General features: G+C 66.7%; 54 protein-coding genes (2 of these 54 only partly in view). 13 read left to right on the forward strand and 41 right to left on the reverse strand.

Features of this window, described 5'->3' with window-relative positions; genetic code table 11:
• On the forward strand, window positions 1–161 hold the 3' portion of the coding sequence (locus FQU96_RS31115; RefSeq protein WP_178130809.1) for an alpha/beta fold hydrolase. Its footprint begins 619 nt before the window's first position; 161 of the gene's 780 nt are visible here — the last part of the coding sequence; the start codon falls outside the window, past its left edge; the stop codon is at window positions 159–161.
• 101 nt (window positions 162–262) lie between these two features.
• On the opposite strand, the gene FQU96_RS31120 is transcribed toward FQU96_RS31115, so the two are convergent.
• The 4 genes from FQU96_RS31120 to gltX all read right to left on the reverse strand — a co-directional run bounded on the left by FQU96_RS31120 (window position 263) and on the right by gltX (window position 4,865).
• Window positions 263–952 carry a hypothetical protein gene (locus FQU96_RS31120; protein ID WP_146545281.1) on the reverse strand — a complete coding sequence of 230 codons (690 nt, stop codon included), beginning with the start codon at window positions 950–952 and terminating at the stop codon, window positions 263–265.
• Entirely contained in the window at window positions 949–1,911 is a 963-nt protein-coding gene (locus tag FQU96_RS31125) for a hypothetical protein (RefSeq protein WP_146545282.1), read from the reverse strand. Before FQU96_RS31125 ends, FQU96_RS31120 begins: the two co-directional genes overlap by 4 nt.
• Window positions 1,912–1,956: 45 nt before the next feature.
• Entirely contained in the window at window positions 1,957–3,336 is a 1,380-nt protein-coding gene (cysS, locus tag FQU96_RS31130; RefSeq protein WP_146545283.1) for a cysteine--tRNA ligase, read from the reverse strand.
• A 185-nt stretch (window positions 3,337–3,521) separates the two neighbouring features.
• Entirely contained in the window at window positions 3,522–4,865 is a 1,344-nt protein-coding gene (gene gltX, locus FQU96_RS31135; protein ID WP_178130816.1) for a glutamate--tRNA ligase, read from the reverse strand.
• A 105-nt stretch (window positions 4,866–4,970) separates the two neighbouring features.
• On the opposite strand from gltX, the gene FQU96_RS31140 reads away from it, so the two are divergent.
• On the forward strand, window positions 4,971–5,954 hold the full coding sequence (locus FQU96_RS31140) for a tripartite tricarboxylate transporter substrate binding protein (protein ID WP_146545285.1): 984 nt from the start codon (window positions 4,971–4,973) through the stop codon (window positions 5,952–5,954).
• Between the two features lie 14 nt (window positions 5,955–5,968).
• Window positions 5,969–7,072: a histidinol-phosphate transaminase gene (locus FQU96_RS31145; RefSeq protein WP_146545286.1), complete on the forward strand. Its 1,104-nt coding sequence runs from the start codon at window positions 5,969–5,971 to the stop codon at window positions 7,070–7,072.
• A gap of 151 nt (window positions 7,073–7,223) precedes the next feature.
• On the opposite strand, the gene FQU96_RS31150 is transcribed toward FQU96_RS31145, so the two are convergent.
• The gene (locus tag FQU96_RS31150) at window positions 7,224–8,882 is read right to left on the reverse strand and encodes an NAD+ synthase (RefSeq protein ID WP_146545287.1); all 1,659 of its coding nucleotides are present in this window, start codon (window positions 8,880–8,882) and stop codon (window positions 7,224–7,226) included.
• Window positions 8,883–9,053: 171 nt separating this feature from the next.
• The gene (locus FQU96_RS43065; protein ID WP_304623182.1) at window positions 9,054–10,127 is read right to left on the reverse strand and encodes a ResA-like WAxxUGC motif-containing protein; all 1,074 of its coding nucleotides are present in this window, start codon (window positions 10,125–10,127) and stop codon (window positions 9,054–9,056) included.
• A gap of 143 nt (window positions 10,128–10,270) precedes the next feature.
• Here FQU96_RS43065 and FQU96_RS31165 point away from each other — a divergent pair, with 143 nt between their 5' ends.
• Window positions 10,271–11,530, forward strand: coding sequence for an MFS transporter (locus tag FQU96_RS31165; RefSeq protein ID WP_146545290.1), 1,260 nt, complete (start codon window positions 10,271–10,273; stop codon window positions 11,528–11,530).
• On the opposite strand, the gene FQU96_RS31170 is transcribed toward FQU96_RS31165, so the two are convergent.
• Entirely contained in the window at window positions 11,531–11,890 is a 360-nt protein-coding gene (locus FQU96_RS31170) for a cupin domain-containing protein (RefSeq protein WP_146545291.1), read from the reverse strand. It lies immediately after the preceding gene.
• Window positions 11,891–12,039: 149 nt separating this feature from the next.
• Here FQU96_RS31170 and FQU96_RS31175 point away from each other — a divergent pair, with 149 nt between their 5' ends.
• Window positions 12,040–12,279, forward strand: coding sequence for a hypothetical protein (locus FQU96_RS31175; RefSeq protein ID WP_146545292.1), 240 nt, complete (start codon window positions 12,040–12,042; stop codon window positions 12,277–12,279).
• Window positions 12,280–12,283: 4 nt separating this feature from the next.
• On the opposite strand, the gene FQU96_RS31180 is transcribed toward FQU96_RS31175, so the two are convergent.
• The 6 genes from FQU96_RS31180 to FQU96_RS31205 all read right to left on the reverse strand — a co-directional run bounded on the left by FQU96_RS31180 (window position 12,284) and on the right by FQU96_RS31205 (window position 19,311).
• Entirely contained in the window at window positions 12,284–13,426 is a 1,143-nt protein-coding gene (locus FQU96_RS31180) for a nicotinate phosphoribosyltransferase (RefSeq protein ID WP_146545293.1), read from the reverse strand.
• A gap of 43 nt (window positions 13,427–13,469) precedes the next feature.
• Window positions 13,470–14,912 carry a class II 3-deoxy-7-phosphoheptulonate synthase gene (locus FQU96_RS31185; protein WP_146545294.1) on the reverse strand — a complete coding sequence of 481 codons (1,443 nt, stop codon included), beginning with the start codon at window positions 14,910–14,912 and terminating at the stop codon, window positions 13,470–13,472.
• A 140-nt stretch (window positions 14,913–15,052) separates the two neighbouring features.
• A complete protein-coding gene (locus tag FQU96_RS31190) occupies window positions 15,053–16,003 on the reverse strand; it encodes an alpha/beta hydrolase (protein WP_146545295.1) in 951 nt (316 codons plus the stop codon).
• Between the two features lie 106 nt (window positions 16,004–16,109).
• Window positions 16,110–17,195 (reverse strand): AraC family transcriptional regulator ligand-binding domain-containing protein, encoded by a 1,086-nt coding sequence (locus FQU96_RS31195; RefSeq protein WP_146545296.1) that lies wholly within the window; start codon window positions 17,193–17,195, stop codon window positions 16,110–16,112.
• A gap of 21 nt (window positions 17,196–17,216) precedes the next feature.
• The gene (locus FQU96_RS31200) at window positions 17,217–18,011 is read right to left on the reverse strand and encodes an alpha/beta fold hydrolase (RefSeq protein ID WP_146545297.1); all 795 of its coding nucleotides are present in this window, start codon (window positions 18,009–18,011) and stop codon (window positions 17,217–17,219) included.
• A 4-nt stretch (window positions 18,012–18,015) separates the two neighbouring features.
• Window positions 18,016–19,311: an O-acetylhomoserine aminocarboxypropyltransferase gene (locus FQU96_RS31205; RefSeq protein ID WP_146545298.1), complete on the reverse strand. Its 1,296-nt coding sequence runs from the start codon at window positions 19,309–19,311 to the stop codon at window positions 18,016–18,018.
• Window positions 19,312–19,453: 142 nt separating this feature from the next.
• Here FQU96_RS31205 and FQU96_RS31210 point away from each other — a divergent pair, with 142 nt between their 5' ends.
• Window positions 19,454–20,026: a hypothetical protein gene (locus FQU96_RS31210; protein ID WP_146545299.1), complete on the forward strand. Its 573-nt coding sequence runs from the start codon at window positions 19,454–19,456 to the stop codon at window positions 20,024–20,026.
• Between the two features lie 67 nt (window positions 20,027–20,093).
• On the opposite strand, the gene FQU96_RS31215 is transcribed toward FQU96_RS31210, so the two are convergent.
• Genes FQU96_RS31215 through FQU96_RS31225 form a run of 3 tightly spaced genes read right to left on the reverse strand, consistent with a single transcriptional unit; the run spans window position 20,094 to window position 21,898 of the window.
• Entirely contained in the window at window positions 20,094–20,864 is a 771-nt protein-coding gene (locus FQU96_RS31215) for a CVNH domain-containing protein (protein WP_146545300.1), read from the reverse strand.
• A gap of 41 nt (window positions 20,865–20,905) precedes the next feature.
• Window positions 20,906–21,691 carry a 3-hydroxybutyrate dehydrogenase gene (locus FQU96_RS31220; protein ID WP_146545301.1) on the reverse strand — a complete coding sequence of 262 codons (786 nt, stop codon included), beginning with the start codon at window positions 21,689–21,691 and terminating at the stop codon, window positions 20,906–20,908.
• 15 nt (window positions 21,692–21,706) lie between these two features.
• On the reverse strand, window positions 21,707–21,898 hold the full coding sequence (locus FQU96_RS31225) for a DUF1192 domain-containing protein (RefSeq protein WP_146545302.1): 192 nt from the start codon (window positions 21,896–21,898) through the stop codon (window positions 21,707–21,709).
• 101 nt (window positions 21,899–21,999) lie between these two features.
• Between FQU96_RS31225 and FQU96_RS31230 the strand changes: the two genes are divergently transcribed.
• Complete coding sequence (locus tag FQU96_RS31230; RefSeq protein ID WP_218574948.1) at window positions 22,000–22,998, forward strand: NAD(P)H-quinone oxidoreductase; 999 nt, start codon at window positions 22,000–22,002, stop codon at window positions 22,996–22,998.
• A 156-nt stretch (window positions 22,999–23,154) separates the two neighbouring features.
• Here FQU96_RS31230 and FQU96_RS31235 read toward each other — a convergent pair whose 3' ends face one another.
• On the reverse strand, window positions 23,155–24,363 hold the full coding sequence (locus FQU96_RS31235; protein ID WP_146545303.1) for an acyl-CoA dehydrogenase family protein: 1,209 nt from the start codon (window positions 24,361–24,363) through the stop codon (window positions 23,155–23,157).
• A gap of 136 nt (window positions 24,364–24,499) precedes the next feature.
• Here FQU96_RS31235 and FQU96_RS31240 point away from each other — a divergent pair, with 136 nt between their 5' ends.
• Window positions 24,500–25,426, forward strand: coding sequence for a DUF1194 domain-containing protein (locus FQU96_RS31240; protein ID WP_178130811.1), 927 nt, complete (start codon window positions 24,500–24,502; stop codon window positions 25,424–25,426).
• Between the two features lie 45 nt (window positions 25,427–25,471).
• Here FQU96_RS31240 and hrpB read toward each other — a convergent pair whose 3' ends face one another.
• From hrpB to FQU96_RS31280, 8 genes are all read right to left on the reverse strand, one after another.
• Window positions 25,472–27,973 (reverse strand): ATP-dependent helicase HrpB, encoded by a 2,502-nt coding sequence (hrpB, locus tag FQU96_RS31245; protein WP_146545305.1) that lies wholly within the window; start codon window positions 27,971–27,973, stop codon window positions 25,472–25,474.
• A gap of 7 nt (window positions 27,974–27,980) precedes the next feature.
• Complete coding sequence (locus FQU96_RS31250) at window positions 27,981–28,727, reverse strand: hypothetical protein (protein WP_146545306.1); 747 nt, start codon at window positions 28,725–28,727, stop codon at window positions 27,981–27,983.
• Between the two features lie 19 nt (window positions 28,728–28,746).
• Window positions 28,747–29,712, reverse strand: coding sequence for a tripartite tricarboxylate transporter substrate binding protein (locus FQU96_RS31255; RefSeq protein WP_146545307.1), 966 nt, complete (start codon window positions 29,710–29,712; stop codon window positions 28,747–28,749).
• 70 nt (window positions 29,713–29,782) lie between these two features.
• Window positions 29,783–30,544: an RNA methyltransferase gene (locus FQU96_RS31260; RefSeq protein WP_146545308.1), complete on the reverse strand. Its 762-nt coding sequence runs from the start codon at window positions 30,542–30,544 to the stop codon at window positions 29,783–29,785.
• A gap of 73 nt (window positions 30,545–30,617) precedes the next feature.
• Window positions 30,618–32,132: a DHA2 family efflux MFS transporter permease subunit gene (locus tag FQU96_RS31265; protein ID WP_146545309.1), complete on the reverse strand. Its 1,515-nt coding sequence runs from the start codon at window positions 32,130–32,132 to the stop codon at window positions 30,618–30,620.
• A gap of 142 nt (window positions 32,133–32,274) precedes the next feature.
• Window positions 32,275–33,408 carry an HlyD family secretion protein gene (locus FQU96_RS31270; RefSeq protein WP_146545310.1) on the reverse strand — a complete coding sequence of 378 codons (1,134 nt, stop codon included), beginning with the start codon at window positions 33,406–33,408 and terminating at the stop codon, window positions 32,275–32,277.
• A 175-nt stretch (window positions 33,409–33,583) separates the two neighbouring features.
• A complete protein-coding gene (cimA, locus tag FQU96_RS31275; RefSeq protein ID WP_146545311.1) occupies window positions 33,584–35,185 on the reverse strand; it encodes a citramalate synthase in 1,602 nt (533 codons plus the stop codon).
• Window positions 35,186–35,255: 70 nt separating this feature from the next.
• Window positions 35,256–35,810, reverse strand: coding sequence for an HPF/RaiA family ribosome-associated protein (locus tag FQU96_RS31280; RefSeq protein ID WP_146545312.1), 555 nt, complete (start codon window positions 35,808–35,810; stop codon window positions 35,256–35,258).
• A gap of 144 nt (window positions 35,811–35,954) precedes the next feature.
• Between FQU96_RS31280 and FQU96_RS31285 the strand changes: the two genes are divergently transcribed.
• The 4 genes from FQU96_RS31285 (at window position 35,955) to FQU96_RS31300 (ending at window position 38,876) form a co-directional block, all read left to right on the forward strand.
• Window positions 35,955–36,356, forward strand: coding sequence for a MerR family transcriptional regulator (locus FQU96_RS31285; RefSeq protein ID WP_146545313.1), 402 nt, complete (start codon window positions 35,955–35,957; stop codon window positions 36,354–36,356).
• Window positions 36,356–36,763, forward strand: a complete 408-nt coding sequence (locus FQU96_RS31290; RefSeq protein ID WP_146545314.1) for a VOC family protein — start codon at window positions 36,356–36,358, stop codon at window positions 36,761–36,763. Before FQU96_RS31285 ends, FQU96_RS31290 begins: the two co-directional genes overlap by 1 nt.
• A 20-nt stretch (window positions 36,764–36,783) precedes the next feature.
• Window positions 36,784–37,371 (forward strand): hypothetical protein, encoded by a 588-nt coding sequence (locus tag FQU96_RS31295; RefSeq protein WP_146545315.1) that lies wholly within the window; start codon window positions 36,784–36,786, stop codon window positions 37,369–37,371.
• A gap of 101 nt (window positions 37,372–37,472) precedes the next feature.
• On the forward strand, window positions 37,473–38,876 hold the full coding sequence (locus FQU96_RS31300) for an FAD-binding oxidoreductase (protein ID WP_146545316.1): 1,404 nt from the start codon (window positions 37,473–37,475) through the stop codon (window positions 38,874–38,876).
• A 170-nt stretch (window positions 38,877–39,046) separates the two neighbouring features.
• On the opposite strand, the gene FQU96_RS31305 is transcribed toward FQU96_RS31300, so the two are convergent.
• From FQU96_RS31305 to FQU96_RS31330, 6 genes are all read right to left on the reverse strand, one after another.
• Window positions 39,047–41,761 carry a nitrate reductase gene (locus FQU96_RS31305; protein WP_255468644.1) on the reverse strand — a complete coding sequence of 905 codons (2,715 nt, stop codon included), beginning with the start codon at window positions 41,759–41,761 and terminating at the stop codon, window positions 39,047–39,049.
• Between the two features lie 40 nt (window positions 41,762–41,801).
• Entirely contained in the window at window positions 41,802–42,605 is an 804-nt protein-coding gene (locus FQU96_RS31310) for an ABC transporter ATP-binding protein (protein ID WP_146545318.1), read from the reverse strand.
• 17 nt (window positions 42,606–42,622) lie between these two features.
• Window positions 42,623–43,531 carry a nitrate ABC transporter permease gene (gene ntrB / locus FQU96_RS31315; RefSeq protein WP_146545319.1) on the reverse strand — a complete coding sequence of 303 codons (909 nt, stop codon included), beginning with the start codon at window positions 43,529–43,531 and terminating at the stop codon, window positions 42,623–42,625.
• A gap of 26 nt (window positions 43,532–43,557) precedes the next feature.
• Entirely contained in the window at window positions 43,558–44,874 is a 1,317-nt protein-coding gene (locus tag FQU96_RS31320; protein ID WP_146545320.1) for a CmpA/NrtA family ABC transporter substrate-binding protein, read from the reverse strand.
• The gene (locus FQU96_RS31325) at window positions 44,871–46,145 is read right to left on the reverse strand and encodes a CmpA/NrtA family ABC transporter substrate-binding protein (RefSeq protein ID WP_146545321.1); all 1,275 of its coding nucleotides are present in this window, start codon (window positions 46,143–46,145) and stop codon (window positions 44,871–44,873) included. The genes FQU96_RS31320 and FQU96_RS31325 overlap by 4 nt, the downstream gene beginning before the upstream one ends.
• Window positions 46,146–46,431: 286 nt before the next feature.
• A complete protein-coding gene (locus FQU96_RS31330; RefSeq protein WP_218574949.1) occupies window positions 46,432–47,169 on the reverse strand; it encodes an ANTAR domain-containing response regulator in 738 nt (245 codons plus the stop codon).
• A gap of 137 nt (window positions 47,170–47,306) precedes the next feature.
• Here FQU96_RS31330 and cysG point away from each other — a divergent pair, with 137 nt between their 5' ends.
• Window positions 47,307–48,665 carry a siroheme synthase CysG gene (gene cysG, locus FQU96_RS31335; protein ID WP_146545322.1) on the forward strand — a complete coding sequence of 453 codons (1,359 nt, stop codon included), beginning with the start codon at window positions 47,307–47,309 and terminating at the stop codon, window positions 48,663–48,665.
• Between the two features lie 58 nt (window positions 48,666–48,723).
• On the opposite strand, the gene FQU96_RS31340 is transcribed toward cysG, so the two are convergent.
• The 10 genes from FQU96_RS31340 to FQU96_RS31385 all read right to left on the reverse strand — a co-directional run.
• Window positions 48,724–49,068, reverse strand: a complete 345-nt coding sequence (locus FQU96_RS31340) for a RidA family protein (RefSeq protein WP_370461520.1) — start codon at window positions 49,066–49,068, stop codon at window positions 48,724–48,726.
• Window positions 49,069–49,169: 101 nt separating this feature from the next.
• The gene (locus FQU96_RS31345; RefSeq protein WP_218574950.1) at window positions 49,170–50,045 is read right to left on the reverse strand and encodes a M23 family metallopeptidase; all 876 of its coding nucleotides are present in this window, start codon (window positions 50,043–50,045) and stop codon (window positions 49,170–49,172) included.
• A gap of 140 nt (window positions 50,046–50,185) precedes the next feature.
• Complete coding sequence (locus FQU96_RS31350) at window positions 50,186–50,827, reverse strand: protein-L-isoaspartate(D-aspartate) O-methyltransferase (RefSeq protein WP_146545324.1); 642 nt, start codon at window positions 50,825–50,827, stop codon at window positions 50,186–50,188.
• 16 nt (window positions 50,828–50,843) lie between these two features.
• Entirely contained in the window at window positions 50,844–51,632 is a 789-nt protein-coding gene (gene surE / locus FQU96_RS31355) for a 5'/3'-nucleotidase SurE (RefSeq protein WP_146545325.1), read from the reverse strand.
• Between the two features lie 6 nt (window positions 51,633–51,638).
• Window positions 51,639–52,934 (reverse strand): serine--tRNA ligase, encoded by a 1,296-nt coding sequence (gene serS / locus FQU96_RS31360; RefSeq protein WP_146545326.1) that lies wholly within the window; start codon window positions 52,932–52,934, stop codon window positions 51,639–51,641.
• A gap of 51 nt (window positions 52,935–52,985) precedes the next feature.
• Window positions 52,986–53,789 (reverse strand): twin-arginine translocase subunit TatC, encoded by an 804-nt coding sequence (gene tatC, locus FQU96_RS31365; RefSeq protein WP_255468646.1) that lies wholly within the window; start codon window positions 53,787–53,789, stop codon window positions 52,986–52,988.
• A 93-nt stretch (window positions 53,790–53,882) separates the two neighbouring features.
• Window positions 53,883–55,382 carry a carboxypeptidase M32 gene (locus FQU96_RS31370; protein ID WP_146545327.1) on the reverse strand — a complete coding sequence of 500 codons (1,500 nt, stop codon included), beginning with the start codon at window positions 55,380–55,382 and terminating at the stop codon, window positions 53,883–53,885.
• A gap of 9 nt (window positions 55,383–55,391) precedes the next feature.
• A complete protein-coding gene (locus FQU96_RS31375; RefSeq protein WP_146545328.1) occupies window positions 55,392–56,144 on the reverse strand; it encodes an SURF1 family protein in 753 nt (250 codons plus the stop codon).
• Between the two features lie 5 nt (window positions 56,145–56,149).
• Complete coding sequence (locus FQU96_RS31380; RefSeq protein WP_146545329.1) at window positions 56,150–56,521, reverse strand: DUF983 domain-containing protein; 372 nt, start codon at window positions 56,519–56,521, stop codon at window positions 56,150–56,152.
• 91 nt (window positions 56,522–56,612) lie between these two features.
• Window positions 56,613–56,749, reverse strand: the end of a protein-coding gene (locus FQU96_RS31385; protein WP_146545330.1) for a cytochrome c oxidase subunit 3. It continues 745 nt past the right edge of the window; 137 of the gene's 882 nt are visible here — the last part of the coding sequence; the start codon falls outside the window, past its right edge; it ends in the stop codon at window positions 56,613–56,615.

Consider the following 56,749-nt stretch of genomic DNA (forward strand, 5'->3'; position numbering starts at 1 on the left):
GGGGCAGCGAGGATCGGGTCATGCCCCAGAGCTATGCCAAGACGATCGCAGCGAAGATCAAGGGCCCCAGCCGGATCCAGGTGATCGAGAAGGCCGGCCACCTCGCCTATCTCGATCAGCCGCAGGCCGTAGCGAACGCCATTGAGACGTTCGTGGCGTAACCGGGGAGCACGGGCGTCCCGCCGGCATCAAGGCGAAAGCTTTGCTTGCGCCTGTAGAACCAAGACATGAGCGGGCGAGACGCCCGCGCTCCCAGGGTGCCTCAGGGCACGAAGCTCTCACCGGCCTTGGGGAACCGCGTTTCGATCACGTAGTCCATCGCGTCGGGGACCGATCGGTCGACCGTCAACTCGGCCGGTCGATGACTGCGGGGTCGCACGTTCGTGCCCAGGCCCGCCGCCTCATGTTGCCAGCCGGACGCCTGCCATGTGGCATAGGGGACAAACGTCGTCTGTCCGCGGGTCGCGGGCTGACGGCGGGCATTGCCGGTGTTGAAGGCCGACACCGCCGCGCGCTTGCCGTAGCGCGCCAGCAGACGCGCGGCATCGATCACCATGATGACCTGGGGGTGGCGGCGGCACGCGTGCAGGTGACGATTGAGCCGCTCGACATCCGCCCAGAAGAAGACCTTGCCGTTAAGCAAGGCGTACCATTCGTCCGGCGTCATGCCGCGCAAGCAGCGCTGCAACGCCGCCGCCGGCATCGGACTCTGGTCGCGTACCACGGCGCCGTTCGACAACACGGTGCGCGTTGCCCGATGGCGCGCCAGCCGAAGCCGGTCCGCCTCGCCGTTGCCGGCAAGATCGAGCAATGCCGACGCACTCAACAGCCCATGCACCTTGATCGACGGCCAGTTGTCGGCCTCGGCCAGATGGTAGATGCGCTCGATCGCGACACGTGACGGCGAGGGCTGGCTGATGTCCGGCCGATGACGGCCGCCACGGTGTATCAACGGCAGGCACTCCTGATCTCGTGCAGATCGCGCACGATGCCACGGTATCGCACGTCCCAGAAACCATAGGCGGCGACATCGTCGGCGCTATCGCTGCGTTGGAGCATTTGCAGCAACTGCGTCAGGGCATCAACGCTGCCGCGATACGACGCCATCACAAGGAACCGGCGTTCGATATCGCTGTATCGGCGCGCCCGGTCGCCGGTGTTGGCGCTGCGCGCGGCCACGCCGGCAAAGTGGGCACCGAGTTCCGACGCCTTGACACTGCCATGCCGCGCCGCCTTGGCCAGCAGGGCAAGGGCCTTCTCGACATCGTCCGGAGCCGTGCGCGCAGCGAAGATCAGCGTCGCCAACGCCATCGCCGCGGCCGGATCGCCCGCAGCCTCCCGCGCGATGAGTTCAGCCTTGTCGGCGTCCGTCGACTTGTTCCACCGCGACTGGATCTTCACCAGCAACTGCTGCGCGCGAAAGTGCGCCAACGGTGCTGACGATCTCAGGTCCGCTTCCGTCTCGTATGAACCGCTGAGCGATTCAAGCTGAGCGGCTTCGCGCAGGTAATTCACCCGGGGCCCGCTCAGCGGCCGCCCCAGGACCGACGGTGCCGAGGCATACTCCGACAGCGCGCAGCCGAACGCGCCCACCCATTCGAACATGAGGCCGGTCGCCTGCCGTCTGCCTTCTTCAACGGGATCGAACCAGTTGCTGCCGGCCTGACCGATACACAGGCGCAACCGTTCGGACAGTGCGCCGGCAGCATAGGCCAGCACGTCCAGGTGTACCTCTTGACTGGGCGAAACCGTCAGCAGGTCGGATACGCCGGGGCACTGCTTTGCCGAGGGACCCTGCGCCAGGGTCTCGCGTGATCCGCCGGAGGCGATGCTCAGCACGACGGCCACCATCGCAGCCGCTGCTGCCCCGCCGAGGTATCGGCAACCGAGTCGCGAGATGACGTCGCTCATGAGACGCTCTCCGGCTTGTCGGCGCGGAGACAGGGTCGTTTGGCTCTATCCCCGCTTCCAGATCGTTTCCGTGCCCTTATCTTCCAGCAAGATGCCCTGTTCCGCCAGTTCCTTGCGTATCCGATCGGCGGCGGCGAAGTCCTTGGCCTGCCGCGCCGCCCGGCGGGCGGCGATCGCGGCCTCGATCTGGGCCTCGCTCGGACCGCTGTCGGCCGGCGCCCAGCGGAACCATGCTTCCGCGTCGTCCTGCAACAGCCCCAGTGCGGTGCCTGCCGCCAGCAGCGCCGCCCTGCCCGCACTCTTCTCAGCGGCACTACCGGCGCGATTGAGCGCGGTCGCCAGTTCGTGCAGGTGCGACAACGCCAGCGGCGTGTTGAGATCGTCTTCCAGCGCCGCGGCGACGTCGGCCGGCACGTCCGCGGCCGGTGCCGTTGGCGCATCGGCTGTGTTGCGTAGCGCCTGGTAGAGGCGATCGAGCTGGTTCTTCACCGTACGCAGCCCGTCCTTCGTGAAGTCCAGCGGCTGGCGGTAGTGTGCCGTCAACAGCAGCAGCCGGATGGCCTCGCCAGGAAACTCCTCGAGCAGCTCGTTCACGGTGAAGAAGTTGCCCAGCGACTTCGACATCTTTTCGCTTTTGGCGACGATGAACCCGTTGTGCATCCAATAGCGCGCCATGAGCGGCGTGCCGAACGCGCAGCGCGACTGGGCGATCTCGTTTTCGTGATGCGGGAAGATCAGGTCGATGCCGCCGGCGTGGATGTCGAAGGTCTCGCCCAGGAGCTGCCCGCTCATGGCCGAGCACTCGATGTGCCAGCCCGGCCGGCCGCGACCCCACGGGCTCTCCCAACCCGGCTGGTCCGGCGTCGACGGCTTCCACAGCACGAAGTCGGCCGGATCCTTCTTGTAGGGCGCCACGTCGACACGCGCGCCCGCGACCAGCTCGTCGCGGCTGTGGCGCGACAACTGCCCATAGTCGGCCATGCTGGGAACATGAAACAGCACGTTGCCCTCGGCGGCATAGGCATGACCGCGCGCGATCAGACGCTCGATGATGGCGATCATCTGCGCGACATACTGCGTGGCGCGCGGCTCGACATCGGGCGGCAGGGCGCGCAGCCGGGCCATGTCGCGCTGGTAGGCATCGCCTGTGCGCCGGGTCAGCGCATCGATCGACTCGCCCGACTCGCGCGAGCGGACGATGATCCGGTCGTCGATATCGGTGATGTTACGCACGTAGGTGACTCGCGGATAGCGCCGCTTCAGCAGGCGGTAGAGCACGTCGAAGACGACGACGGGCCGCGCGTTGCCGATGTGCACGTTGTCATAGACGGTCGGGCCGCAGACATACATGCGCACATGCGCGGGATCGAGCGGCGCGAAGTCTTCCTTGCGGCGTGTGAGCGTATTGTAAACAACGAGGGACATGGCCCCCTCACTCCCGGAAAAACGATGACGTGCGTGATCGATCGGCCACGGCGGGCCGGCGCTTCACATACATCGCGCACTGGCCGCAAGCCAGCGCCGGGACGGGAAGACCACAGAGATCATAGGGAGGTTTATAGCACCGAAACCGGGACCGCACAGGGGGCTTATTGGCCCCATTGTCCCTCCTAAGCCGCCTCCCCCCGCAGCCGCGCGGCCGCCCGGGAACGACCGATCAGGGGCAGCAGACGGGCCATTTCGGGGCCCTGCTCGCGGGCCGTCAGCGCCAGGCGCAGCGGGTGGAACAAGGCGCGCCCCTTGCGGCCGGACGTCGCTGCCAGCGCCGCGGTCCAGGCTTTCCAGGTCGTCTCGTCCCAGGGTTCTGCCGGCAACGCAGCCAGCGCGTCTGCCAGAAAACCCGGCTCCTCGATGACGGGCTGCAAAGGTCCCTGCACCACCGCACCCCAATCCGCCGCGTCGGCCGCCCGCGCAAGATTGCCACGCACGGCCAGCCAGAACGCCTCCCCCAACTGGGCTGTAGCGGCATCCAATTCAGGACGGACGGTGTCGAACGGCAGACCATGGACGGTGCGCTGGCTCAGCGTACGCAACTCGTCCTCGGCAAATCGCGCCGGCGCACGGCCGACACGCGCGAAGTCAACCGTGTCGATCAGCGGCTGCAACGAACTCATGGGCTCGACCGGATCGGCAGTCCCCAGGCGGGCCAACAGTGACGACACCGCGAGCGGCTCGATGCCCTCCTGTCGCAGGTCGGCCAAGGACAGCGAACCCAGCCGCTTGCTGAGGCTGCGGCCGTCGGCGCCCACCAGCAACGGCAGGTGCGCGAAAGCGGGCGGCTCGGCGCCCAGCGCCTGGAACAGCTGGATCTGCGTGCCGGTGTTGGTGACGTGATCCTCGCCACGGATCACGTGTGTGACCCTGAACTCGATGTCATCCACGACCGACGGCAGCGTATAGAGATAACTGCCGTCGGCACGGATCAGTACCGGGTCGCTCTGGCTGGACTCGTCGATGTGCTGTGGCCCGCGCGCGAGATCATTCCAGCTGACGTCGCCCGGCTCGAGCCGAAAGCGCCAATGCGGCTTGCGGCCTTCCGCCTCCAGCCTGGTGCGATCGGCATCGGACAACCGCAGTGCCGCGCGGTCGTAGATCGGCGGCTTGCCCTGTGCCAGCAGGCGCTTGCGCCGGAACTCCAGTTCCTCCGGCGTCTCATAGCAGGGATACAGGCGACCCGCCGCGATCAGCCGGCCGCGCGCGGCGTCATAGGCATCGAAGCGCGCCGACTGGCGCTCCAGGCGATCCCAGTTCAACCCCAGCCAGTGCAAGTCGTCCTGGATGCCTTGCGCAAAGGCCTCCGTTGACCGCTCGCGATCTGTGTCATCAAGCCGCAGCACGAACGTGCCGCCCCGGCGACGGGCGAACAGCCAGTTGAACAGCGCCGTCCGCACGTTGCCGACATGCAGCCGCCCGGTGGGGCTGGGTGCGAAGCGGACGATGGGCGGTGCGGTCACGGCGATCATGAGCTGCTGCGGACAATCAAGGGCGACTAGATGCCCCTTTCGGTCCGCTCAGGCAAGCTGATAGCCTCCGCAGCCCAAGACAGGGAGGAACAAGAAATGCAGCGGCGACATGTCCTGAACCTGGTGACCGGCATCGTGGCGACAGCGGCGAGCCCGTCCATCGGCCGGGCTCAGGGCAAATATCCCGACAAGCCCGTACGGCTGGTGATCCCGTTTCCGCCGGCGGGGCCGACCGACATCATCGGCCGCATGGTGGCCGAGAAGCTCACCCCTGTTCTGGGCCAGCAGATCGTCGTCGACAACAAGGCGGGTGCCGCCGGTTCGATCGGCAGCGTCGAAGTCGCCCGCGCCAAACCCGACGGCTACACGCTGCTGTTCGCCACGTCCTCGACGCACGCGATGAACCCGACCACGTTCACCAAACCGCCCTACGATGCCGTCAAGGATTTCGCGCCGGTAGCCTTGATCTGCGTCAATCCGCTGGTGCTGGTCACGCATCCGTCGATGCCCGACACCCTGCCCGGCCTGATCGACCTGATGAAGAAGAACCCGGGCAAGTATTCCTACGGTTCGTCTGGTACCGGCGGCATCACCCATTTCGCGGGCGAGATGTTCAAGACCATGGCGGGTGGCCTGCAGGTCGAGCACGTGCCCTATCGCGGCTCCAACCCGGCACTGCAGGACACGCTGGCCGGCAACGTCGCCTGGATGTTCGAGACCGTCAGCACCACCTTGCAGCACCATCGCACCGGCAAGCTGCGCATCCTCGGCTTCGCGCATGCCAAGCGCGCCGCCATCGCACCCGACATTCCCACCATCATCGAGGCGGGCCTGCCGGGGTACGAGGCCTACACGTTCAACATTGTCATGGCGCCGACAGGAACGCCGCAGCCCGTGCTCGACACGCTGCACGCCGCCTACCGCAAGATCATGACGGACGCGGCGCTGATCAAGGGCCTCGACGACATCGCCGCCGTGCCCTACGTCGACTCGACTCCGGCACTGGCCGCGAAGTTCGTCACCGACGAGATCGCGAAGTGGGCGCCGATCATCAAGGCAACCGGCACCAAGATCGAGTGACCCCCGGGACGACGATGGACGCGATACGTCTTGCGGACCTGCCGCTACGCGAGGAACTGCGCGGCAAACAGCCTTACGGAGCGCCACAGATCGAGGTGTTCGCGCGCCTGAACACCAATGAGAATCCGCACCGGCCGTTGCCGGCGCTTCTCGACGACCTGGAGAAGCGGGTTGTCGCCGCTGCCGCGGACATGAACCGGTATCCAGACCGTGACGCGGTGGCGCTGCGGACAGATCTGGCGCGCTATCTGTCGGCTCGCGTCGGCGTTCCGCTTGCCGCCGAAAACATCTGGGCCGCGAATGGTTCCAACGAGATCCTTCAGCAGCTTCTACAGGCGTTCGGCGGACCCGGGCGGTCCGCCCTGGGCTTTACCCCGGCCTACTCGATGCACCCGATCATCGCACAAGGCACCCACACCCGTTGGATCGACTGTCCGCGACGGGCAGATTTCACCTTGGACCTCGATGCCGCCCATCGGGCGCTCGCCGAGCATCGACCTGATGTGGTCTTCCTCGCCAACCCGAACAATCCCACCGGTGGAACGGTATCATTCGACGACGTGCGGAGGTTGGCCCAGGCAGCCCCGGGACTGCTCATCGTGGACGAAGCGTATGGTGAGTTCTCCGCGCAACCCAGCGCCGCGCGGCTGATCGCGGCGTTTCCGACGAAACTGGTCGTGACCCGCACGATGAGCAAGGCCTTCGCGTTCGCCGGAGCGCGGCTCGGATACTTCGCCGCCGACCCTGCCATGGTGCAGGCCATGCTCCTGGTGCGACTGCCCTACCACCTCTCGGTACTCACCCAAGCGGCCGCCCAGGCAGCACTCGCGCACGCCAAGCTGACTCTCGGCACGGTCGCGGCGGTGGTCGCGGAACGCAAACGGGTGGTCTTCCGCCTTGCCCAGTTGGGCTATCGCGTTTTCCCCTCGGACTCGAACTTCCTGCTTTTCGGGCACTTCCCCGATGAGAAGAAAGCCTGGCAGCACTACCTCGATCGCGGCGTGCTGATCCGGGACATGGGACTGCCGGGACTGTTGCGGATGAGCGTGGGACTTCCGGCGGAGGACGACAGGTTCCTGGAGATCAGCGCCGACCTGGAGCATCGGGGAAACGCGTAAGAAATAGCCTCGACGGAATCGGCACTATCAGGGGTGTCATCCCGAGCGCCCCTTTGACAGGCTCAGGAGAGGGCCTTTCGGTTCCGGCGCACCCGTGCGTCACTTGCAGAAGATCCCTCGCTGCGCTCGGGATGACAGCTGAAGCGCTATCTCATCCGCGAAACGCATTGGTGATCGGATAGCGGCGGTCGCGTGAGACGGCACGGCCAGTGATCTTCACGCCCGGCGGGGCCTGTCGCCGCTTGTACTCGGCCATTTCCAGCATGCGCCAGACGCGCTGCACGGTGGCGGGGTCATAGCCTTCCGCTTCCAGTTCCTCGGTGGCGAGGTCGCGCTCGATGAGACCCTCCAGGATCTTGTCGAGCACATCGTACGGCGGCAGCGTGTCCTGGTCCTTCTGATCGGGCTTCAGCTCGGCCGACGGCGGCTTGGTGATGATGCGTTCGGGGATGACGCGGCCGCCGGGACCCATCGCCCCTTCCGGGTGCGCCCCGTTGCGCCAGTGCGAGAGTTCGAAAACGGTCGTCTTGTAGACGTCCTTCAGAGCGTTGTAGCCGCCGCACATGTCGCCATAGAGGGTCGAGTACCCGACCGCCATCTCCGACTTGTTGCCGGTGGTCACCACCATGTGGCCGAACTTGTTGGAGATGGCCATCAGGGTCAGGCCGCGCGCGCGGGCCTGGATGTTTTCTTCCGTCGTGTCGGCGGCACGGTTGCCGAACACCGGCTTCAACATGTCGCCGAAGGCTTTCATCGCCGGCTCGATGGAAACGATGTCGTAGCGAACACCCATCGCCTCGGCACATTGTGCCGCGTCCTCCAGGCTGTCGCGACTGGTATAGGGCGAGGGCATCATCACCGTGCGCACGCGATCGGCGCCCAGCGCGTCGACGGCCACTGCCGCCGTCAGCGCCGAATCGATGCCGCCCGACAGCCCGATGATGACACCGGGAAAACGGTTCTTGTTCACATAGTCCCGCAGGCCCAGCACCATCGCCTGGTAGATCGATTCCAGGCGCGACAGCGGCGGGTGCATGGTACCGGGTGCGCAATCCCACTTGCCGTCGGCACCGCGGCGCCATGTCGTGGTGATCACCGCTTCGCGGAAGCTGGGCAGCGCGGCGCGCAGCGTCCGGTCGGCACCGATCACGAACGAGCCGCCGTCGAAGATCAGCTCGTCCTGGCCGCCGACCTGGTTGACGTAGCAGAACGGCAGGCCGCTCTCGACGACACGCGCCACGCCCAGCTGCACGCGCCGCTCGGTCTTGTCGACCTCATAGGGCGAGCCGTTGGGCACCAGGATCAGTTCACCGCCCGTCTCGGTGATGCACTCGACGACATCGGGCGTCCACACGTCCTCGCAGATCGGCACGCCGATGCGCACGTCGCGAAAGATCAACGGACCCGGCATCGGGCCTGGCGCGAACACGCGCTTCTCGTCGAACACACCGTAGTTCGGCAGATCGACCTTGAAGCGCTTGCCGGCGATCTCACCGCGGTCGAGCAGCAGGACGGCGTTGTGCAGCTTGTCGCCTTCACGCCAGGGTGTGGTGACGAACAGCGCCGGCCCACCGGCGGCGGTGTCGGCACGCAGTTCGTCGATGGCTTCGTGCAGACGCCGCTGGAATGCCGGCTTGAGCACGAGGTCCTCGGGCGGATAGCCCGACAGTACCAATTCGGAGAACACCACGGCGTCGGCGCCCTGCTTGGCGGCCTCGGCCCGCGCGGCCCGTACCTTGGCGACGTTGCCGGCAACGTCGCCAACCGTCGGGTTGAGCTGGGCAATGGCGATGTTCAGCGAGTCCGTCATTCGTCCACTCTATGTCTCAACGCCCCGGTGACAGGGCGCACCGCTATACAATGGCACAGCGCGGCCGGCCATTCGATCGCACATCCTACTTATGCTATATATGAGTATAAGGGTCCAGCGATACAGCGTCCTCCCATGCATGGCTGCCATGGGAGGACGCGGCGACTGCCGTCAGCGGCCGAAGCCCGGCAGATCGGGCGGCGGATAGTAGGGCCGATCGCCCAGAGCCTTCACGCGAGCCCAGAACTCGGGCCCGCCGGCGTTGCCCACCGCCGCCAGGTCAGCGGCTTGGCGCCACATGTTCCAGGAGTCGGGATGCAGCCGGCTGGCCTCGCCAAGATGGCGGACCGCCTCGTCGTCCTTGCCGTGCCGGCGCAGCCAGGTGCCGAGCCGGAAGTGGGCGTGGGCCAGGGCGATGTCCGGCGTGATCCGCGGCTGCTTGTCGCGGGCGGTATCGGCAGCCAGTGCATGCTTGCCGGTCAGCACCCAGTCCCGCACGGCGTCGAGGTAGGTCTTGCGCGCCGCCAGGCGGGCCGCCTGATCCTCCGGCGTCATGGTCCGGGTCGTGAGGTCCATGCGGCGGAAATGGTCGGTGGAGCCCGCGGTCTCGGCCGGGCGTACGATGCGGCCGGCCTCGTCGATCCACACCGCCTGCGGCACGTTCACCATGCCATAGAGGTCGGCGACGCGATGATCGGCATCGATCAGGGACCAATAGGTGGGCTTGGCCTGCTCGATCCATTGCCGGGCTTGCTCGGCACCGCGGCTATCCTCGGCGACGGCCACGACCATGAAATTGCGGTCCTTGAGATCCTCATACAGTAACTGCCACACGGGCAAGTCGAGACGACAGCCTCACCAACTGGCCCATGTCGTGAGGAACACCTTGCGCCCGCGCAGCGCCGAAAGCGTGTGCGGCGCGCCGTCGAGGTCAGGCAAGGTGAAATCCGGTGCCTGCAGGTCTGCCAATGCATCGTTGCGCGCATCGGCGCCGATCCCCAGCATCCAGGTCTGCCTGGTGTCATCGTGCAGCACCGGGTTACCCAGGCGCTGCCAGAACGCGGCGACATCAACCTGACCGTCGCGCGTCATATCCGACGGCAAAGGCACGCAGGCATCGTCGCGACACATGCCTTCCGGCTTCAACGTCCAGCCGGTGACCCGCTCGGCATCGCCCGCCGTCAGCCACAGGCCATCAACGGCCGAAACGGCATGTTCTTCCACCTCACTCAGTATGGTTACCATCGTTTCCTCCCGCGTCCCGTTTCACGACCGAGCAGTATCATGCGTGCCGCGGACAGGCGCACAATCGATATTCCCTGCACGCAATCGTGAAGGCTACCCCCACGCTTTCATCTCCGGCGACGGCGCGATAGGAAGGGCTGTCGATGTCCGTTCTTCCACCCGCTGAACCATCCCCGGCGCCGCCGGCCAGCGCCCTCGCGCTGCCGACGTTCCGGCTCTTCCTGGGGGCGTCGACCGCAGCGTCCTTTGCCGGTCGATCGCTGGCCGTGGTCATCGGCTTCCAGGTCTATCAGTTGACCCGCGATCCATTGGCGCTGGGTCTGCTCGGCCTGGTCGAGGCGATACCGGCCCTGTCGTTGGCCTTGTTCGGCGGTTACGTGGCCGACCAGTACAATCGCCGGACCATCACGCTGATCACGCGCTTCATGTCGATGCTGTGCGCACTGGCGCTCGCCATCGTGTCGCTGCCGGGTGCGGCAACCAGTGTCTGGGCGCTCTACGCCGTGATCTTCGTGGCCGGCATCGCGCGCGGTTTCGCCGAACCGGCATTCTCCGGCTTCGAGGCGCAGGTCGTGCCGCGCCTGCAGGCCGTCAACGCCGGTGTCTGGCTCAGCAGCGCCAGCGCAACCGCCGCCGTGCTCGGTCCGGCCGCAGCCGGATTCGCCTACGATGGCCTCGGTCCGGTCATCACGTATGCCGTCATCAGCGCGCTCTATGGGCTGTGCTGGCTGGCGATCCTCGCCCTGCCGCAACCACCGACCGTGCGCACCGGCGCGCGCGATCCGGTATGGCAGAGCATCGGCGAGGGCGTGCGTTTCGTTTTCAGCAGCCAGGTCTTCCTGGCGGCCATCGCGCTCGACCTGTTTGCCGTATTGTTCGGCGGCGCCATGGCACTGATGCCCGTGTTCGCCCTCGATCTGCTGCAGGTCGGTGCGACCGGGCTCGGCTTCCTGAATGCGGCGCCGGCGGTCGGCGCGCTTGCCGTCATGCTGTGGTCGACCCGGCGGCCGCCCGTCGCCAAGGCCGGCCGCAACCTGATGCTGGCCGTGGCCGGCTTCGGCGTCACCATGATCGTGTTCGGGCTGTCGCAGAACTTCTATCTGTCGCTGGTGGCGCTGATGTTCAGCGGTGCCTTCGACGGGATCAGCGTCGTGATCCGCCGCGCCATCCTGCGCCTGCTGTCGCCCGATCACATGCGCGGCCGCATCGCGGCCGTGAACGCCGTCTTCATCGGCTCGTCCAACGAGATCGGCGCCCTGGAGAGCGGCGTGGCGGCCAGCCTCCTGGGTGCACGGCCCGCCGTGTGGCTGGGCGGGATCGTCACCCTGCTGGTCGTCGCGACGTCAGCCTGGCGCGCGCCCGAGCTGCGTCGGCTGGCGCTCAGCGCCTATACCCGCCCTTGATCACGCCGGCGCCGCGCCGCCCTGGCGCGTGAGCGGCACGTAGTCGTACTCGCCGAGGCCCTGCAGGACCAGGAAGGTCGCCGACACCGAGCCGTCGTTGACCACGAGGTGCGGCCGGCCGGCGCGCGCGGTGTAGGTCTCGCCGGGACCAAGGCGAACATCCTCCTTGGGCTCCTGCAGGAAGACGCGGATGCGGCCGTCCAGCACATAGAACGTGTCGGCGACGTTGGTGTGATAGTGCCACGGCACCTTCTGCGTCGGGCTGATCTGCAGCTCGCTGATCCGGAACCCCGGGCGTTCGGCATGACGCGCGCGGCGTTCGACTTCATAGAGGTGACTGGCGTCCTTTACAGCGGCCATGGCAATGTCTCCTCGTCTGCTGATCTTTCGCAGCGGCTCGCAACAAATCACTTGAGGCACTGCTGATGCAACGCAGGACTCGTGCTCAAGCAACGTTGCTGTTGTCGCTGATCGTAGCAGGACCGGCAGCGGCGGACCATCGGTCTACGATGGAAGCCCTGACCAAGGACCTGCCGGCAGACGCCAAGGCGCTCGTGTACCGAATTGTCGACTGCAATCACTGGCTCGGCGAGGAGCCCTACGACGCGGAGCGCAGGAAAGAGATCGAACGCGCCATCGCCGAGCTCGGCTGCAGCAGGCTTGATCGCGATGAAGCAGCCTTGCGTCAGCGCTATGCCAACCGCCAGCGCGTGATCGAGGCCTTCGATCGCGCCCATAAGGTGGAGTGACGAACTACAGCGCCGGCGTCTTCACCGAACGGTTGCGATGCAGGAACTCGCGGCCAACCTTGACCCGCGGCACGCCGTCATACTCCACGATATCGGCCGTGGCGTAGGTCTCGGTCCAGTTGGACGGCAGGAACGAACCCGATCCGACAACGTCGATCGGCGCGCCGGCTTCGGCCATGACACGACACTTGGCTGGCCCGAATCCGGACGAAGCGACGATGCGGACTTTGTCGAAGCCGGCGGCATCGAGCTTCTCGCGCACGTGGAACAGCGCGGCGGCCGACACACCGGTACCGACCAGATGACGCAGCTCCTCCTCGGTGCGGTACCCGCGAATCGATTCGGGCGCATGCCGCTCCATCACGGCATAGGATGCCTGCGGGTCGAGGCCTTCAACATAGCGGCCGCCGGTGGTGTCGAGACGGATCGAGAGCTGGCCGGATGACGCCAGCTCGGGGAAGCGCCGGGCGACGGCCAGCGAATCCGCCACTTCCTTGGCGAAGAAGTCGACCAGCACGGTCATCGGCTCGCCGGGGAATGTCTCGTGATACATCTCGGCCGCGCGCAAGGTCGAGCCGGCGTAGCCGATCAGCGCGTGCGGCATGGTGCCCATGCCCTGGTCGCGGCCGAAGAAATGCGCCGTCGAATGCGTGGCGTTGCCGATGAAGCCGATGGCGTCGAGCTTGCGCTTGGCACGGCCTGAGCCGACCGACGCGGCGTAGGCCATCATTTCCGCCATCTCGGCACCGGCGCAGTGGCGGGCGTCCATGGCGAGGAATGCCGTCTTGGGCATCTCGGCGCACATGGTGTAGGCGTTATAGGCGGCGACGCAGGCCGGGCCGAGCTTCTGCAGGAAGATCGTTTCGAGGTCGACCAGGTGATAGAACGAGCCGGTGATGTACATGATCGGCTCGCCGGCGCCGACCCATTTGCCCTCGGGGTAGCGCAGGTCGACCTCGACCTTGGCGCCCCGCGCCGTGGTCAGTTCCTGCAGCCAGTCGAGCGCCAACCGTGGTGCGCACACCACGGGCCGCCGCATGAAGATGGCATAGGTGACGGTGCAGTCGCCGAACTTGCCGATCACGCCCTTCGTGCGATTGAAGTAGTGATCGGTGTAGCGCGAAACGTCCGGATCTGCCGGATGCATCGTGCCCTCCTCCCCTGCAATGATGGTCTGGCGTCGGCGCGTGTCACTTCCCCGACGTGCTGCTCCGCTCGCGTGCAACACGCTCGGCCTTCAGCCCCTCGGCCAGCAGGAACGCCAGTTCCAGCGCCTGGCTGGCGTTGAGCCTGGGATCGCACTGCGTCTCGTAGCGCGCCGTCAGCCCGTCGACGGTGATGTCGACGGCACCGCCCACGCACTCGGTGACCTCCTGGCCGGTCAGCTCGAAATGCACGCCGCCGGGATGCGTGCCCTCGGCGCGGTGGGCTTCGAAGAACGCCCGTACCTCGCGCAGGATTGCATCGAAGTAGCGGGTCTTCAGCCCGTTGGCCGCCTTCACCGTGTTGCCGTGCATGGGATCGCACGACCACACGACCTTGCGGCCTTCGCGATGAACCGCGCGCAGCAGCGCCGGCAGCTTGGCCGCCAGCGTGTCGGCACCCATGCGGGTGATGATCGTGATGCGGCCGGACTCGTTCTTCGGGTTCAGCACGTCGAGCAGGCGCATCAGGTCATCGGCCGACATGTCGGGGCCGGCCTTGAACCCGAGCGGGTTCTTCACGCCGCGCAGGAACTCGACATGGGCGCCGTCCGGCTGCCGCGTGCGCTCGCCGATCCATAGCATGTGCGCGCTGCAGTCGTACCAGTCGCCGCTGGTCGAATCGACGCGGGTCAGCGCCTGCTCGTAGGGCAGCAACAGCGCCTCGTGGCTGGTGAAGAAATCGGTCTCGGCGATCTGCGGCGTCGTGGCCGAGGTCAGACCACACGCGGCCATGAAGGTCAGCGTCTCGTCGAGTCGATTGGCAAGATCGGCGTAGCGCGCCGCCGCCGGCGAGGTGGCGACGAAATCGAGATTCCAGCGGTGCACCTCGTGCAGGTCGGCATAACCGCCCTGGGCGAAGGCGCGCAGCAGGTTAAGCGTCGCGGCCGACTGGTTGTAGGCCTGCACCATGCGCTCCGGGTCCGGCCGGCGCGCCTCGGGCGTGAATTCGAAACCGTTGACGTTGTCGCCGCGGTAGCTCGGCAGTTCGACGCCGCCGATCGCCTCGGTATCGGACGAGCGCGGCTTGGCGAACTGGCCGGCGATGCGGCCCAACTTCACCACCGGCATGCCGGCGCCGTAGGTCAGCACCACCGCCATCTGCAGCAGCACCCGGAACATGTCGCGGATGTTGTTGGCGGAGAAATCGACGAAGCTCTCGGCGCAATCGCCGCCCTGCAGCAGGAAGGCGTTGCCGTCCGCGACCCGCGCCAACGCCGTCTTCAGGCGCCGCGCCTCGCCGGCGAAAACCAGCGGCGGATAGCGGCGCAGCCGGGCCTCGGCGGCTTCCAGAGCCGTCTGGTCCTCATAGATCGGCATCTGCCGGGCTGGAAAATGGCGCCACGAGTCCGGTGACCACGCAAACGACGCCACGCCCGCCGGCCGGGTTTCGGTCGGTTTGCGCTGCGACGCAGCCTGAATCACGCTCATGTCAGCCTCTCCTCATCGCCGCCCCCCGGGCGGCTCGTCCTTGAACCGCCCGGTTCTACGCTTTTTCCACAGAGTCTGCCAAGCGCCGGGATGCCGTCAGGTGAGCGGAAGACCCGCGCCCGATGCCACCGGCCAATTTCTCACAGCGATTGCAGTGATTGTCCTCGGCTGAAGTCGGCGATCTCCTGCAGTGCCTGGGATGCGTCGGGGAGTTGGCCCAGGAACACGTGCCAGACATGCGGCAGCCCGGGCCAGACGCTCAGCGACACCCGCACATCAGCCTCCTCAAGACGTTGGGCAAACCGCCTGGAATCGGCCAGGAGGTACTCGCTGCCGCTGACCTGGATGAGGGTCGGCGGAAAGCGCTTGAGCACCGCGTGGGGTGCGCGCACCGGTGAAACCCTGGGGTCCGCCAGCGGGACGGCGCCGCCCGTATACATGCCATAGGCACCGGCGACGTTTTCGGCCGTGACGACGGGATCGTCGCGGCCGACCCGCTGCGCATCGGCCGCGCCATCGAGCACGCCCGCGATCAGGACCAGACGATCCGGCACACGCGCGCCGCTTGTCACCGCCTGCAGGCACGTGGCCGCCGCCAGGTTGCCGCCGGAACTGTCGCCGGCCAGGGTCAGCGACAGCGCATCCTGCGCCCCATCGGGGCCATGGCTGGCCGCCCACGCGAGGGCCGCACTGCAGTCGTCCAGCCCGGCGGGGAACACGTGCTCGGGTGCCAGGCGGTAGTCCACCACCAGAACCGCCGCGCCGCTGCGCCGCGCCAGCTCGGCCGCCAGGGCGCGATAGGCATCCGGCCCGCCGGCGGCCCAGCCGCCGCCATGGACGTAGACGATGCGACGGCGGCTCGAGCCGCCGGCGGCGACGACCCATTCGGCCGGCACGCCACCCGCCAACACCGGTGTGACGCGCACGCCGGTCAGCGCCGGCGGCGTGCCGATGTCGCCATAGTGGTTCATCGCCCGCCGCAGGATCGTCAGGAAATCTTCCGACGGCGTGGTGGGCGTGAACAGATTGGCCAGATGCTGGAATACCGCGTCGACGTCGGAACGACGGGACGGTGTGGACACGGAAGTCATGCGCTTGTCTCCGCTATCGACCCGTGGCGGGTCTCATAAGCGGACCGTGCGCAAACCGGGACCGGTCGAGAAGGACCGAACCGGCCCCCTGACGGGGACGCTTTCGCTACTGGTGGTCCAGCAAGGAGGCGATATGGCGGATCTGTCGATGCACCGCCGGGCTCGGGCCGGCCATGGATACCGGGACCCCGTCCGTCGCCCGGATTTCACGCGGCGTCTTGCCGGTGGCGGCCTTGAGGAAACGGCGGAAGCTGCGCGCGTCGGCATAACCGAGATCGGCGGCCACGGCTTCGACGCTGGCCCCGTCGGCGCGCAACAGCGCGACACCGGCGTCGGCCAGCGCCTGGCGGCGGATCTGGCGGAAGCCGCCCAGCCGCCGGCGCAAGGCTTGCGGGCTGAGGCCCTCCTGCCGCGCCAACCGGTCCAGCCGCAGCGCGGATACCGTGGCCTGCGCCAGCGTCGGCGCAGCAGCATCGCCTTCGGCGAACCGCAGCCACGGCCTCAGGCAGGCCCAGTGCGCTTCGCCGTCGGCTTGGCCGATTCGTCGCGTTGCCAACACGGCCTTGGGAAAACGCAAGGCGGCCACCGCGCCGTGGCGGACGGGTGCTTTCGCAGCCCAGTGGCGCGCGCCGAGGTTCATGTGCGCAGGGTCGCGCGTCTGCACATCGATGAGCGGTAGCGGCCTGCCGATGAAGTGACTGCAGCACACGAACAGCCAGCTGAGTGCGATGTCCTCCAGGATGAGCGATCCCGACTCGGTCTTGGCTTCGGCCCGGAACGTCAGGGTCGCGATATCCCCGGTGGCGCCTGTTTCGACGCGCACGATGGACGTCTCCAGACTGTACAGCTTGGCGACGGCATCAAGGGCAGCCTCCAGGGTCGAACACCCCAGCATGACCCGCAGCGACAGGGCGCTGTAGCTGCATTGCAGGCGCCGGGCGCCGAATCCGTGCGCGGCATCGTCGATCGCCATCGCCGTATTCATGCACAAGAGCAGATGCTGCGCCGGCGATACCCGGTCACGATCATCGCCGTAGTACAGGTCGATCAGGCTCCGGCTGAAGAGCTGGTCGCGCGACACGCCTTGCGCCTCGGCGCCGGCGCACAGCCGCATCAGCCAGCTGAGCGGTACACCCTCGACGCCCACATCCCCGGTGCGAACGTCGCTCCCGCTTTCATAAGCGTATGCCATCGTCGACCTCGCGGTCTGGTATCAGGCCACGGCCTTCAGCGCGTCGAGCGTCTCGTCCGGGCGCTCGACCATCATGAAATGCCCGCAGGCTTTCAGGGTCGTCATGCGGCTGCCGGCAATCGCGGCGGCCAGGGGCTTGCATTTGGCCACCGGCGTCATCTGGTCGCCGTCGCCGCAGACGAAGACGGCCGGACACGCCACCTGTGCGGCGCGCGCCGGCGCGTCCTTGTAGACGTTGCAGGCGGCGAGATCGTTGTGAATCACGCCGGGTGCCGCCTTGTCGAGCACGGCCAGCGACTCGCGGGTCAGCCACAGGCCGGGACTGACCATGCCGCCGATCTGAAGCGCCCGGCCCAGTCCCCAGAACGTCATCAGCTCGCGCACCTTGCTGGTGCCGGCCTTGGCCGACTCCAGCATCTCCGGATGCACCGGCATTTCGCCGGCGATGCCGCACAGGCCCAGCGCCCGGATGCGGTCGGGATAACGACCGGCGACATCGAGCGACACGAGGCCGCCCATAGAATGACCCACCAGCGCGGCCTGGCGGACACCGGCGGCATCGAGCAAGCGGATCACCCAGTCTGCCATCGCCGCGATGCTGGGCAGTGGTGGCCCGCCGGAGCGACCATGGCCCGGTAGATCGACGGCCAGGACCGAGCGGCCATGATTGGCGAACCAGCGCGTCTGCAGGCGCCACGTAGTGCGGTCGAAACCGGCGCCGTGCAGGAACACCACGACCGGCTTGGCAGGATCGAAATCGACGCCGCCGGTGGTGGCAAACACGTCGTGGCCGTCGACAGTGAATGTGGTGGTCATCGGTTCAACCCTTGTGTGCGGCGCGCAGTGCTGGAGTGAGGTCATCGATCAGGTCATCGACATCCTCCAGCCCCACCGACAGGCGCACCATGCCTTCGCCGATGCCGGTGGCGGCCAGCTGCTCGGCCGTCAGCTGCGCATGCGTGGTGGAGGCCGGGTGGATCACCAGCGATTTCGCGTCACCGACATTGGCCAGATGCGAGAACAGTCGCAGTCGCTCGATGAAGCGCTTGCCGGCCTCGCGGCCACCCTTGAGATCGAACGCGAAGATCGAGCCGCTGCCGCGCGGCAGCAGCTTCTTGGCAAGGTCGTGGTCAGGGTGGTTGGGCAGATCGGGATGGTGCACGCGCTCGACGGCGGGGTTGGTCGACAGGAACGCCGCCACCGCCTGGGCATTGGCGACGTGCTGGCGTATCCGCAGCGGCAAGGTCTCCAGGCCCTGGAGCAGGTAGAAGGCGTTCTGCGGCGACAGCGCCGGACCGAAATCGCGCAGGCCCTCGGTGCGCGCCCGCATGATGAAGGCTTGCGGGCCGAACTCGGCGAAGAAATCGATGCCGTGATAGCCGGCGTAGGGCTCGGTCAAGGTCGGGAACTTGCCCGATGCGCGCCAGTCGAAGCGGCCGGCATCGACCAGCACGCCGGCAATGGCGATGCCATGGCCGCCGATGAACTTGGTGGCCGAGTGCATCACGATGTCGGCGCCGTGCTCCAGCGGATTGCACAGCAATGGCGAGGCGAAGGTGTTGTCGATCATCAGCGGCAACCCGGCATCGTGTGCGATCTGCGCCACGGCCGGCAGGTCGAGCACCTCGCCGCCGGGGTTGCCGATGGTCTCGCCAAACACCAGGCGCGTCTCGGGCCGAATCGCCTTGCGCATGCCGTCGAGATCGCGCGGGTCCACGAACGTCGTCGTGATGCCGAAGCGCGGCAGGGTGAGCCCCAGCATGTTGCGGCTGCCGCCATAGAGCGAGGCCGAGGCGACGATGTGGCCGCCCTGTCCCATCAGGGTGGCGATGCCGATGTGCAATGCCGCCTGGCCGCTGGCCACCGCCAGGGCGCCGGTGCCCTTCTCCAGCGCCGCGACGCGTTCCTCCAGAACCGCCACCGTGGGGTTCGAGATACGGGAGTAGATATGGCCGCCGACCTCGAGGTTGAACAGGCTGGCCGCATGCTCGACGTCGCGAAAGACATAGCTGGTGGTCTGATAGATCGGCACGGCGCGGGCGCCGGTCACCGGGTCGGGCTGCTGACCGGCGTGCAGCGCCAGCGTGTCGAACTTCAGGAATTTAGCATCCGGCATTATACTGCTCCGCATTCCGCGAACGGAAACCCGACCGCCGGTGCGAGACTAGGTCGGCGCGCGCGCAAAGACAAAGGCGGCGGCAAGGCCCATTCCACAAAGGGCCACCCGGTCCGCATCGGACAAGAACCGGAGGGCCCCCATGCGATTTCCCCTGAGACTCGGAGTCCGGCTGGCCATCGCGGCAATCGCCGGCATTGCAGCGCCGGCGTTCGCCAGCGACGACCGGCCCGTTGCCGACGACGCGGCCGGTCCGCCGCCCGTGACACGCCTGATCTGCACGCCCAAGGCGCTGGGCCTGGTGTGCTCGACGACCAACATCCGCGCCGCCGTCACGGCCGGCGTCGCCGGCCGTTCCCAGACCCTGACGGCGGCGCCCTATCAGCCCTATGTTCCGCCGCGCGGCCATGCGCTGGCCGGCTTCGACGTCGACCTGACGCTCTATGCCAACCGCAGCGAAGGTGGACGTGTGTTCCTGATGGTCGATATCGGCGGCGATGCCCACGTCTTCGACCTGACCAGCCAGATCGAGCCCGGCCAGGGCGGCATCCGCACCGTGCGCTTCAGCACCGACGGCGCCATGCTGGCCGACACCGAGGGCGGCGCCAGCCGACTGCCGATCCACCTGCTGCTGACGGCACAGACGCGCACCGCCGCCGACAGCGCGCGGCTGGATGTCATCGAGATCGAGATGCGGCCGCGGTCAGGCGGGTGATATCAAGCATCCGTGAAAGCGCCCTGCGAGCGCGGGCGAGACGCCCGCGCTCCCAGGCCATATGCCGTTAACGGCAGCGCAGGTAGGCGCCTTCGTTGAAGATATTGGAGCCGCGCGGGCAGGTGCGCAGGTCAATCGACGCATCGCGCATCTGGCCGTTCTCCTTCGGGCAGCTCGCCATCAGCAGATAGCCGTCGACGATCCGCTCGTTGCGGCATTCGCGGCGATACGGGCCCGGCGGCAGGCTGTAGCGCGCATGCTGGTCGCGGTCGCGCCAGCCATCATCACGCCCACCCTGCCAACTCGGCCTGTCGCCGCACTTCAAGTAGGCGCCGTCGTTGTAGACCGCCGACCCGCGCGGGCAGGTGCGCAAATCCAAGGACGCGTCGCGCATGTCGCCATCACGCTTGGGGCATGTCGCCCGCAGCAGATAGCCGCCTTCGACGCGCTCATTGCGGCATTCCTGGCGATAGGATCCCGGCGGCAAGCCGTAGCCATGGCGATCGTTATTGCCGGTATTATACCCGCCGCCACCGCCGCACTTCAGATAGGCACCATCGTTGTAGACGGCCGATCCACGCGGACAGGTCCGCATATCCAACGATGCATCGCGCATCGCGCCGTCGCGCTTCGGGCAGGTCGCGCGCAGCAGGTAACCGCCCTCGATACGCTCGTTGCGGCATTCCTGCCGGTACGGACCGGGCGGCAAGTCGTAGGAATCCCGTGCCAGCGCCTCCCCGCTGCCCAGGGCCGCGCCAGCCAACGCCGCCACAAGCACCCAACGCTTTATTGAGAGACGGGACATCACATCCTCCCTGACAGATGCCTGACTTATCATTTTCTCTGAATTAAGTCTGAAGCGCGGCAGCTTCTCGGATTCTACTGGGCAGTCCAGCCGCCGTCGCTGACCAGCTGGGTACCCTGCATGTTGGCCGCCGCAGGTGAGCACAGGAACACGGCCATCGCCGCCAGTTGTTCGGGCGTCGTGAATTGCAGCTGCGGCTGCTTCTCGCCCAGCAGGGCGTTGCGCGCCTGCTCGACGCTGATCTTCTGTTCCGCCGCACGCGCCTCGATCTGCTTCTGCACCAGCGGCGTGAGCACCCAGCCCGGGCAGATGGCATTGCACGTCACGCCGGTATTGGCGCATTCGATCGCCACCGATTTCGTCAGGCCGATGACTCCATGCTTGGCCGCCACGTAGGCCGTCTTCTCGCCCGAGGCCACCAGCCCGTGCGTCGATGCAATGTTGATGATGCGGCCCCAGCCCGCTTTCTTCATCAACGGCAGCGCCGCGCGGATGGTGTGAAAGCTGCTCGACAGGTTGATGGCGATGATCGCGTCCCAGCGATCGACGGGAAAGTTTTCGACCGGCGCCACGTGCTGGATGCCGGCATTGTTGACCACCACGTCAACCGAGCCCAGCGTTTCGGCCGTCTTCGCCACCAGATCGGCAATCTCCGCCGGCTTGCTCATATCGGCTGGATGGTAGCCCACCTTGCCGGAACCGCCGGCGCCGATCTCCCGGCGAATCTGCTCGATCGCCGCCGCATCGCCGAAACCGTTCAGCATCACGTTGGCGCCCTCGGCCGCCAGCGCGCGGGCAATGCCCAGACCGATGCCGCTGGTCGAGCCGGTCACAATGGCGGTCTTGTTGGCAAGCGTCATCGACTTGATCTCCACTCAGGACTTCTTGAAAAACATCTGTGCCGCGGCGGCATGCGCCTGCTTGGCCTTGATCTTCACCTCGACCCGCCCGATCTCGGCCTTCAGCTCGGCAATGTAATCGCCCAACTCCTCGACCGACATGGGATCGAGATTTTTCGGCTGTGGCTTCTTGGTGCGGGGGTCCAGTTCATCATCGTCACGCGCCATGGCTCTCCTCCGACCGATCGGATGGCGGATCGATGGACGGTCCGCCCGGCCCCGGCTATAGCAGGCGTCCATCGTCCCCGAAACCCTCAGCGGAGAGCCGCATGAGCGCCCTGCCCCCGACCATGACCTGCATTGAAATCAGCACGCCCGGTGGCCCCGACGTGCTGAAACCGGCGACCCGCCCGCTGCCCGTGCCGCATGAGGGCGAAGTGCTGATCAAGGTCGCGGTTGCCGGCGTCAACCGGCCCGACCTCGCGCAACGGGCCGGCACCTACCCGCCGCCGCCGGATGCCTCGGACCTGCCGGGCCTGGAATGCGCCGGCACGATCGCAGCCCTGGGTGCCGGGGTCACGGGGTGGAAGGTCGGCGATGCCGTCTGCGCCCTGACGCCGGGCGGCGCCTACGCCGAGTATTGCCGCGTGCCGGAGCCGCAGTGCCTGCCGGTGCCCAGCGGCTTCGACATGATCCAGGCCGCGGCGCTGCCCGAGACCTACTTCACCGTCTGGCACAATCTCTTCGAGCGCGGCCGTCTGTCGGCTGGCGAAACCGTGTTGATCCATGGCGGCGCCAGCGGCATCGGCACGACGGCCATCCTGCTCGCCAAGGCACTGGGCGCCACGGTGCTGACGACGGTGCGCAACGCCGAGAAAGCCGCGGCCGTCACCAAGCTCGGCGCCGACCACGCCATCCTCTACAAGGACAACGACTGGGTCGCCGAGGCCAAGCGCCTCACCAACGGCGCCGGGGTCGACGTCGTGCTGGACATGGTCGCCGGCGACTACATCGCCAAGGACCTGCAGCTGCTGCGAGCGGAGGGCCGGCTGGTGATCATCGCGGTGCAGGGCGGTGCCAGCGCCACCATCAATGCCGCGGTGGTCATGATGAACCGCATCAGCATCACCGGCTCGACCATGCGGCCGCAGAGCATCGCCAACAAGGGCCGCATGGCGGCTGGCCTGCGCGAGAAGGTCTGGCCGCTGCTCGACAAGGGCATCATCAAGCCGGTGATCTTCAAGACCTTCCCGATGGCCAACGCCGCCGCCGCCCACGCCGAGCTCGAGCGCGCCGACCACGTCGGCAAGATCATGCTGGCGCTGTAGTTTGATCTCCTCTCCCGCTGCGCGGGAGAGGAAGGGGCCATCGCGAAGCGATGGGAAGGTGAGGGCCCAAGGACTTGGCGCCTCGTGTGTATCCCCTCACCCGATGAGCGCTACGCGCTCATCGACCTCTCCCGCTTGCGGGAGAGGTAAAGACGCTCACAAACCCAGCACTGCCTTGGCGATGATGTTGCGCTGGACCTCGTTGGAACCGGCGTAGATCGTGGCGGCGCGGTTGTTGAGGAAGAGCGGCACGGCGGTGATGCCGTAGTCGGGTGTCACCGTCGGTTCGTTCCAGCCCAAGGTGCGCGCTTCCGGCTCGTACGGTGTCGCATAGTACGCCAGCGCCTCGACGCCCAGGCCGTCGAGCTTCTGCAAGGTCTCCGAGCCGCGGATCTTCATGGCCGACGATATCGCGCCGGGGTTCTTGCCGCGGCTGAGGTCGCTCAGGACCTGAAGCTCGATCATCTCCAGCGCCTGGATCTCGATCTCCATCGCCGCCAGCCGCTCGGCGAAGTCGCGCGCTTCGATCAGGCGCGCGCTGTCGTCGGCGCGTTCCTCGCGTGCGATCCGACGCACATCCTCGAGGCGCGCATACAGATTGGGCGTATAGGCCTCGCCGCCACGTTCGAACTCGAGCAGGTGCTTGGCCACCGTCCAGCCGGCATTCTCCGGCCCCAGGCGGTTGGCCTTGGGCACCCGCACGTTGTCGAAGAAGACCTGGTTCACCTCGTGATCGCCGGCCAAGGTGATGATCGGCTGTATGGTGAGCCCCGGCGTCTTGATGTCGTCGATCAGCAGGAACGTGATGCCTTCCTGCGGCTTGCCCTCGTTCGACGTGCGCACCAGGCAGAACATGCGATTGGCGTGGTGTGCGAACGTGGTCCAGATCTTGGTGCCGTTGATCACATAATCGTCACCGTCCGAATCGGCGCGCGTCTTCAGGGATGCCAGGTCCGAGCCCGATCCCGGCTCGGAATAGCCCTGGCAAAAGACGATGTCGCCCGACACGATGCCCGGCAGATACTTCGCCTTCTGCTCGGGCGTACCGAACTTCATGACCACCGGGCCGACCATGCGCACACCCATGTTGAAGACGCGCGGCGCGTCGACGGCCGTGCATTCGCGCGCAAAGATATAGCGCTGCGTTGCCGTCCAACCGGGGCCGCCATACTCCTTGGGCCACGTCGTGGCCGACCAGCCGCGCTTGGCCAGGATGCGATGCCAGCGAAAGCCGGCCTCGATTTCGGCAAACACGCCGCCGGTGCGCGCCCCGGCCTGTCGCAGATCGGGGGTCAGGTTGTCGCGCAGGAATGCGCGCACGTCGTCCTGGAAGGCGCGGTCCTCGGGGCCAAGCGACAGGTCCATGGTATTTCCTCTCCGGCAAGCTCGTTTGTCACAGCATATGAACAGCAGTTCATACCTGTCGAGCGCGTCGCGCGCTGGACAGCCCAGTGCGAAGGGCTATGCTTCCGCCTGTCGATGCGACACCTGGAGGCCACCGATGGTCATCAGTCGCGTACGCTTTCCCCGCTTCAGATGGCGACAGGCACTCCTATCGGGTGCTGCCCTGCTCGGCCTCTCCTTTGGCCCTGATGCCGTGGCGCAGGAAGCCAAGGAAGTCGATCTGGCACTGGTCCTGGCGGTGGACATCTCCGGCAGCATCGATCCCGACGAAGCCGAGCTGCAACGCCAGGGTTACGTCAAGGCCTTCACTGATCCGCAGATCAGGAAGGCGATTCTGGGCGGCTACAACGGCCGGATCGCGGTCACCTATTTCGAGTGGTCCGATGCGTGGCGCCAGCAGCTTCTGATCGACTGGACTCTCCTCGATAGCGAGGCCGCCATCGAAACCTTCGCCAAGCGCCTGGGCGAAGTGCCGATCACCGTGTTGACCCGGACGTCGATCAGTGGCGCCATCCGCTACGCCATCCCGTTGTTCGAGCGCATGCCGTACACGACAGAGCGCATGGTGCTGGACATCTCCGGCGACGGCGCCAACAACGACGGCGAGTTGATCACCACGGCCCGCGACGAGGCGTTGGCGCGGCGGATCACCATCAACGGCCTGCCGATCATGAACGGCCGCCCCAACAAGTACGGCTTCCCGCCGGATCCCGATCTCGATCGCTACTACGAAGGCTGCGTCATCGGCGGCCCGCGCTCCTTCCTCGTCGTTGCCACCAGCTTCAACGAGTTCCACGAGGCCGTGCGCAAGAAGCTGCTGCAGGAGATCGCCAACATCACGCCCGACGGCAAGGTCCGCGCCAGCGACGTGCCGCAGCGCCGCCAGGGCGTCTCGGGCGAACGCCAGGTGGCGCAGGCCATGGAAGGCTCGATGCCGGCGCCCGGCAAGCGGCCCTATGCGCTGGGCTGCGACATCGGCGAACGGCGTTCGCGCGAATTCTGGCAACGACGGTTCCAACAGTAGCGTTCTCTCATCTCCCCGCGCAGGCGTGGAGATGAGCAGAGAGCATCATTTCGGCCTTGGTCGTACGCGTGCCGTGGGCTCGGCGACCAGGGGATCGTCGGGCCAGTAGTGCCGCGGGTAGCGGCCCTTCAGTTCGGCCTTTACGGCGCGATAGCCGCTGGCCCAGAAACTGGCCAGGTCGCGCGTGACCTGCACCGGACGGCGCGCCGGCGACAGCAGATGAATCAGCAGCGGCACCCGGCCGCCGGCGATGCGCGGCGTCGCGGCCAGCCCGAACATCTCCTGCAGGCGCACCGCCAGCACCGGCTCGTCGGGATTTGTGTAGTCGACTGCGACACGCGAGCCGCTGGGCACGGCGATGTGGGTCGGTGCCAGTTCATCCAGCTTCTGGCGCTTCGACCATTCGAGCGTGCCGTGCAGCGCCGAGGCAAGATCGACGCGATCGAGATGCGCGCGGCGCGAGACACCGTCGAGATAAGGGCCCAGCCACGTAGACAGAGATGCCAGCAATGCCGGGTCTGAAACGTCAGGCCACTCCTCGCCCAGGTGCCGCCGTAGGAACTGCACGCGCTGCTGCCAGCTCCGCAAGCCGTCGCTCCACGGCAAGCTGTCGAGGCCCAGGGCACGAAGACCATCCAGCATCGCAGCGCGCACCGCTTCGGAAGCGGGGTCCGGCAGCGCGCGTTCCTCCAGCACCAGCGTCCCCAGCCGCCGCTCGCGACGCGCCACGACGGCCTGCTCGCGGCCATCCCAGCGCAGCACATCGCGGGCAACCAGCCGGTGGTCGAACAGGTCTTCGATATCGGCCAATGCCAGCGGCGCCGCGAGAAAGATGCGGGCGTCCTGCGCACCCTCGTCGAGATCGGCCACGGCCAGCCATTCCTCGGCCGCCAGCGGATCGCCCTCCGGCAACGTCGCGCCGCGCCCACCGCTCAGCCGATAGCGGGCGCCGCCGCCGGGGCGTCGCCGGGCAACACGATCGGGGTACGCCATGGCGACGAGCCGGCCGGTATCGCGGCTATCGACGGCGCCGTTCTCGCGCACGCCCAGCCGCCGGCGCAGATCGCGCGCACTCTGGCGAACGGCGGCCAAGGTGCCGCGGTCGACCGCCGCACCCGAGACCGGCCGCGTCTCATTGAGGCTCACATCGACGCGATGGCGCAAATCGGGATCGCGCTGTCCGGGCGGAAAGCGCAACAGGTCGCGCGCGGCAATCAAAGCCGCCACCTGGCAGGCGAGCGCGCCACGTCCCTCGTCCTGGCCCCGTAGCAGCAGGTGCGCCAGACGCGGATGCTGGCCCAGCGCGGACATGGCGCGGCCGTGCGCCGTGACCGCGCCGTCGTCGTCCAGCGCCCCCAGGTCCCGCAGCAGATCACGGGCCGTCGCCAGCGCCGCCACCGGCGGTGGCGTCAGCCACGGCAACGCCGTGACATCACGCGTCCCCCACGCCGCCAGCTCCAGCGCCAGGGGTGCGAGGTCGGCGTCGAGGATCTCGGGCACACCGAACGGGCGCAGGCCGCGTTGCGTCGCCTCGCTCCACAGCCGGTAGCAGACACCCGGCGCCAGCCGGCCGGCGCGGCCACGGCGCTGGTCGGCCGACGCCTGGGTCACCCGCACCGTCTGCAGCCGTTCCATGCCGGTGCGCGGCGAAAACCGCGGCACGCGCATCCAGCCGGCATCGACCACGATGCGCACGCCATCGATGGTGAGGCTGGTTTCGGCGATTGATGTGGCCAGCACCACCTTGCGCCGACCGGCAGGCGCGGGACGGATCGCCCGGTCCTGCTCGCCCGGCGCCAGATCGCCATAGAGCGGCACCAGGTCGGTATCGGCCGGCAAGGCCCCGCGCAGGCGCTCCTCGACGCGGCGAATTTCGCCGACGCCGGGCAGGAACACCAGGGCACTGCCCGGCTCCTCGGCCACGGCACGCCGCACCGCTGCTGCCGTCACATCCTCGATGCGCCCGTCGGCATCACGCTCCAGGTAGCGCGTGTCGACCGGGAACATGCGCCCGGCGCTTTCGATGATCGGCGCACCCCCCAGCACCTGCGCCACCGCAACACCATCGAGCGTGGCCGACATGGCCAGCACCCGCAGGTCGTCGCGCAGCGCCAGTTGCGCTTCGCGCACCAGAGCCAGCGACAGGTCGGTCTCCAGGCCCCGCTCGTGCAGCTCATCAAAAATGACGCAGCCGATGCCCTCGAGCGTCGGATCGGCTTGCAGCCGACGCAGGAACAGGCCGTCCGTCACGACCTCGATGCGCGTGGCGGGACCGACCCGGCTGTCCAGCCGCACGCGGTAGCCGACGGTGTCGCCAACCGCCTCGCCCAACGTCTGTGCCATGCGCCGGGCGGCGGCACGCGCCGCGATGCGCCGCGGCTCCTGCATGATGATCTTGCGACCGGCCAGCCACGGCGCATCCAGCAGCGCCAGCGGCACGCGCGTGGTCTTGCCGGCTCCCGGTGGCGCCAGCAATACCGCTTCCGTTCGCGACAGCAGCGCCTGCTTCAGCGCCGGCAGCGCTTCCTCGATGGGCAAGGCGTCCATGGATAGCTCAGGTCCAGTCGAACGTCAGCAGCACCAGCTTCTCGACAGGTTCGTAGAACAGCAGGATCGAATCGGCGCCGTCACGGCGGTAGAGCCAACCGGGCGTCGAGGCGACAAACTCGAAACGCCGTCCCGCGGGGCTGAGCGGCCAGACCTGCGTCGGTTCCGGACCGCCTGGCCTGACGACAGGCTCGACAGGGAACTCGGTTGTCACGGTCCAATTGGCATAAGGTGTCGCGCCGCCAAGCTGCTCGACGAGCGGTTGAGGCTCCATGTTCCCGGACGATATCCGACCTTTGTCGTCGAGCATGTAGAGCCTGCCGTGTTTGCGATAGGAGGCTTCGGCCCTGCGAAAGGCGGCTTCAGCTTCTTCGTAGTGCACGGCGAGTTCGTCGTAAGCGACATGTGCGTGCTGCGGCAGGTCGTCTCTGGCATGCGCCATCAGGAAATAGCGCGAATCCCCTTGGAAGTGATAACGATTGCCGTCGAGCGCGACGATAAAGGCGTTCGTTCGCGCGAAGGTGTCATGAAAATCCACCGTGTGCTCGCCGAGGAGACCCGCATAGGGCTCTATCGGGCTGAGCATATGAACCCAGCCGGACCAGCCCGGGTTTGCAGCCTTGAGATCGACCGAGACCAAGGGATGCAGATGCCGGGCAAGGCCGACCTGCTCCGGCACGAAAACATCTTCCACCACCGGAAACGGTCTCAGAATGTCGCCGGGCCGTGTGAGATCCAAGATCGGGTTCGTCATCGTGCGATCCTGCGCGGAGTCATTCGACACGCGCGCCCGATGCCTTCACCACCGGCGCCCAGCGCGCCAAGTCCTCGGCCATGAACGTCGACAGCGCCTGCGGCGTCATGGGCAGCGCCGTGGCACCCTGTGCCTCGAATTGCGCCACGACCTCCGGCGTCGTGAGAATCCGCAGCGCGGCGTCGACCAGCTTGTCGACGATCGCCTGCGGCGTGCCGGCCGGTGCGGCGAACGCCTGCCAGGAGTCGGCGGCATAGCCCGGCAAGGTCTCGGCGATGGCGGGGATATCCGGCGCTGCCTTGTTGCGCTGCGCCGAGGTGACTCCCAGGGCGCGCACTTTGCCGGCCTTGGCCTGCGGGAAGACCGTAGGCATGTTGCCAAAGATCATATGCACCACGCCGGCCAGCAGATCCTGCAAAGCGGGGCCGCCGCCTTTGTAGGGTACGTGCAGCAGCTTGATGCCGGCCATGGTATTGAACATCTCGCCCGACAGATGCAGCGTGGTGCCGGCACCGGAGGACGCGTAGGTGTATTTGCCGGGCTCGCGCTTGGCCAGCTCGATCAGCTCGCGAACATTCTGCGCCGGCACCGACGGATGCAGCACCAGCAGGTTGGGTAGCGTGGCGATCATCGAGATCGGCGCGAAATCCTTGATCGGATCGAACGGTAATCGACTGTAGAGCGTCGGGTTGATGGCATGCGAGGCGACATTGATCATGCCCAGCGTGTAGCCGTCGGGCACGGCGCGCGCGAGCTCGCCGACGCCGATGTTGCTGCCGGCGCCGCCCTTGTTGTCGACCACGAACTGCTGGCCCAACAGGCGGCCGAGGTTCTCGGCCATGGCGCGGCCCAGGTAGTCGGTCGTGCCGCCAGCGGGGAACGGCACAATGAACCGGACCGGCCGGTTGGGATAATTCGCCTGCGCCATCGCCGGCAGCGGCAATGCTGCCGCGGCAGCCAGGCTGGAAAAGGTGCGCCGGCGCATGGTGTCCCCTCGATGATAACGAGCGATGCTAGTCGAGCATGCACGCGATTGCCAAGGCGAGCTCCCGGCTTCACCCATTTCGCTTCTTTGTCGCGAGATAGGCGATGATGCCGTGAAAGGTGTTCACTTCCTGCTCGGTGGGCAGGGCGCGCTGCAGCAGGGCGCGGATGTTGCGCACCATGTCGGGCCGCTTCTCGGGCACGCGCAGGAAGCCGCTATCGTCCAGTTCGCGTTCGAGATGGGCAAACAGGTTGGCGAGCTCGGCCTTGGTCGCCGGCCGCGTGGTGTTGGTGACCAGGGTCTCTTCCGGCACGGCATCGGCCTGCGACCATTCATAGGCGACCAGCAGCACGGCCTGCGCGATGTTCAACGACGTAAACCGGGGATTGAGCGGGATCGACAGCACGGTATCGGCGTACACCAGGTCGTCGTTTTCCAGGCCGGTACGCTCAGGCCCGAACATCACGGCGCAGCGCTCACCGGCCGCGATCCACTGATGGAGCTCAGCGGCCGCCAGCCGCGGGTTGACCACTCGCTGCGTCAGCTCGCGCGCACGCGCCGTCGTTGCGATGACCCGGGTCCGGTCGCCCACCGCGGCAGCCACCGTATCGAAGACCTGCGCCGCCTCCAGCACCGAATCGGCCCCGGATGCGGCGCGCTGCGCCGCGGGGTTGGGCCAGCCGTCGCGCGGTGCCACCAGGCGCAACTCGCCCAGCCCGCAATTGAGCATGGCACGCGCCGTCATGCCGATGTTTTCGCCCAGCTGCGGCCGCACCAGCACGATCGCCGGCGCCGGCTGGTCAGGAATGTCGCTCTTGTTGGGCCGTCCCATGCCGCGCCTTCTACACGCCGGCAGCGCGCGAGGCCATATCTCTTCTCCCCGCCCGGGCGGGGCAAGGAGACATCTACGACCGCGTCGCCAGCGGCGCCGGTTTGAGCAGCACCAGCAGCGGGATCGCCGCCAGCACGACGAACATCATGAGCTGGAAGTCGTTGAGATAGGCGATCATCGATGCCTGACGCGTCAGCTCGCCGTCCCACAGGGCAAGCGTCGTGGCGCTCTGGCCGCCGCTGCCGATGACGGCCATCCAGGACGGGTTGAGCACGGAAATCGACGGCGCCAACTCGGAGCGGGCGACCTGGGTGTTCTGCGACAGGATCGCCACCAGCGCCGCAATCCCGATGCTGCCGCCGAGATTGCGCGCCAGCGCGTTCAAGGACGCAACGTCGGTCCGCTGGCTGGGATGCAGGCTGGCGAACATGATGGTGCTGAGCGGCGGCCAGACGAAGCCCAGACCGAAACCCTGCAGCGCCCCGCTCCACACCACGGCCCAGGCGTCGATGTCGAAATTGAACTGCGTCATCTGCCAGATCGACAGCGCCGTGATACCGAAGCCGAACGCGACCACCAGGCGTGCATCGAAGCGGCCAGCGATGCGGGCGAAGATCAGCATCGCGATCATCATGCCGATGCCGCGTGGCGCCAGCATGATGCCCACCGTGATCACCGGATAACCGCGCAAGCTCTGCAGGAACGGCGGCATCAGTGCTGCCGTGGCGATCAGGATCAAACCGGCCAGCCCGGCGAACAGCAGGCCGACCGACACGTTGCGGTCCTCGAACAGGCGCAGATCGAGGAAGGGATGGTGCGTCGTCACGGCGTGGATCAGGAACATCACCAGCGCCACGCCAGCGACCACCGCCTCGATCACGATCTCGGTCGAGTGGAACCAGTCGCTGAGTTCGCCACGGTCGAGCATCAGCTGCGCCGAGCCGATGGCAAGCGCCAGCAAGGCAAACCCGGTGAGATCGAACGGTCGGCCTCGCCGTGGTCCGAGGTCGTGAATGAGGGTCACGATGCCCAGCAGGCACAGCAGACCGACCGGCAGGTTGATGTAGAAGACCCAGCGCCAGGTGAACTCCTCGGTCAGCCAGCCGCCGAGCGTCGGGCCCATGATCGGCCCGACCATGACCGCGACCCCCCAGATCGACATGACGAAGCCGTGCTCTTCCGGCGGATAGGAGTCGAGCAGGATGGCCTGTGACAGCGGCACCAGGGTGGCGCCGAAGGCACCCTGCACGGCGCGGAAGATCACCATCTGCTCCAGGGTGGCGGCTGCACCGCACAGCATCGAGGTGATCGTGAAGCCGATTACGGCGATGACCAGCAGGCGCCGGCGCCCCAGCCGGTCGGCCAGCCAGCCGGCCAGCGGCGTCAGGATCGCCGACGACACGATATAGGACGTCAGCACCCAGGAGATCTGGTCCTGCGTTGCCAACAAGGTGCCCTGCATGTGCGGCAGCGCGACATTGGCGATCGTGGCGTCGATGACATGCAGCAACGTCGCCAGCATCATCGTGACGGTGATCAGCAACCGGTACCGGCGGGTCGTAGGCTGGCTGAAAGGCGCCGCTGTCATGTTTTCGGACCGCGGACGTCCACGCCCGCATTTGCGCGCAGCGACGCGGAGAGTGACCAGCCGTTGACGCTACTGTGCACGGGCGAAAGCAAGGCTTTCACCCGAGATGCGCGCGTGGACGCGCGCGGTCCGAATGAAGAGTTCACCGCGGCGCCGCCGTAGGCCCGCCCAGCCCCAGCGCCCGCGCCATGGCCGTCGTCAACTCGCCGAGCGAGCGCACGTGACCGGTGTCGATCTCGACCAGCGCGCTCATGCCGACCCGCAACGGCGGATCGCCAGGTTCGCGGCGGACCTCGACCCGTACCGGAATGCGCTGCACCACCTTGACCCAGTTGCCCGACGCGTTCTGCGGCGGCAACACGGCGAATTCCGCGCCGGTCGCCTGCGCGATGCTCACCACCGTTCCGCGCCAGGCCCGATCGGGATAGGTATCGATGTGAACGATCGCCGTCTGGCCCGGCCGCACGCGTGTCAGGTCGGTTTCCTTGAAATTGGCCTCGATCCACAGACCTTCGTCGGCCACGACGGTCATCACCGCCGTACCGGGCGCCGCATGCGTGCCCACCGTCGGCTTGCGCGCCGCGATGCCGTCGATCGGCGCCTCGACACGCGTGCGGCGCAGGTTCAAGGCCGCCTCGTCGCGCGCCGCCTGGCTCTGCTTGACGCGCGGATGTTCGTCGGTGTGGATCTTGGGATTGCCGGCCAGCGCTGCTTCCAGGCGCATCAGCTCTTCGTTCAGCATGGCAATACGCTGGCGCGCCAGATCGAGGTCGCGCCGCGACTCATCAAGCCGCTGGCTCGAAACGACCTTGCGCTGCGCCAGTTCGTTCTGGCGGTCAAAGTCGGCGACAGCAAACGTCTCCTGGCTTTTCGCCGCCTTGATCTCCTCGCGCTTCTGGCGATAGCCCGCGCGCAACCCCCGCACGTCGGCGCGAACGGTCTCCAGTTCCGAATCGGCCCGCGCCAGCGCCAGCCGGAACGGCTCGTCCTGAATGCGAAACAGCAGCTGGCCACGCGTGACGCGCTGGTTCTCCTGCACCAAGACCTCGATGATGGCGCCGGCCACCTCGGGCGCCACCATCACTCGGTCGCCCTTGATGTAGGCGTTGTCGGTACCGACGTGGCGACCTGCGGTCAGCCAGAAGGCGATGCCTGCGATAGCGACCAGGACGGGCAGCGACCACATGAAGGCGCGGGCTACGGCGCGGCGGGTTGGCCGCCGTCGGGACGACGGCGTGTCTATCTTCGCCGAATCCGTTTCAACAGTGTCGCGCATCCCTTACCGTCTACGGGCCGGGTGCCGGCCACGCCTTGGCGGCGATGACGTCGCCTCCCTTATGACAATGATTGTGCCTGATCTTGAGCCATGCGTCGTGGCCTTTGACCCGCTGCCCTGGCATGGCTGCATTGGCCCAACCAGGGATCGCGGGCCGGAAACCATCCGTCCAGGGTCACACCGCTGGTGCGGCCCCGTCACGAAACAGCTTGTAGGTAATCGCGTCGTAGAGCGCGTTGTAGGACGCATCGATGATGTTGGGCGACACGCCGATCGTGGTCCACCGAAGCCCGTGGCTGTCGGCGCTTTCGATCATCACGCGGGTGATGGCCGCGGTGCCGCCCGCCGAGTCCAGGATACGGACCTTGAAATCGATGAGGCGCATGTCGACGAGCTCCGCGTAGTGCGGCAACAGCGCCTTGCGCAGCGCCGAGTCGAGCGCGTTGACCGGGCCGTTGCCCTCGCCGACCTCCATCACCCGGTGCCTGGCGACGTCGAGCTTCACCGTGGCTTCCGACAGGGTGATCAGCTCGCCCTTGGCGTTCCAGCGCCGTTCGGCCAGCACGCGGAAGCTTTGCAGTTCGAAATAGTCCGGCACCGTGTGCAATTCGCGTCGTGCCAGCAGTTCGAACGACGCATCGGCACCGTCATAGGCATAGCCGTTGGCTTCGCGCTCCTTCACGATCTCCAGCAGGCGCATGACCTCCGGACTCTTGGGATCGATATCGAGGCCGATCTGACGGAAGCGTGCCACGACGTTGGATCGACCGGCCTGGTCGGAGACGACGATAATGCGTTCGTTGCCCACCGCCGCCGGATCGATGTGCTCGTAGGTGCGTGGATCCTTCTCCACGGCGCTCACGTGCAGTCCGCCCTTGTGTGCGAAGGCACGTGAGCCGACGTAGGCGGCACTGCGGTTGGGCGGCAGGTTCAGGCGATCATCCAGCAGGCGCGACAGGTGCGTGAGCTTCGTGAGGTTCTCGGCCGGGATGCCGGTGTCGTAACCCATCTTCAGCATCAGGTTCGGCACCAGCGCGATCATGTTGGCATTGCCGCAACGTTCACCCAGGCCGTTGATGGTGCCCTGCACCTGCCGCGCACCGGCATGCACGGCGGCCAGCGAGTTGGCGACGGCGTTCTCCGTGTCGTTGTGGCAGTGGATGCCGACGGCGCTGCCCGGAATCTCGCGGCATACCTCGCCCACGATCCGCTCGATCTCGTGCGGCAAGGTGCCGCCGTTGGTGTCGCACAGCACCAGCCATCGCGCACCCGCACGATGCGCCTCACGCACGCAGGTCATGGCGTAGTCGCGGTTGGCCTTGTAGCCGTCGAAGAAATGCTCGGCGTCGAACATCACCTCATCGACGCGCGTCTTGGCCACGGCGATCGAGTCGGCGATCATGTCGACATACTCGGTGCGACCCAGTTCCAGCGCCACGTCGACATGGAAGTCCCAGGTCTTGCCAACCATGCAGACGGTACGCGCCTTGGTTGAAAGAATGGCATTGAGCCCGGGGTCGTTGGCGGCGCTGCGGCCAGCCCGCCGGGTCATGCCGAAGGCGACGAACCTGGCCTGGTTGAACGTCGGCGGAGCGGCGAAAAACCGGTCGTCGGTGGGATTGGCGCCCGGCCAGCCGCCCTCGATATAGTCGATGCCGATACGGTCCAGTTCGATCGCAATCGCTGTCTTGTCGGCGACGGAAAAATCGACGCCCTGGGTCTGGGCACCGTCTCGCAGCGTGGTATCGAACAGGTAGACGCGATTATCAGCAGGCATCAGAGGCTCCGGTCAGAACCCCGCTTCTTGCCGCCCCACCCGCCGGCCGTCAACCTGTTAGACGGCCGGCTCAGCCCTGTCCGTCCTGCTTCACCCGGGCGACGCGCGCATGCTCGCGATCATCACCCGTGCGCGCCTCGAAGCTGACCTTGGCTCCTGCCTGCAGCGCCTCGAATTCACCCGGCGGCAAGCTGCTGCGATCGAAGTGAATTTCATCGCCGGCGTCGGTGGTAATGAGCCCATAGCCGTCGTCGGGATAAAGTTCGGCCACGGTCCCGACACCCTGCTGGTCATGCGCCTTGACCTCGCCGCGCAGCAGGCGTGCCTGGTCCTGGAGCTGGCGGCGTGCCGTCCTGAAGGCTTCGGTGATGGCGACATGGGGATCGTGCATCACCCGGCGTTCCGACGGCAGGCGGCTTACCACGACACTGCGCTGGCCGGGCATCTCGATATACACGCGGACGCTGAACATCCCGCCCTGACGATCAGGCGCGCGCACAACGACGCGGCAGGATGTACCGCGACTGAAAAATCGTTCCAACCGACCGATTTCACGCTGGATGCGCGCCTGCACGAACTCTGACGTTTCCATATTCTCGAAGACGATGGTGGGCGCCGTCTCCATCTCGTCCTCCTCTGCCCCAACGGTTCATGGGACTTCAACGAGTTTCCGCGATCGATGTTCCAGTGCGCCATCGACCATTCGCATTCGGGCTTGACCTTGACATTAATGTCAAGGTGCTAGGTCATTGGTCATGAGGAACACCCCATGCAAATCGGTGACATATCGCGACTCCTCGGCATCAGCACGCGCGTCATCCGCCATTATGAGATCGCCGGGCTCCTGCAGCCAAGCCGTTGTGAGAATGGCTACCGCCGGTTCTCCAGGGCCGACCTCCAGCGGATCGAATGGATCCGCGACTTGATCGCTGCCGGTTTCTCGACGCGCGAGATCGCGCGCCTGGCCACCTGCCTCGAGGACGGCCCTGGTGATGGCAGCAATGCCTGCAGCGTCGCGCTGCACGACAAGCTCACTCAGATCGATCAGGCACTGGCGGTGCTGAAAGCACGCCGCCGCGTTGTTGCCGATCGCCTGGCGGTGCTGCCAGCCACGACAGCACACGCGCCAACGACGGACCAACCGCCGGCCCGCCGTCCACGGAGAGCTTGATGAAAGTGCTCAACATCCTGGTACGGCGCTATCTTCCCCTGGCAGCTCTCGATGCCGCCGTCCGCTTCCATGAGCAGATCATCGGCCAGAAGGCACGGCTGCGGTTCCACTATCCCCAGTACGACCTGGAACTGGCGCAGGTCGGTTCCATCCTGTTCATCGCCGGCACGCCCGAAAGCCTGGCGCCGTTCGTGAACACGCACGCGACGTTCATGGTCGACGGTATCGCTGCGTTCGCGCAGCACTTGCCCTCGGTCGGCGCCGAGATCCTCGAGGGACCGCAGGACGTGCCGACCGGGCAGAACATGCTCGTGCGCCATCCCGACGGCATGCTGATCGAGTACGTCGAGCACCGCGACAAACACCCTGCCGATCGCATGTATGAACCGGATGACGTCACGATCTAGGTGTGCTGCATTGCCGATCCATGCTGATCAAGCGCGCCATCCTCGACCGCATTGCCAGCGGCGTCGTCACCCTGGCCTTCCGACGCTGGCGCCGGCCGACCGTGCGGTCCGGCGGCCAGCTGCGCACCGCCATCGGCCTGCTGGCGATCGACACCGTCGAGCCGATCGGCCCTGCCGAGATCACCGAACGCGATGCGGCACTTGCCGGATATGACAATCGGCCGGCACTGCTGAAGACGCTGCCCGCCGTCGATGGCGGCACCCTCTACCGCATCGCCCTGCGACCTGTCGGACCTGACCCACGCCTTGCCCTGCGCCAGCAGGCCAAGCTGAGCGACGGTGAATGGTCCGATCTGAGCGATCGCCTGACGCGGCTTGACCGGCACAGCCCGCACGGCGCCTGGACCTGCGCTGTCCTGGACCTCATCGACCACAATGAAGGCGTGCGGGCCGGCGATCTCGCCGCGCGCCTGGGCCGGCCCCGGCTGGCTTTCAAGGCTGATGTGCGCAAGCTGAAGGCCCTGGGCCTGACCGAAAGCCTTGATGTCGGCTACCGCTTGTCGGCCCGCGGCCGCGCTGTTCTGACACGGCTGGCCCATCGCGCGTAAGCCACGCTTGCGGCGGCCGTTTCAAGCCTGTCTTGAACGGCCAGCGCTTTGTCGCCATTGTGGGCAGTCGTGGGCCGCTTGCCCACAGGAGACTTGTTGACATGGCTCTGGCCGCCGCCGTCCACCCCCCGCATATCGACGAGACCATTGCCGAGCTCAAGGCACTGTTCGGCGACCGCCTGAGCACGGCCGCCGCCGTACGCGAGCAGCATGGCAAGGACATCAGCTTTCACGATGCCCATCTGCCGGACGCGGTGGTGTTCGCGGAGTCGACCGAAGAAGTGCAGAAGATCGTCCAGATCTGCGCGCGCTACCGGACCCCGATCATCGCCTTCGGCACGGGCACCTCCCTGGAGGGCCACATCTCGGCGCCGCAGGGCGGCATCTCCGTCGACGTCAGCCGCATGAACCAGGTGCTGCAGGTCAACGAGGCCGACCTCGACGTCGTCGTGCAGCCGGGCGTCACGCGCAAGCAGCTCAACGAGTATATCCGGGCCACGGGCCTGTTCTTCCCGATCGATCCCGGCGCCGATGCCTCGATCGGCGGCATGACCAGCACGCGTGCCTCGGGCACCAACGCCGTGCGCTACGGCACCATGCGCGAGAACGTGCTCGCCCTTCAGGTTGTGACTCCTGATGGGCGGATCATGCGGTTGGGCCGGCGTGCGCGCAAATCGTCGGCAGGCTACGATCTGGTCAAGCTGTTCGTGGGTTCGGAAGGCACGCTGGGCATCATTACGGAGATCACGCTGCGGCTGTACGGCATCCCTGAATCGATGGCGGCGGCAACCTGCGCCTTCGAGTCCCTGGAAGGCGCCGTCAGCACCGTGATCCAGACCATCCAGTCGGGCGTGCCGATCGCGCGCATCGAGCTGCTGGACGACATCCAGGTCGACTCGGTGAATCGCTACTCCAAGATGAGCCTGCCCGTGAAGAACACGCTGTTCCTCGAGTTTCACGGGACCGAGGCCAGCGTGAAGGAGCAGGCCGAGATGGTGCAGGCGATCGCCAGCGACAATGACGGCGGCAGCTTCGCCTTCACCACGCAGGCCGAGGAGCGCACCAAGATGTGGCAGGCGCGCCATGACGCGGCGTGGGCCAACAAGGCGCTCAAGGCCGGCTGGGGTATGTGGGCGACGGACGTCTGCGTGCCGATCTCGCGGCTGGCCGAATGCATCCTGGCCACCAAGCAGGATATCGTGGCGTACGATCTCGTGGCACCGATCGTCGGCCATGTCGGCGACGGCAACTTCCACCTCACGATCATGGTCGATCCCGACGACCCGACCAACCTGCAGCGGGCCGAGACGGTCAACGATCGCATGGTGGCGCGCGCCCTCGAGTTGGGCGGCACCTGCACCGGCGAGCACGGCGTCGGGATGGGCAAGATCAAGTATCTTTATGCCGAGCACGGTGAGGCCGTGAGCCTGATGCGCGCCGTGAAGCGCGCGCTCGACCCCGACAACATCATGAACCCGGGCAAGATCTTCGGGCCGATGAACTGACAGCCTGTGATTTTTTGAGCCCACGCCTGTCATCCCGAGCGTGCGAGGGATCTTTTCGGCCGCGAACGGCGCGAAAAACTGCTGAAAGATTCCTCGCTACGCTCGGAATGACAGCGCGCGGCAATAAGATCACAGCCTCTGAGCGCAGCGCGAGCATCCCGCCGCTCACGTCAGGCAAAAGCTTTGCTTTTGCCGTGATGCGAGCCGGTGGCTTGCTCTGCGAGGAGTGCACGCAGTTCTGGCAGGCAAGAACCGCAGTTGGTGCCGGCCCTCAGGCGTTCGCCCAAGGCGCGCGTCGTGCGGCAGCCGCTCGCGATGGCCAGCTCGATGGCACCACGGTCAACACCGTGGCAGGCGCAGACCACCGGGCCTTGGATGCCTTGCCCAAGACTGCGGCCGGCCAGGATGGCGCGTCGCTGATCGACGGCGAGCCGCTGATGGTCGAACAGCGCGGCGGGACCACTGCGTGACGGCAAGCCGGTTGCATCGGCTGCGATATAGAAAGCGAATTGCAAGCGCTCGCCTGCAACCAGGGCAGCGCGAAGACGGCCTGCCGCAGGATCGCGATACTGCAGCCATTCGGCGGAAGACACGGTCGCGGTCGCCAGCGCCGCCAGCTTTTCCCAGGCAGCGTGCGGCGTTTCAGGGCCGGCCATTTCATAGCACCAGTGATCGGCGCCGCGGACCGCCACCCAGTAGGCATGGCCGTCGAGCGCCAGTTTCTGGCGTGACAGCACAAGTCCCTGCCATCGCGCGAGCACCGGACTGACACGCACCGGCGTCGCCTTCAGTTCAGGCTGACCCGAGTGTGGATCGGTCTGCGGATTGACCATCTCGTTCACGCGACCGGCGGCGCTCAGCGTGCCGGTCCAGTGCATCGGCGCAAAGACCGTCCCCGGCCGTTGATCTGTTGTGACGCTGACGCGCAGTGTCGCGGTGCCCCAACGGCTCTCGATCCGTGCCAGGTCACCGTCGACAAGATCGTACCGCGCCGCGTCGTGCGAATGGATGGCCAGCAGCGGCTCCGGTCGATGCGTCGACAGACGCGCGGCACGGCCGGTGCGTGTCATGGTGTGCCATTGGTCACGATAGCGACCGGTGTTCAGGATCAGGGGGAACTCGTCTGTCGCAGCGTGGCGTGGCGCACGGGGCGTCACGGCAACGAATCGACCGCGGCCGTCTGGCGTGACGAAGGTGCCGTCACCGAACAGGCGTCGCCGCGGCGCATCCTGGTCGGCACGCCACGGCCAATGAAACGGCTCAAGAGCGTCATAGGCCGAGTCCGAAATGTCGGCCACGGCACCGATATTGAAGGCGCGCGCACCGTCGTTCTCGAACGCCGAGAGGCGCGCGTGCTCGCGGAAGATGTCGCCCGGGCCACGATAGGCGAACGACTCGGCGAAGCCCATGCGGCGCGCGACCTCGCTCAGCGCCCACCAATCGGGACGCGCCAGGCCGGGTGCGGGCCGCACCGGACGCTGGCGCGAGATCCGACGTTCGGAATTGGTGACGGTGCCATCCTTCTCACCCCAGCCAGCGGCCGGCAGCAATACGTCGGCATGACGCGCCGTATCGGTGTCTCGCACGAAGTCGGAAACGACGACGAAATCGCAGGCTTCCAGCGCGCGCGCCACGCGACCGGCATCCGGCAGGCTCACGGCCGGATTGGTCGCCATGATCCAGATGGCCTTGATCTCGCCGGCCTCGATGGCGCGGAACAAGTCGACCGCCTTGTGGCCACCCGATATCGCCAGGTGCGGCGCATTCCAGAAACGACGGACCCGATCGACGCTCGCGGTGTCGTCGTAGGTCATATGTGCCGCCAATTGATTGGCCAGCGCCCCGACCTCGCGGCCTCCCATGGCATTGGGCTGGCCGGTGACCGAGAACGGCCCCATGCCCGCTCGGCCGATGCGCCCCGTCAACAGGTGCGCATTGATGATGGCGTTGACCTTGTCGGTACCGGCGGAAGACTGGTTCACGCCCTGGGAATAGACGGTGACGGTCTTTTCGGTTTGCGCGAACAGCGCGAAGAACGCCGCAATATCAGCGCTTGCCAATCCACAGAACCGCGCAACGGTTTCAACATCCGGCATCGTTGCGCGAGCGGTGGCCAGCGCCTGATCAACGTCTGATGTATGCCGGTTGACGAAGGTTCGATCGGCAGCACCGACGTCATGCAGATGCACGAGCAGGCCGTTGAACAAGGCCACGTCGCTTCCCGCCACCAGCGGCAGATGCAGGTCGGCGATATCGCAGGTTGCCGTGCGTCGCGGGTCGATAACCACGACCCGCAGCGTCGGGCGTCGCTCGCGTTCGGCCACGATGCGCTGGAACAGGATGGGATGGCACCAGGCGAGATTGGAGCCGACCAGCACGATGAGATCGGCCTGCTCGAGATCCTCGTAGACACCGGGCACGGTGTCGCTGCCGAAGGCACGACGATGGCCGGTAACCGACGAGGCCATGCACAGTCGCGAGTTGGTGTCGAGGTGGCGCGAGCCGATAAACCCTTTCAGCAACTTGTTGGCGACATAGTAGTCCTCGGTCAGAAGCTGCCCCGAAACATAGAAGGCGACGGCGTCCCGGCCGTGCGCGGCGATGACCTCCTGGAACCGGCCGGCGACGCGGTCGAGCGTCTCGTCCCAGCCGGCGGGACGCCCGTCGATCTCGGGTGCGAGCAGACGGCCGTCGAGCCCCAGCGTCTCGCCCAATGCTGACCCCTTGGAGCACAGGCGGCCGAAATTCGCCGGATGCTGCGGATCGCCCACGACCGTGACGCTGCCGTGCTCGTCGGACGTCGCCAGCAGGCCGCAGCCCACACCGCAGTAGGCGCACGTCGTGCGAACTATCTGCTGACCTCGTGCCACCGGCTGCAGCAACACGCTACACCTCCCCTTTTGCCTCCGATGGGAGACGGTGACGTCAGGCCGCTCGCGACGGCAGCTTGTGCCGCGCATAGAGGAACTCCATCACCGCGGCACGGCAGCGTGTGTATTCGGCGTCAGTCGCCAGTTCGAGGCGCCGCCGCGGGCGCGGCAAGCCGACTGCGAGCACATCGCCGATGGTCGCCGACGGGCCGTTGGTCATCATCACGATGCGATCGGAGAGCAGGACGGCTTCATCGACGTCGTGCGTAATCATCATCACCGTGTTGCCGAGCTTGGCGTGGATATCCATCACCGAGTCCTGCAAGTGCGCTCTGGTCAGCGCGTCGAGCGCGCCGAACGGTTCGTCCATCAGCAGGACCTTGGGCTGCATCGCCAGCGCCCGGGCGATGCCGACGCGTTGCTTCATGCCGCCGGAGATCTCGTGCGGCCGCTTGTCCTTGTGCTGGGCCATCTGGACCAGTTCAAGCTTGTGCATGACCCAGTCGTGCCGCTCCGACGCCGATTTGGCCCGGCCGAACACCTTGTCGACGGCGATGCGCACGTTGCCGTAGACCGTGAGCCACGGCAGCAGCGAGTGGTTCTGGAACACGATGGCGCGATCCGGTCCCGGCGCGTCGACCACCTGGCCTTCGAGAAAGACCTCGCCGGTGGTCGATTTCAGCAGGCCGCCGACGATGTTCAGCAACGTTGACTTGCCGCAGCCGGAATGACCGATGATCGAAACGTACTCGCCTTCGTCGATCCGCAGATCGATATCGCGCAGCACCTCGGTGGCGAGCGCGCCGCGCCGGAAGCTCATGCCGACCTGCTCGAAGTTGAGATAGGCCTTGGTTGCCATGACCGCGTCTCCTGCGTTCACGAAGCTGATGTGCCGTGCGACACGACATGGCCCAGCGCCGCGATCAGGCGGTCGAGCAGGAAACCGACCAGGCCGATGTAGACCAGCGCCACGATGATGTCGCTGATGCGCGAGCTGTTCCACGCGTCCCAGATGAAGAAGCCGATGCCGACGCCGCCGATCAGCATCTCGGCCGCGACGATCGCCAGCCACGACAGGCCGACGCCGATGCGCAGGCCGGTGAAGATGTAGGGGACCGTGGCCGGCAAGGTGATCTTCCAGAAAAACTCGTACCAGCTGAGCCGGATGACGGCGGCGACGTTGCGATAATCCTGCGGGATGTGGCGCACGCCGACCGACGTATTGATGATCACCGGCCAAATCGACGTGATGAAGATCACGAAAATCGCCGAGGGCTGCGCATCACGGAAACCCGCCAGCGACAAGGGCAGCCAGGCCAGAGGCGGGATGGTGCGCAGCACCTGGAAGATCGGATCGAGCCCGCGCATCGCCCAGGTGCTCTGGCCGACCACGACACCCAGTGCGATGCCGACGATCGCGGCCAATGTGAAGCCGATCGCAACGCGGCTGAGGCTCTTGGCGATGTGCCAGAAGGCACCTTTGTCGATACCGCCGTTATCGTAGAACGGATCGACGATGAAGTCCCAGGTGTCGGCCAGCACCTTGGTCGGCGGCGGCAGGCGCGAACCGGCTTGCGAGCACAGCAGCTGCCACACCACCAGCACCAGTGTCAGCACGATCAGCGGCGGGATCACGCGGCCGGCGACATCCCGCAACACCGGACCATAGCGCTCGGCCAGCGGTGGCCGTTTCAGCGGCAGTGCCACGATATCGGCCTGCGGTGCCGCCGCCGGCGCTTCGGGCGCCGCGGTCGGCTTCAGGGCCTGCACGACTGGAGGCATCATACGCTCCTTGAGAGGATATCGTCGGCTCACGCGACCTTCTTGATCGCCAGGCTTGCCAGATAGGCCTTGGGATCATCGGGATCGAAGACCTTGCCGTCGAAGAAGGTCTCCTTGCCACGCGAGGCACTGGCCGGAATGTCGGCGGCAGGCACGCCAAGCTTCTTGGCGGCAGTTCGCCACAGATCCTCCCGATTGACCTTGGCAATGATCGCCTTGGTGTCGAGATCGCGTGCCAGGATGCCCCAGCGCTGGTTCTCGGTCAGGAACCACAGCTCGTGGCTCTGGAACGGATAGGACGCATGATCGCGCCAGAACTTCATCAGCAGGTCGGTGCCGGCGGCCTTGCGGCCATCACCGTAGTTGATGTCACCCTTGATGCGGCCGAAGATGTCGGCCACGGGCACGTTGAACCATTGCCGCTTGCTGAGGATCTGGCACATCTCCTCCTTGTTCTCGAGCTTGTCGCACCATTGCTGGGCTTCCATCACCGCCATCAGCAAAGCCTCGGCGGCCTTGGGATTCTTCTCCACCCAGTCGGCGCGCACACCCAGGCTCTTTTCCGGATGGTGCTTCCAGATTTCGCCGGTGGTACAGGCCGTATAACCGATGCCCTGGTTGACGAGTTGCTCGTTCCACGGCTCGCCGACACAGAACGCGTCCATGTTGCCGACCTTCATGTTGGCCACCATCTGCGGCGGCGGCACGACGATGGTCGACACATCCTTGTCGGGATCGATGCCGCCGGCGGCGAGCCAGTAGCGGATCCACATGTCGTGCGTACCGCCGCGGAAGGTCATGGCGCACTTCACGTCGGTGCCCGCCGCCTTCTTCTTGGCAAAGGCTTCCTTGAGCGGCGACGCATCGAGCCTGGCGCCGGTGGGCAGGAACTCCTTGGCCACGGAGATCGCCTGGCTGTCGGTGTTCAACCGCGCCAGCATCGCCATCGGCACGGGCTTGTTCTCGGCCGTGACCGTGCCCAGCGAGATCAGGTAGGGCAGCGGTGTCAGGATATGGGCACCGTCGATGCCGCCGGCCGCCGAACCCAGCACGATGTTATCGCGTGTCGTACCCCAGGACGCCTGCTTGTTCACATTGGCATCCGTGAGACCGTACTTGTCGAAGAGTTTCTTTTCCTTGGCGATGATCAGCGGCGCCGAGTCGGTGAGCGCGATAAAGCCCAGCGTCACCTTGTTGGTTTCCGGTCCTGCAGCTTGCGCAAAGGCTCCGGCGGGAAAGCCGGCGCGAACGGCCGCGATCAGACCAGCCGTGGCCGTCGCACCCTTCAGCAGGTCGCGGCGCGCGATTCCGGCGCGGCGCGCACGGACGGTTGGTTTCTTGCTCATGACGATGCGGCCTCCCGAGCCGATGCGGAGTTGACATCCTTGCCGATCCCGAATCCGGCAAGGTAGGCGTCGAACTGGGCCGGATCGAAGATGCGGCCATCGCAAAACCGATCGGCGCCCAGCATGATCGCGCCACCGTCGACGGCAGCCGCCGACCACGGTTCGGCGTGCTCGCCATCGCGCTTGAAATCGACGGCCGGTATTGGCAGGCCGAGATCAGCGGCGGCGAGGCGATAGATGGTCGAGTCGTAGACGGAAGCCGCCGCTGCCGGCGCAACACCGGCGCCAACCTGCCCCCAGCGCTGCATCTGCGAGAGCGTCCAGAGCCCGCGCGATGCCCACGGAAACGTCGCGGCATGACGATGGAAAAGCAGGCCGCCCGAGGTTCCATCGCCAACATCGCGCAACGCCCTATCGACCACGGCCTCGGGCACATGCAGGATCTCGGGCCGCGCCATCCAGTAGGCCGCCTCGGCGCGGTTGGCCGGGTGGTCCAGCCACGCCCCGGCGCGCAACAACGCCCGCAGCAACGCGCGCAGCGTGGCCGGCCGGCGCGCCGCCCAGGCGGCCGTGACACCCAGCACCTTGTCCAAGGTGTTATTCCAGATGTCGTGACCCAATGCCGCGATGCGGCCGACGCCATGCGCTTCGGCCAGCTCGCTCCACGGCGCGCCGACACAGTAGCCGTCGATCCGGCCGGCGGTGAGATAGGCGATCATCTGCGGCGGCGGCACGACTTCCAGACGCACGTCGCGATCGGGATCGATACCGCCGGCCGCAAGCCAGTAGCGCAGCAGGTAGTTGTGGCTGGAGTGCGGGAAGACGACACCGAATCGCGGCAGAGGCCGGCCCGCGGCGCGGCGGTGGCGCGCCAAGCGCACCAGCGCTCGTGGAACCGACAGGTCACCAGCCCGCACACTGCTGTCTTCCGCCGCCAGTTCGTCCCACAACGACACCGACAGGGTGACGGCGTTGCCGTTGAGGTTGAGGGCCATGGGCGCGACCAGCGGCACGCGCCAGCCGCCCAGCGCGAAGGCGTTGGCAACCGGAATCGCGGCCAGCATGTGGCCGCCATCAAAGACTCCGCTGCAGACGCGATCGCGCAGGGCCGCCCACGACGCTTCGCGGACGAGGCGCACCGACAACCCTTCGGCGGCAAAGAAGCCCTTCTCGCGTGCCACCACCAGCGGCGCGGCGTCGACCAACGGCACAAAGCCGAGCGTCAGCTCCGTCTTCTCCAGTGTTCCAGCACGGGCGGCGATGTCGGTCATGAACGGCGTGACTCCTGAACGCGGGCGACGCAACGTCCGGATCATCGGACGGCCTGCGTGTCCCCGGACCGCCTTTGATCCGTATCTGGAGTCGCCCGCCGTTGGGCGACACGCTCAGCATCTCAAGAAGCGTGCCAAGTACGTGGCATCGAGCGTGGTGTGCGCCGCGCATGACGTTAGCGCGCCTTGCGCTGTCGACATCACCTGTCCGCCCGACTGCTGCACTGCACAATAATTGTTCGATCGCCCGCAATCGCTGCCCGGTAATCGGACAACGTGCGGTGCGCTACGGTTTGGGTGGTGTCAGCAGGTCGCTGACGGCGATCACCTGTTCGGCGATCTCGGCGAGGCGCTTGCCCTTGTCCATCGCCAGCTTGCGCAGGGCCCGGTAGGCCTCCTCCTCGCCCAGCTGGCGCTGCGCCATCAAAATGCCCTTGGCACGCTCGATCAATTTGCGTTCGACCAGCGAGGCACGTGCCTTGTCGAGTTCGTCGCGCAATTCCTGCAGGGCGCGAAACCGTGCGATGGCGACGTTCATGATCGGCTTGACGCGGGCCGCGCTCAGCCCGTCGACGACATAGGACGTTACGCCGGCACGCACCGCCTCGACGGCCATGGTCTCGTCGGTATCATCCACGAACATCACGATCGGACGGGCCTGCTCGCGCGATACGTGGCGCATCTGCTCCAGCATGTCGCGGTTGGGCGATGAGACGTCGACGATGATCATGTCGGGCAAATGCCGGCGCACATGATCGAGCAGATCGTCGGTGCCCGATGCCTGGGCGACGATCCGATGGCCGGCCTCGGTCAACGTACGCTCCAGCATGGCACCGCGCTGGGCGTCGTCATCGACCAGCAGGATGCGCAGCGGCGCCGACGCGCCGAAGCGATCGTTCGACCCGCTGGTGCTCATCATCGTCCAGGCATTCACGTGCTTGTCCGCCTCCAGTCCCTCCCTAGCAACCGGCGTGCCGCGCGCGTGCACAGTGAAAAGGCAACCGGCGCCACGTCCAGTCGGCATGTACGGCTAATCCATTGATCGGGCTGAAAATCACGTCGTGGCACGGCGGTTGCTACGAAGATCGCAGGCGGCAACGATGTCGCACCATTCCCGCGGCAGTGACGTCGCGCTTGGACAGGACGCCCGAGTCCACAACCATGCGTGCCCTACCGCTATTCCACGAGCTGCGTGATCGCACCTGCCTGGTGATCGGCCGGGGCGAGGTCGCCGAGCGCAAGGCCGCCGCCTTGCGCGCTGCCGGTGCCGATGTGCGTCATGCTTCTGTATTCGACAGCACAGATCTTGCCGATGCCGCGCTGGTCGTTGTTGCGGCGGCTTCCCACGATGTCGCCCGCGCTGCCTATGATGCCTGCCGGGCGCGCGGCATTCCCGTCAATGCGGTCGATCAGCCGCAATACTGCACCGTGACGTGGCCGGCGATTGTCGAACGCGGCGACGTCACCATCGCCATCGGCACCGGCGGCGCAGCACCGACACTGGCGCGACTGTTGCGCACACAGATCGAACAGGCGGTACCGCAGACCGTGGCCTTGTTGGCCGCGGTGGCCCGACGCTGGCGCCCGCTGGTACTGCGGCATTTCTCCGATAGCGATGAGCGACGACGGTTCTGGGACCGGTTTTTTGCTGGCCCCGCCGCCGAGGCAGCGCTGGCTGGCGATCGCGCCCGTGCCGAACGGCATGCCATCGCGTTGTTCGCCGACACCAGGACACGGCCGCGCACGGGCCATGTCCATCTTGTCGGTGCCGGCCCCGGCGATCCGGAACTGCTCACGTTGCGCGCGTTGCGCCTGCTGCAGTCAGCCGACGTGATCGTCCATGATCGCCTGGTGAGCGCGCCGATCCTGGCCCTGGCCCGCAAGGACGCACGCCGCATCGACGTGGGCAAGCGGCGTGCGGCGCATGGCATGGCACAAACCGAGATCAACGCGCTGCTGGTGCGGTTGGCGCACGACGGCGCGCGCGTGGTGCGCCTGAAGGGCGGCGATCCGTTCATGTTCGGTCGCGGCGGTGAGGAGATCGAGGTCCTGCTGGCCGCCGATATCCCGTTCGACGTGACACCGGCCGTCACCGCTGCATCGGGCTGTGCCGCGTATGCCGGCATCCCCCTCACCCACCGCGATGTCGCCCATAGCTGCGTTTTCGTCACCGGCCACCGCCACAACGGACGGCTCGATCTGAACTGGACGGCGCTGGCGCAGCCGGGCCAGACCATCGCCGTCTACATGGGTGTGCAGACGCTGCCGGAATTGTGCCGGCAACTGCGCGCCCACGGCCTTGCATCCACAACGCCGGCGGCGCTGATCGTCTCCGGTACGCGACCGGATCAACATGTTGTCAGAAGCACGCTCGCCGAGCTGTCTGCTGCCGTCGCCGCCAATCCACCGGCAGACATCGCGGCGCCGGCCCTGGTCATCGTCGGCGATGTCGTTGCCTTGGCCGGCCGTGCCACGACACGGCATGTCGTCAATTCGCTTTCCGCTGTCGCCGCCGAATAAAACAGAAAACGCCCGCAGCCGGGGGCCGCGGGCGTTTCGTTGACGGCAGTCGATTCGGTTACTTCGCCGCCTGGACCATGATCTCGACCACCAGGCCGGGTGCCGCGAGCTTGGCTTCCACCGTGGCGCGGGCCGGGGTGTTGCCGGGCGATACCCAGGCGTCCCACACCTCGTTCATCTGGCTCCAGGTCTTGATGTCGGTGAGCCAGATGTTGGCCGAGAGGACCTTGCTCTTGTCGGTGCCGGCCTTGGCCAGCAGGGCATCGATCTTGTCGAGGATCTGCTTGGTCTGACCCTTGACGTCCTGCGACGTGTCGTCGGCCGTCAGGCCGGCGAGATAGACGGTGTTGCCGTGCACCACCGCCTGGCTCATGCGGGGTCCCGCATTGATGCGTTCAACCATGATTCCCTCCTTTGGCGCTCACAAGGCGGCGCACCTTAGTGCAGATCGCACCGCGGTGGAATCATCGTGTTGTCCCGATCCAATACCCAGGCGACGACGCCTCACGGCAGCAACGTCGTGGGATCGACGGGTTTGTTGCGCTGACGGATCTCGAAGTGAAGCTGCGGCTGGGAGACGCCGCCAGACTGGCCGACGGTGCCGATCGCCTGCCCTTTCTTCACCGTAGCGCCCTTTGTCACCGACGCATGATCGAGATGGGCGTAGGCCGTGACATAACCGCCGCCGTGGCTGAGCAGCACGAGGTTGCCCAGTCCCCTGACTTCGCTGCCGACATAGGCCACGGAACCGCTCTCGGCTGCCTTGACGGTCGTGCCCTGCGCGGCACTGATGTTGATGCCGTCATTGCGCTGACCATCGGCGCGGTTGCCGAATCCCTGCAGCGTTGTGCCACGCACCGGCCAGTCGAAACGGGTCGATGCTGCCGGCGGCGTGCTGGACGATGCGGATGGGATCGGTACCGGCTGCGGCGCCGATCCGCCCGGAGTCGATGCCGGCGGCGTTGCTGCCGGTTTGGCGGGTGGCGCCGAGGTTCCGCCGGAGGGCGGCGGCAGGTCGGTCGATGACACACGGCCATCCGACGATGTCGGCGGCGGCGGCGACGACGATGATGGCGGGGTGGCACCCGGCGTGCCGGATACGGTCGCCTGTTCGAGGACGCGCGCGTTGGGGATTTCGATCCACTGCCCTTCCGACAGCTTGTCGCCCGACTTGAGGCTGTTGCGGTCGGTGATACGCGATGGCGGCACGCCGAAACGGCTGGCGACGCTTTCGACCGTATCGCCTTTCTGGACGACATAGATCGCCGGTGCGTCCGAGGGCGCGCCTGAACCTGGATACTCGATGGTACCCGGCCGGCCGCCATAGACGGCCCCGTCGTACCACCCGCACGACGCAGTAGTGAGACAGAGCGCAAGCACAACGCCGACCCGCAGGGGGACCGGCTGGCGGCGCGCTCGCGAGGGGGAGCGATGCGCGTTCTTATTCATGAGCGGAAGCTTAACGGAAAAAAGCCCCTGTGGGAATCGCCACCTCTCGCGCCCGCGGACGCGGTGACGCCTCAGCCCTCGTAGGTGGGCAGCGCGCCGGCAACCAGCGGCACGAACCGCACCGGCATCAGCTCCTCGCGGGTGATGCCCTGCTCGGTCTTGATGATGCGCTCGACGGTCTGGTTCACCGGGTCGGGCCCCACGGGCACCAGCATGATGCCGCCGACGGCGAGCTGGTCGATCAGGGTCTGCGGCACCTCACCGGCAGCTGCAGTCACGATGATGCGATCATAGGGGGCCTGCGGTGCCCAGCCCTTGGTGCCGTCACCGACATGGAACACGATGTTGTGCACCCGCAGATCCAGAAGCCGGCGCTCGGCATCGCGCGACAGGCTCTTGTAGCGTTCGATGGTGAACACGCGGCGCGCCAGCTTGGCCAGGATCGCGGCCTGATAGCCCGAGCCGGTGCCGATCTCCAGCACCTTCATGCGGTCGCCGACGTCGAGCGCCTGGGTCATGGCGGCAACCACCAGAGGCTGGCTGATCGTCTGGCCGAAACCGATGGGCAGCGCCATGTTGTCGTAGGCGCGCTCGACAAAGGTGCGCGAGACGAAGATCTCACGCGGAATCGCGGCCATGACCGACAGCACGCGCTCGTCGGTGATCCCGCCGCGCTGCAGATCGTTGATCAGACGCTGTTTGGCGACGCTCATGCACGCAGGCTCGGCCCTATTTGCGCGTGAAGGCGTCGCGCAGCCGACGGCGCATGGTTTCGTGCGTCAGGTCGAGATGCAAGGGATTAATGGAAATCGCCCCCCGCCGGATGGCCTCGATATCGGTGCCGGGCACCAGGTCACGTTCCGTCGGCGTGTAGTTGATCCAGTAGTACGGTGTGGCCCGCGGATCCAGGCGCTCCACGATGTGGCCACCGAAGCCGCGCTGGCCCTGCCGTGTGATCTCCATGCCGGTCACGTCGCTGGCGTCCACGTCGGGGAAATTGACGTTGATCAGCGCCTCGCGCGACCATTCCACGGCCAGCACGCGGCGGACGACCTCGGCACCATGGTGCTCGCCCGTCTGCCATTTCACCGGGTCGGGATGCTTGTAGGCCTGGCTCATGGCGATCGAGCGGATGCCGAGCAGGCAGCCTTCCATCGCCGCCGCAATGGTGCCCGAGTAGGTCACGTCATCGGCCAGGTTGGTGCCGCGGTTGATGCCCGACAGCACCAGGGTCGGCGGCTGCTCGGACAGCAAGTGGCGCACGCCGAACAGCACGCAATCGGTGGGCGTACCGTCGACCGCCCACTTGCCTTCGCTCACCTCGCGGGCACGCAGCGGTTTGGAGAGCGACAGCGAGTGGGCGGCACCCGACTGGTTCGCCTCCGGCGCCACGACCCAGACGTCATCGCTGAGCGCGCGCGCCACTTCGTACAGCGAGACGAGTCCGGGTGCATTGATACCGTCGTCGTTGGTGACCAGGATGCGTGCCTTGGCCAGATCAAGCGGTGGAAAAACCATCTGCCGTTACCTCTTGGCGGCGTGGATGACGTCCACGCCACCCATGTAAGAACGCAACGCCTCGGGCACCGTGACTGTTCCGTCAGCGTTCTGGTAGTTCTCCAGCACCGCGATCAGCGCGCGACCGACCGCCAGGCCGGAGCCGTTCAGCGTGTGCAGGAAGCGCGTACCCTTGCCCTCGCGCGGCCGATAGCGTGCATTCATGCGCCGGGCCTGGAAGTCGCCGCAGTTGGAGCAGCTCGAGATCTCGCGATAGGTGTTCTGGCCCGGCAGCCACACCTCAATGTCGTAGGTCTTGCGGGCGCTGAAGCCCATGTCGCCGGTGCACAGGGTGACGGTGCGGAACGGCAAACCGAGCCGCTTCAGCACCTCCTCGGCACAGCCCGTCATGCGCTCGTGCTCGGCCTCGGACTGCTCCGGTGTGGTGATCGACACCAGTTCGACCTTGGGGAACTGGTGCTGGCGGATCATGCCGCGCGTGTCCTTGCCGGCCGCGCCGGCTTCGGAGCGGAAGCACGGCGTCCACGCCGTGTAGCGCAGCGGCAGGTCCTTCTCGTCGATGACGCTCTCGCTCACGAGATTGGTCAGCGGCACCTCGGCAGTGGCGACCAGCCAGTAGCCGTTGGTGGTGTGAAACAGATCGTCGGCGAACTTGGTCAGGCTGGTCGTCGCATGCACGGCGTTGTCGCGCACCAGCAGAGGCGGATCGACTTCCGTGTAGCCGCTCAGCGTGCCGTCTGCCGGTGCCGTGTGCAGATCGAGCATGAACTGGGCCAACGCCCGTTCCAGGCGGGCGAGCTGGCCCTTGAGCACGACAAACCGTGCGCCCGACATCTTGGCCGCGGCGGCGAAGTCCATCAGCCCCAGTCCCTCGCCGATTCCGACGTGATCCTTGGGATCGAACGCGAAATTGCGCGGGCTGCCGACGCGACGGATTTCCTTGTTGTCGTGCTCGTCCTTGCCATCGGGCACATCGGCCGCCGGCAGGTTGGGGATGCCGGCCAGCAAATCATTGAGCTCCGCGTCGGCGGCCGCAGCCACTGTCTCCGCCGCTTTCTGCGCCTCATCCAAGCCGTTGACCTCGGCCATCAGCGCATCGGCGGGCTCGCCTTTGCCGCGGGCGATACCGATCTGCTTCGACAGCGCCTTGCGGCGCGCCTGGGTCTGCTCGCTGTCGGTGATGGCGGCGCGGCGGCGGCGATCGATCTCGAGCAGGGCCGTGGACATCGGCACGACGCCGCGACGCGCCAGGGCAGCATCGAAGGTTTCGGGATTGTCGCGGATGGTTCGAATGTCATGCATGGGAAGAACGCCTGGATGTGAGTGACGGACGGTGATGTCGGTGATGTCCGGTCAACTCGACGACGACTCCCCGGCGGGCTTGTCCACTTCGGTGCTGGCCTCCTCCGCCTTCTCTGCCTGCGCGCGCCGCTTCTCGATGATCGCGCCGATCCAGATCGATGCCTCGTAGAACAGCAGCAAGGGCGTCGCGAGCGCGAACTGGCTCACGACATCGGGCGGCGTCAGCACGGCGGCGACGATGAACGCGATCACGATCGCCCAGCGGCGCTTGGCCCGGAGCGTGGCGGTACTGACCAAGCCGACCCGGACCAGCAGGATCAGCAGGACCGGCACCTCGAAGGCAAAGCCGAAGGCGAACACCAGCTGCAGCACGCGCTCCAGGTAGTCCGACGCGCGCAGCGTCTTCTCGATTTCAGGCGGCGTGTACAACGCCAGCATGAAATTGATCACGTAGGGCATCACGATGTAGTACATCACCGCGCAGCCGGCGTAGAACATGAACGGCGTTGCAATCAGGAACGGCCGGAACGCCGACTTCTCGTGCCGGTACAGACCGGGCGCGACGAAGGCCCAGATCTGGGTCGCGATCACCGGAAAGCCCACGATGAGGGCCAGGAAGGCCGACATCTTCACGGTGACGAAGAAGAACTCGAAGATGTCGAGAACGATGACCTTGTAGCCCTCGGAGATCGCGGGCTGGATCAGGAACGAGAAGATCGGCTTGGCGAAATAGAAGCAGCCGACGAACACCAGCAGAAAGCCGAGCAAGGCGTAGATCAGGCGTTTGCGCAGCTCGATCAGGTGATCGAGCAGCGGCATCGGTTTGTCGTCTTCCGGTCCGTCGAGGGCGCTCACGGCGATGTCCAGCGTCGAGGGGGAATGGCGGTTATGCCGCCAAACCAGGGGGGTTTCCACCCCCTTTGCGGCCGAGCCGCCAAGAAGCGCGCGCTAGGCCTGCAGATAGCGCTGCTCCACATGGCGGCGGAAGGCCGCCGCCGCCAGCGGCGTGCCCGTGGCAGCCCTCAGCAGGTCGTCGGTGCTGGCCGAGGCGCCCTTGGCGTGCACGTTGGTCCGCAGCCAGCGATAGAGCGGCGCGAAATCACCGCGAGCCAGGCCCGGCTCGATATCCGGATCGGCGGCACCCGCGGCCTGGAACAACTGCGCCGCCGCCAGCGCGCCCAGGGTGTAGGTCGGGAAATAGCCCCAGGCACCATCCGGCCAATGGATGTCCTGCAGGCAGCCCTCGGCGTCGGTCGGGGGGCGGATACCCAGGCTGCGCTGCATGCCGTCGTTCCAGGCGGCCGGCAGGTCGTCCAGCGCCAAGTCGCCGGCGATCAGCGCCCGCTCCAGGCGATAGCGCAGAATGACATGCAGCGGATATGTCACCTCGTCGGCGTCGACCCGGATGAAACCCGGCTTCACGACGGTGTACAGCCGCAGCACGTTGTCGGCATCCCACGCCCGTCCCGTGCCACCGAACGCGGCCCGCATCCGCGGCGCGGCAAACGTGATGAAGGCGCGGCCACGACAGGCCTGCATCTCCAGCAGCAGCGACTGCGATTCGTGCAGCGCCATGCCGCGCGCCCGACCGACCGGCTGGTGGCGCCAGGCCGCCGGCAAGCCGGCCTCGTACATGGCGTGGCCGGTCTCGTGCAGGACACCCATCAGCGCCCGCGCGAAATCGGATTCGTCGTAGCGCGTGGTGAGCCGCACGTCGTCGGGCGTGCCTCCGGTAAACGGATGAGCCGACACATCGAGGCGGCCCTTGCCGAAGTCGAAGCCGACAGCCTTCATCATCTCGATACCGAGCTGCCGCTGCGCCTCGATCGGAAACGGGCCCGGCAACGGCAGCGCGGCCGGCCGGGCCGCCTGGTGCTGCAGCACACGCTGCAGCAGATCGGGCAGAAACGCTTCCAGTTCGGCGAACAGCGCGTCGATGCGCGCGGCGCGGCCGTCGGGCTCGTACTGATCGAGCAGCGCGTCATAGGTCGACAGGCCGAGCTTGTCGGCCTTGGCCTGTGCCGTCTCGCGCACCAGGTCGAGCACCGCCTGCAGGTGCGGCTTCAGGCTGGCGAAATCGTTCTTCGGACGCGCCGCGCGCCACGCCATCTCGCACTTGGTCGTCGCCCGCGCCATGGCTTCCACCAGCGCGGGTGACAGGGCGGTGGCGTGGATCCAACCGCGGCGCATCTCGCGCAGATTGGCGGTCTGCCAGGCATCGAGTCCACCGGCCGCCTCGGCCGCGGCCAGCAGATCACCGACCTGCGACGCGGTCAGGATCTCGTGCGCCAGCACGCCCAGCGTTGCCGTCTGTTCGCCCCGGTCCTCGGCGCTGCCCGCCGGCATCATGGTCGCCCGGTCCCAGCCGAGGATCGCCAGCGCGCCTTCAATCGCGCTCAAGCGGCGGAAGCGCGCTTCGAGGTCGTGGTAGGCCTGGTTGATGGTCATGGGCTCGATCTAGCCGCGTTCCGGCGGCGGCGGCGCGGCCGGATGCTGCCGCCGCCAGTGGTAGACGACGTAGACCGCCACCAGCGTGCAGGCCAGCAACAACCACGTGATGGCGTATTGCAGATGGTCGTTGGGCAGGTTGACGCGTGTCTGACCGCCGATCGGATAGCCGCCCGGATTGGGCTTGGCGTCCGCCGCGACCCACCAGCGATCAGCCTTCAACCCCGGCGCGTCCGGCACCCCCGCCGCACGGCGCATCGCGGCCACATCGACCGTCAGCCACACATTGCGGTCGGGCTGATTGTCGGGAATGAACCAGCCCTTGATGTCCGCTTCGGTCAGCCGGACGATGCCCTCCACCGTCACGGTGCCGCTCACCTGGCCTTCCGGCCGGCGCGCGGGATCCTTGCGCTGTTCGGGTACCCAACCGCGATTGAACAGCACGATCTCGCCGCTCTCCAGCCGCAGCGGCGTGACGATATGCACGCCGACATTGCGATTGAGGCTGCGCGCCAGCAGGTGGATTTCCTTGTCGTGCAGGAACGTGCCGACCAGCCGCACCTTGCGGTACTCGGCCGCGGCCGGGTCGGCGGCCACCGCGGCGGCGTCGATCGCCGGCTCCGCCATGCGGCTGTGCAGGCGGTCGATCAGCGCCGTCTTCCAGTTCATGCGCTGCACCTGCCAGACGGCGAGGCCCAGCATGATGACGATGGCGGGTATGGCAAAGACGGTCGGCCAGAAAGCCAGCTTGAGGCGCTGCATGATGTCTATGTGGGCTCACCATCGCCCGTCGTCGAGCGATGCTTGTATTGCTGCGCCACCAGGACGCCCTTGATCAGGCGCAGCGGGATCAGGGTGGCGACCAGAATGACCGGGAGCCAGATCACCGCGTGCAACCACATCGGCGGCTGGTAGCTGAACTCGAGCCACAGCACCAGCGGCATGATCAACGCCCCCAGGCCGAGGATCACGAACACGGCAGGGCCGTCCCCGGCGTCGTGCCCGCGCAAGTCCAGGCCGCAGACCGCGCATGAGTCGCGCACGGTCAGAAAGGCGCGAAACAGCTCGCCCTTGCCGCAACGCGGGCATTTGCCGGCGAAGCCAGTGGCAAACGACGATTGCGGCGGCCAATGGGTCATGATGCTCGTCTTGCGCCGTCGACACGGCGCTGTCACCCGGAAAAGCAAACGCCGGCCTCAGGCCGGCGTCGCCGTGTCGATGCTGTATCGGTCAGTGTGCCGCCGGCACGGCGCTGCCCAGGCCCCACCAGTAGATGGCGAAGAACAGGAACAGCCAGACCACGTCGACGAAGTGCCAGTACCAGGCCGCCGCCTCGAAGCCGAAATGATGGTCGGGCTTGAAGTGGC

Origin of the sequence: Reyranella sp. CPCC 100927, assembly GCF_007859315.1 — a bacterium.
Taxonomy (GTDB): Bacteria; Pseudomonadota; Alphaproteobacteria; order Reyranellales; family Reyranellaceae; genus Vineibacter.

Coding starts and splice junctions, on each gene's coding strand:
- FQU96_RS31125 (WP_146545282.1), bottom strand. CDS start 1,911: ATGAGCGACGTCATCTCGCGACTCGGTTGCCGATACCTCGGCGGGGCA.
- cysS (WP_146545283.1), bottom strand. CDS start 3,336: ATGTCCCTCGTTGTTTACAATACGCTCACACGCCGCAAGGAAGACTTC.
- FQU96_RS31140 (WP_146545285.1), top strand. CDS start 4,971: ATGCAGCGGCGACATGTCCTGAACCTGGTGACCGGCATCGTGGCGACA.
- FQU96_RS31145 (WP_146545286.1), top strand. CDS start 5,969: ATGGACGCGATACGTCTTGCGGACCTGCCGCTACGCGAGGAACTGCGC.
- FQU96_RS31150 (WP_146545287.1), bottom strand. CDS start 8,882: ATGACGGACTCGCTGAACATCGCCATTGCCCAGCTCAACCCGACGGTT.
- FQU96_RS31165 (WP_146545290.1), top strand. CDS start 10,271: ATGTCCGTTCTTCCACCCGCTGAACCATCCCCGGCGCCGCCGGCCAGC.
- FQU96_RS31170 (WP_146545291.1), bottom strand. CDS start 11,890: ATGGCCGCTGTAAAGGACGCCAGTCACCTCTATGAAGTCGAACGCCGC.
- FQU96_RS31175 (WP_146545292.1), top strand. CDS start 12,040: ATGGAAGCCCTGACCAAGGACCTGCCGGCAGACGCCAAGGCGCTCGTG.
- FQU96_RS31180 (WP_146545293.1), bottom strand. CDS start 13,426: ATGCATCCGGCAGATCCGGACGTTTCGCGCTACACCGATCACTACTTC.
- FQU96_RS31185 (WP_146545294.1), bottom strand. CDS start 14,912: ATGAGCGTGATTCAGGCTGCGTCGCAGCGCAAACCGACCGAAACCCGG.
- FQU96_RS31190 (WP_146545295.1), bottom strand. CDS start 16,003: ATGACTTCCGTGTCCACACCGTCCCGTCGTTCCGACGTCGACGCGGTA.
- FQU96_RS31195 (WP_146545296.1), bottom strand. CDS start 17,195: ATGGCATACGCTTATGAAAGCGGGAGCGACGTTCGCACCGGGGATGTG.
- FQU96_RS31200 (WP_146545297.1), bottom strand. CDS start 18,011: ATGACCACCACATTCACTGTCGACGGCCACGACGTGTTTGCCACCACC.
- FQU96_RS31205 (WP_146545298.1), bottom strand. CDS start 19,311: ATGCCGGATGCTAAATTCCTGAAGTTCGACACGCTGGCGCTGCACGCC.
- FQU96_RS31210 (WP_146545299.1), top strand. CDS start 19,454: ATGCGATTTCCCCTGAGACTCGGAGTCCGGCTGGCCATCGCGGCAATC.
- FQU96_RS31215 (WP_146545300.1), bottom strand. CDS start 20,864: ATGATAAGTCAGGCATCTGTCAGGGAGGATGTGATGTCCCGTCTCTCA.
- FQU96_RS31220 (WP_146545301.1), bottom strand. CDS start 21,691: ATGACGCTTGCCAACAAGACCGCCATTGTGACCGGCTCGACCAGCGGC.
- FQU96_RS31225 (WP_146545302.1), bottom strand. CDS start 21,898: ATGGCGCGTGACGATGATGAACTGGACCCCCGCACCAAGAAGCCACAG.
- FQU96_RS31230 (WP_218574948.1), top strand. CDS start 22,000: ATGAGCGCCCTGCCCCCGACCATGACCTGCATTGAAATCAGCACGCCC.
- FQU96_RS31235 (WP_146545303.1), bottom strand. CDS start 24,363: ATGGACCTGTCGCTTGGCCCCGAGGACCGCGCCTTCCAGGACGACGTG.
- FQU96_RS31240 (WP_178130811.1), top strand. CDS start 24,500: ATGGTCATCAGTCGCGTACGCTTTCCCCGCTTCAGATGGCGACAGGCA.
- hrpB (WP_146545305.1), bottom strand. CDS start 27,973: ATGGACGCCTTGCCCATCGAGGAAGCGCTGCCGGCGCTGAAGCAGGCG.
- FQU96_RS31250 (WP_146545306.1), bottom strand. CDS start 28,727: ATGACGAACCCGATCTTGGATCTCACACGGCCCGGCGACATTCTGAGA.
- FQU96_RS31255 (WP_146545307.1), bottom strand. CDS start 29,712: ATGCGCCGGCGCACCTTTTCCAGCCTGGCTGCCGCGGCAGCATTGCCG.
- FQU96_RS31260 (WP_146545308.1), bottom strand. CDS start 30,544: ATGGGACGGCCCAACAAGAGCGACATTCCTGACCAGCCGGCGCCGGCG.
- FQU96_RS31265 (WP_146545309.1), bottom strand. CDS start 32,132: ATGACAGCGGCGCCTTTCAGCCAGCCTACGACCCGCCGGTACCGGTTG.
- FQU96_RS31270 (WP_146545310.1), bottom strand. CDS start 33,408: ATGCGCGACACTGTTGAAACGGATTCGGCGAAGATAGACACGCCGTCG.
- cimA (WP_146545311.1), bottom strand. CDS start 35,185: ATGCCTGCTGATAATCGCGTCTACCTGTTCGATACCACGCTGCGAGAC.
- FQU96_RS31280 (WP_146545312.1), bottom strand. CDS start 35,810: ATGGAGACGGCGCCCACCATCGTCTTCGAGAATATGGAAACGTCAGAG.
- FQU96_RS31285 (WP_146545313.1), top strand. CDS start 35,955: ATGCAAATCGGTGACATATCGCGACTCCTCGGCATCAGCACGCGCGTC.
- FQU96_RS31290 (WP_146545314.1), top strand. CDS start 36,356: ATGAAAGTGCTCAACATCCTGGTACGGCGCTATCTTCCCCTGGCAGCT.
- FQU96_RS31295 (WP_146545315.1), top strand. CDS start 36,784: ATGCTGATCAAGCGCGCCATCCTCGACCGCATTGCCAGCGGCGTCGTC.
- FQU96_RS31300 (WP_146545316.1), top strand. CDS start 37,473: ATGGCTCTGGCCGCCGCCGTCCACCCCCCGCATATCGACGAGACCATT.
- FQU96_RS31310 (WP_146545318.1), bottom strand. CDS start 42,605: ATGGCAACCAAGGCCTATCTCAACTTCGAGCAGGTCGGCATGAGCTTC.
- ntrB (WP_146545319.1), bottom strand. CDS start 43,531: ATGATGCCTCCAGTCGTGCAGGCCCTGAAGCCGACCGCGGCGCCCGAA.
- FQU96_RS31320 (WP_146545320.1), bottom strand. CDS start 44,874: ATGAGCAAGAAACCAACCGTCCGTGCGCGCCGCGCCGGAATCGCGCGC.
- FQU96_RS31325 (WP_146545321.1), bottom strand. CDS start 46,145: ATGACCGACATCGCCGCCCGTGCTGGAACACTGGAGAAGACGGAGCTG.
- FQU96_RS31330 (WP_218574949.1), bottom strand. CDS start 47,169: ATGCCGACTGGACGTGGCGCCGGTTGCCTTTTCACTGTGCACGCGCGC.
- cysG (WP_146545322.1), top strand. CDS start 47,307: ATGCGTGCCCTACCGCTATTCCACGAGCTGCGTGATCGCACCTGCCTG.
- FQU96_RS31340 (WP_370461520.1), bottom strand. CDS start 49,068: ATGGTTGAACGCATCAATGCGGGACCCCGCATGAGCCAGGCGGTGGTG.
- FQU96_RS31350 (WP_146545324.1), bottom strand. CDS start 50,827: ATGAGCGTCGCCAAACAGCGTCTGATCAACGATCTGCAGCGCGGCGGG.
- surE (WP_146545325.1), bottom strand. CDS start 51,632: ATGGTTTTTCCACCGCTTGATCTGGCCAAGGCACGCATCCTGGTCACC.
- serS (WP_146545326.1), bottom strand. CDS start 52,934: ATGCATGACATTCGAACCATCCGCGACAATCCCGAAACCTTCGATGCT.
- FQU96_RS31370 (WP_146545327.1), bottom strand. CDS start 55,382: ATGACCATCAACCAGGCCTACCACGACCTCGAAGCGCGCTTCCGCCGC.
- FQU96_RS31375 (WP_146545328.1), bottom strand. CDS start 56,144: ATGCAGCGCCTCAAGCTGGCTTTCTGGCCGACCGTCTTTGCCATACCC.
- FQU96_RS31380 (WP_146545329.1), bottom strand. CDS start 56,521: ATGACCCATTGGCCGCCGCAATCGTCGTTTGCCACTGGCTTCGCCGGC.